The organism is Leptolyngbya sp. NK1-12 (genome assembly GCF_032598965.1).
GTDB lineage: Bacteria > Cyanobacteriota > Cyanobacteriia > Elainellales > Elainellaceae > Elainella.
This window is the reverse complement of the sequence record NZ_CP053588.1, coordinates 57672-114507: the sequence shown is the minus strand read 5'-3', so window position 1 is coordinate 114507 and position 56836 is coordinate 57672. Positions and strand designations below refer to the sequence as shown.

At 49.0% G+C, this 56836-nt stretch carries 55 protein-coding genes and 2 pseudogenes (2 of these 57 only partly in view); 21 read left to right on the top strand and 36 right to left on the bottom strand.

The genetic code is table 11. The features are described from left to right. The 6 genes from rppB to HJG54_RS34965 form a co-directional block, all read right to left on the bottom strand. Positions 1-617 carry the 5' portion of a two-component system sensor histidine kinase RppB gene (gene rppB / locus HJG54_RS34990; protein ID WP_316437152.1) on the bottom strand. Its footprint begins 721 nt before the window's first position, so the window shows 617 of its 1338 coding nt (coding positions 1-617); it begins with the start codon at positions 615-617; its stop codon lies beyond the left edge, outside the window. Next, positions 607-1305 (bottom strand): two-component system response regulator RppA, encoded by a 699-nt coding sequence (rppA, locus tag HJG54_RS34985; protein ID WP_106175263.1) that lies wholly within the window; start codon positions 1303-1305, stop codon positions 607-609. Before rppA ends, rppB begins: the two co-directional genes overlap by 11 nt. Before the next feature lie 225 nt (positions 1306-1530). Then, on the bottom strand, positions 1531-1668 hold the full coding sequence (locus tag HJG54_RS34980; protein WP_316437151.1) for a hypothetical protein: 138 nt from the start codon (positions 1666-1668) through the stop codon (positions 1531-1533). 302 nt (positions 1669-1970) lie between these two features. Beyond that, complete coding sequence (locus HJG54_RS34975) at positions 1971-2459, bottom strand: hypothetical protein (protein WP_316437150.1); 489 nt, start codon at positions 2457-2459, stop codon at positions 1971-1973. Between the two features lie 34 nt (positions 2460-2493). Then, entirely contained in the window at positions 2494-5631 is a 3138-nt protein-coding gene (locus tag HJG54_RS34970) for an efflux RND transporter permease subunit (RefSeq protein WP_316437149.1), read from the bottom strand. 114 nt (positions 5632-5745) lie between these two features. Beyond that, entirely contained in the window at positions 5746-7407 is a 1662-nt protein-coding gene (locus HJG54_RS34965) for an efflux RND transporter periplasmic adaptor subunit (protein ID WP_316437148.1), read from the bottom strand. 354 nt (positions 7408-7761) lie between these two features. On the opposite strand from HJG54_RS34965, the gene HJG54_RS34960 reads away from it, so the two are divergent. Then, positions 7762-9888 carry a heavy metal translocating P-type ATPase gene (locus HJG54_RS34960; protein ID WP_316437147.1) on the top strand — a complete coding sequence of 709 codons (2127 nt, stop codon included), beginning with the start codon at positions 7762-7764 and terminating at the stop codon, positions 9886-9888. A 10-nt stretch (positions 9889-9898) separates the two neighbouring features. Here HJG54_RS34960 and HJG54_RS34955 read toward each other — a convergent pair whose 3' ends face one another. From HJG54_RS34955 to HJG54_RS34930, 6 genes are all read right to left on the bottom strand, one after another. Next, the gene (locus tag HJG54_RS34955) at positions 9899-11380 is read right to left on the bottom strand and encodes a multicopper oxidase family protein (protein ID WP_316437146.1); all 1482 of its coding nucleotides are present in this window, start codon (positions 11378-11380) and stop codon (positions 9899-9901) included. Positions 11381-11626: 246 nt separating this feature from the next. Then, a complete protein-coding gene (locus tag HJG54_RS34950; RefSeq protein ID WP_316437145.1) occupies positions 11627-14791 on the bottom strand; it encodes an efflux RND transporter permease subunit in 3165 nt (1054 codons plus the stop codon). A 65-nt stretch (positions 14792-14856) separates the two neighbouring features. Next, on the bottom strand, positions 14857-16935 hold the full coding sequence (locus HJG54_RS34945; protein WP_316437144.1) for an efflux RND transporter periplasmic adaptor subunit: 2079 nt from the start codon (positions 16933-16935) through the stop codon (positions 14857-14859). A gap of 12 nt (positions 16936-16947) precedes the next feature. Further along, a complete protein-coding gene (locus HJG54_RS34940) occupies positions 16948-17430 on the bottom strand; it encodes a heavy metal-responsive transcriptional regulator (RefSeq protein ID WP_316437143.1) in 483 nt (160 codons plus the stop codon). A gap of 119 nt (positions 17431-17549) precedes the next feature. Beyond that, entirely contained in the window at positions 17550-18053 is a 504-nt protein-coding gene (locus HJG54_RS34935) for a FixH family protein (RefSeq protein WP_316437142.1), read from the bottom strand. A gap of 215 nt (positions 18054-18268) precedes the next feature. Next, positions 18269-18496, bottom strand: a complete 228-nt coding sequence (locus HJG54_RS34930) for a hypothetical protein (protein ID WP_316437141.1) — start codon at positions 18494-18496, stop codon at positions 18269-18271. A 368-nt stretch (positions 18497-18864) separates the two neighbouring features. On the opposite strand from HJG54_RS34930, the gene HJG54_RS34925 reads away from it, so the two are divergent. The 4 genes from HJG54_RS34925 to HJG54_RS34910 all read left to right on the top strand — a co-directional run bounded on the left by HJG54_RS34925 (position 18865) and on the right by HJG54_RS34910 (position 20382). Beyond that, the gene (locus HJG54_RS34925) at positions 18865-19140 is read left to right on the top strand and encodes a thioredoxin family protein (protein ID WP_316437139.1); all 276 of its coding nucleotides are present in this window, start codon (positions 18865-18867) and stop codon (positions 19138-19140) included. A gap of 66 nt (positions 19141-19206) precedes the next feature. Further along, the gene (locus HJG54_RS34920; protein ID WP_316437138.1) at positions 19207-19686 is read left to right on the top strand and encodes a heavy metal-responsive transcriptional regulator; all 480 of its coding nucleotides are present in this window, start codon (positions 19207-19209) and stop codon (positions 19684-19686) included. After that, positions 19676-19894, top strand: a complete 219-nt coding sequence (gene merF / locus HJG54_RS34915) for a mercury resistance system transport protein MerF (protein WP_316437137.1) — start codon at positions 19676-19678, stop codon at positions 19892-19894. Before HJG54_RS34920 ends, merF begins: the two co-directional genes overlap by 11 nt. Positions 19895-19914: 20 nt before the next feature. After that, positions 19915-20382, top strand: coding sequence for a putative iron-sulfur cluster-binding metallochaperone (locus tag HJG54_RS34910; protein ID WP_316437136.1), 468 nt, complete (start codon positions 19915-19917; stop codon positions 20380-20382). Here HJG54_RS34910 and HJG54_RS34905 read toward each other — a convergent pair. After that, positions 20371-20829: a heavy metal-responsive transcriptional regulator gene (locus tag HJG54_RS34905; RefSeq protein ID WP_316437135.1), complete on the bottom strand. Its 459-nt coding sequence runs from the start codon at positions 20827-20829 to the stop codon at positions 20371-20373. The genes HJG54_RS34910 and HJG54_RS34905 overlap by 12 nt on opposite strands. Positions 20830-20927: 98 nt before the next feature. Continuing rightward, the gene (locus tag HJG54_RS34900; protein ID WP_316437134.1) at positions 20928-21401 is read right to left on the bottom strand and encodes a hypothetical protein; all 474 of its coding nucleotides are present in this window, start codon (positions 21399-21401) and stop codon (positions 20928-20930) included. A gap of 206 nt (positions 21402-21607) precedes the next feature. On the opposite strand from HJG54_RS34900, the gene HJG54_RS34895 reads away from it, so the two are divergent. The 6 genes from HJG54_RS34895 to HJG54_RS34870 all read left to right on the top strand — a co-directional run bounded on the left by HJG54_RS34895 (position 21608) and on the right by HJG54_RS34870 (position 25896). Beyond that, positions 21608-21877, top strand: a complete 270-nt coding sequence (locus HJG54_RS34895) for a hypothetical protein (RefSeq protein WP_316437133.1) — start codon at positions 21608-21610, stop codon at positions 21875-21877. 79 nt (positions 21878-21956) lie between these two features. Then, a complete protein-coding gene (locus HJG54_RS34890) occupies positions 21957-22304 on the top strand; it encodes a DUF2933 domain-containing protein (RefSeq protein WP_316437132.1) in 348 nt (115 codons plus the stop codon). Positions 22305-22359: 55 nt separating this feature from the next. Continuing rightward, positions 22360-22701 carry a hypothetical protein gene (locus HJG54_RS34885; RefSeq protein ID WP_316437131.1) on the top strand — a complete coding sequence of 114 codons (342 nt, stop codon included), beginning with the start codon at positions 22360-22362 and terminating at the stop codon, positions 22699-22701. A gap of 51 nt (positions 22702-22752) precedes the next feature. Continuing rightward, positions 22753-23760 (top strand): WD40/YVTN/BNR-like repeat-containing protein, encoded by a 1008-nt coding sequence (locus tag HJG54_RS34880; protein WP_316437130.1) that lies wholly within the window; start codon positions 22753-22755, stop codon positions 23758-23760. Continuing rightward, complete coding sequence (locus HJG54_RS34875) at positions 23757-24293, top strand: DUF411 domain-containing protein (protein ID WP_316437129.1); 537 nt, start codon at positions 23757-23759, stop codon at positions 24291-24293. The genes HJG54_RS34880 and HJG54_RS34875 overlap by 4 nt, the downstream gene beginning before the upstream one ends. Positions 24294-24381: 88 nt before the next feature. Continuing rightward, positions 24382-25896: a multicopper oxidase family protein gene (locus tag HJG54_RS34870; protein WP_316437127.1), complete on the top strand. Its 1515-nt coding sequence runs from the start codon at positions 24382-24384 to the stop codon at positions 25894-25896. Here the strand turns inward: HJG54_RS34870 and HJG54_RS35715 are convergent. From HJG54_RS35715 to HJG54_RS34825, 10 genes and pseudogenes are all read right to left on the bottom strand, one after another. Then, the gene (locus HJG54_RS35715; RefSeq protein ID WP_420717445.1) at positions 25805-26065 is read right to left on the bottom strand and encodes a hypothetical protein; all 261 of its coding nucleotides are present in this window, start codon (positions 26063-26065) and stop codon (positions 25805-25807) included. The genes HJG54_RS34870 and HJG54_RS35715 overlap by 92 nt on opposite strands. 115 nt (positions 26066-26180) lie before the next feature. After that, positions 26181-26891 (bottom strand): TVP38/TMEM64 family protein, encoded by a 711-nt coding sequence (locus HJG54_RS34865; RefSeq protein WP_316437258.1) that lies wholly within the window; start codon positions 26889-26891, stop codon positions 26181-26183. Between the two features lie 126 nt (positions 26892-27017). Next, a complete protein-coding gene (gene fldA / locus HJG54_RS34860) occupies positions 27018-27533 on the bottom strand; it encodes a flavodoxin FldA (RefSeq protein ID WP_316437126.1) in 516 nt (171 codons plus the stop codon). 98 nt (positions 27534-27631) lie between these two features. After that, a complete protein-coding gene (locus tag HJG54_RS34855; protein WP_316437125.1) occupies positions 27632-28039 on the bottom strand; it encodes a MerR family DNA-binding protein in 408 nt (135 codons plus the stop codon). Between the two features lie 113 nt (positions 28040-28152). Beyond that, positions 28153-29127, bottom strand: a complete 975-nt coding sequence (locus tag HJG54_RS34850; RefSeq protein WP_316437124.1) for a cupredoxin domain-containing protein — start codon at positions 29125-29127, stop codon at positions 28153-28155. A 35-nt stretch (positions 29128-29162) separates the two neighbouring features. Continuing rightward, the gene (locus tag HJG54_RS34845) at positions 29163-29366 is read right to left on the bottom strand and encodes a hypothetical protein (protein WP_316437122.1); all 204 of its coding nucleotides are present in this window, start codon (positions 29364-29366) and stop codon (positions 29163-29165) included. 80 nt (positions 29367-29446) lie between these two features. Further along, positions 29447-31732, bottom strand: a complete 2286-nt coding sequence (locus tag HJG54_RS34840) for a heavy metal translocating P-type ATPase (RefSeq protein WP_316437120.1) — start codon at positions 31730-31732, stop codon at positions 29447-29449. 148 nt (positions 31733-31880) lie between these two features. Next, a pseudogene (locus HJG54_RS34835) lies at positions 31881-32069 on the bottom strand (heavy-metal-associated domain-containing protein); the annotation flags it as partial. Positions 32070-32547: 478 nt separating this feature from the next. After that, positions 32548-33105 (bottom strand): DUF305 domain-containing protein, encoded by a 558-nt coding sequence (locus tag HJG54_RS34830; protein ID WP_316437118.1) that lies wholly within the window; start codon positions 33103-33105, stop codon positions 32548-32550. Between the two features lie 158 nt (positions 33106-33263). Then, on the bottom strand, positions 33264-33593 hold the full coding sequence (locus HJG54_RS34825; RefSeq protein ID WP_316437116.1) for a four-helix bundle copper-binding protein: 330 nt from the start codon (positions 33591-33593) through the stop codon (positions 33264-33266). 302 nt (positions 33594-33895) lie between these two features. Here HJG54_RS34825 and HJG54_RS34820 point away from each other — a divergent pair, with 302 nt between their 5' ends. Beyond that, positions 33896-34591, top strand: coding sequence for a DUF305 domain-containing protein (locus tag HJG54_RS34820; protein ID WP_316437115.1), 696 nt, complete (start codon positions 33896-33898; stop codon positions 34589-34591). Positions 34592-34633: 42 nt separating this feature from the next. Here the strand turns inward: HJG54_RS34820 and HJG54_RS34815 are convergent, their stop codons facing one another. The 3 genes from HJG54_RS34815 to HJG54_RS34805 form a co-directional block, all read right to left on the bottom strand. Continuing rightward, complete coding sequence (locus HJG54_RS34815; protein WP_106172994.1) at positions 34634-34966, bottom strand: hypothetical protein; 333 nt, start codon at positions 34964-34966, stop codon at positions 34634-34636. Positions 34967-35104: 138 nt separating this feature from the next. Then, positions 35105-36892, bottom strand: a complete 1788-nt coding sequence (locus HJG54_RS34810; RefSeq protein ID WP_316437255.1) for a bifunctional 3'-5' exonuclease/DNA polymerase — start codon at positions 36890-36892, stop codon at positions 35105-35107. Between the two features lie 68 nt (positions 36893-36960). Continuing rightward, positions 36961-37710, bottom strand: a complete 750-nt coding sequence (locus HJG54_RS34805) for a hypothetical protein (RefSeq protein ID WP_316437254.1) — start codon at positions 37708-37710, stop codon at positions 36961-36963. A 58-nt stretch (positions 37711-37768) separates the two neighbouring features. On the opposite strand from HJG54_RS34805, the gene HJG54_RS34800 reads away from it, so the two are divergent. From HJG54_RS34800 to HJG54_RS34785, 4 genes are read left to right on the top strand one after another with little or no spacing between them, the layout of a single operon-like run. Then, the gene (locus HJG54_RS34800; protein WP_316437253.1) at positions 37769-38074 is read left to right on the top strand and encodes a hypothetical protein; all 306 of its coding nucleotides are present in this window, start codon (positions 37769-37771) and stop codon (positions 38072-38074) included. A 23-nt stretch (positions 38075-38097) separates the two neighbouring features. Continuing rightward, positions 38098-40509 carry a M23 family metallopeptidase gene (locus HJG54_RS34795; RefSeq protein ID WP_316437252.1) on the top strand — a complete coding sequence of 804 codons (2412 nt, stop codon included), beginning with the start codon at positions 38098-38100 and terminating at the stop codon, positions 40507-40509. A gap of 13 nt (positions 40510-40522) precedes the next feature. Then, positions 40523-41080, top strand: a complete 558-nt coding sequence (locus HJG54_RS34790) for a hypothetical protein (protein WP_316437251.1) — start codon at positions 40523-40525, stop codon at positions 41078-41080. Positions 41081-41105: 25 nt separating this feature from the next. Then, on the top strand, positions 41106-41726 hold the full coding sequence (locus HJG54_RS34785; protein WP_316437250.1) for a hypothetical protein: 621 nt from the start codon (positions 41106-41108) through the stop codon (positions 41724-41726). Between the two features lie 103 nt (positions 41727-41829). Here the strand turns inward: HJG54_RS34785 and HJG54_RS34780 are convergent, their stop codons facing one another. Beyond that, positions 41830-42936 (bottom strand): DUF5895 domain-containing protein, encoded by a 1107-nt coding sequence (locus HJG54_RS34780; protein WP_316437249.1) that lies wholly within the window; start codon positions 42934-42936, stop codon positions 41830-41832. 197 nt (positions 42937-43133) lie between these two features. On the opposite strand from HJG54_RS34780, the gene HJG54_RS34775 reads away from it, so the two are divergent. Next, the gene (locus HJG54_RS34775) at positions 43134-45017 is read left to right on the top strand and encodes a type IV secretory system conjugative DNA transfer family protein (protein WP_316437248.1); all 1884 of its coding nucleotides are present in this window, start codon (positions 43134-43136) and stop codon (positions 45015-45017) included. A 353-nt stretch (positions 45018-45370) separates the two neighbouring features. On the opposite strand, the gene HJG54_RS34770 is transcribed toward HJG54_RS34775, so the two are convergent. The 7 genes and pseudogenes from HJG54_RS34770 to lexA form a co-directional block, all read right to left on the bottom strand. Continuing rightward, positions 45371-46021 carry a hypothetical protein gene (locus HJG54_RS34770; RefSeq protein WP_316437247.1) on the bottom strand — a complete coding sequence of 217 codons (651 nt, stop codon included), beginning with the start codon at positions 46019-46021 and terminating at the stop codon, positions 45371-45373. 54 nt (positions 46022-46075) lie between these two features. Then, positions 46076-46315: a hypothetical protein gene (locus HJG54_RS34765; RefSeq protein WP_316437246.1), complete on the bottom strand. Its 240-nt coding sequence runs from the start codon at positions 46313-46315 to the stop codon at positions 46076-46078. Positions 46316-46549: 234 nt separating this feature from the next. Then, positions 46550-47383: pseudogene (gene recA / locus HJG54_RS34760) on the bottom strand (recombinase RecA); the annotation flags it as partial. 68 nt (positions 47384-47451) lie between these two features. Continuing rightward, the gene (locus tag HJG54_RS34755; protein WP_316437245.1) at positions 47452-50073 is read right to left on the bottom strand and encodes a DEAD/DEAH box helicase; all 2622 of its coding nucleotides are present in this window, start codon (positions 50071-50073) and stop codon (positions 47452-47454) included. Positions 50074-50176: 103 nt separating this feature from the next. Beyond that, positions 50177-51142, bottom strand: a complete 966-nt coding sequence (holA, locus tag HJG54_RS34750; RefSeq protein WP_316437244.1) for a DNA polymerase III subunit delta — start codon at positions 51140-51142, stop codon at positions 50177-50179. Beyond that, entirely contained in the window at positions 51139-52584 is a 1446-nt protein-coding gene (dnaX, locus tag HJG54_RS34745) for a DNA polymerase III subunit gamma/tau (protein ID WP_316437243.1), read from the bottom strand. The genes holA and dnaX overlap by 4 nt, the downstream gene beginning before the upstream one ends. A gap of 68 nt (positions 52585-52652) precedes the next feature. Next, positions 52653-53426, bottom strand: a complete 774-nt coding sequence (gene lexA / locus HJG54_RS34740) for a transcriptional repressor LexA (RefSeq protein ID WP_316437242.1) — start codon at positions 53424-53426, stop codon at positions 52653-52655. Between lexA and HJG54_RS34735 the strand changes: the two genes are divergently transcribed. Together HJG54_RS34735 and HJG54_RS34730 are read left to right on the top strand one after the other, a co-directional pair. Continuing rightward, complete coding sequence (locus HJG54_RS34735) at positions 53395-53976, top strand: GNAT family N-acetyltransferase (protein ID WP_316437240.1); 582 nt, start codon at positions 53395-53397, stop codon at positions 53974-53976. The two genes, lexA and HJG54_RS34735, sit on opposite strands and share 32 nt — an antisense overlap. After that, positions 53973-54692 carry a hypothetical protein gene (locus HJG54_RS34730; RefSeq protein ID WP_316437238.1) on the top strand — a complete coding sequence of 240 codons (720 nt, stop codon included), beginning with the start codon at positions 53973-53975 and terminating at the stop codon, positions 54690-54692. Before HJG54_RS34735 ends, HJG54_RS34730 begins: the two co-directional genes overlap by 4 nt. Positions 54693-54717: 25 nt before the next feature. Here HJG54_RS34730 and HJG54_RS34725 read toward each other — a convergent pair whose 3' ends face one another. Then, positions 54718-55959, bottom strand: coding sequence for a VTT domain-containing protein (locus tag HJG54_RS34725; RefSeq protein WP_316437237.1), 1242 nt, complete (start codon positions 55957-55959; stop codon positions 54718-54720). A gap of 169 nt (positions 55960-56128) precedes the next feature. Here HJG54_RS34725 and HJG54_RS34720 point away from each other — a divergent pair, with 169 nt between their 5' ends. Both HJG54_RS34720 and HJG54_RS34715 read left to right on the top strand, forming a co-directional pair. Next, positions 56129-56749, top strand: coding sequence for a TetR/AcrR family transcriptional regulator (locus tag HJG54_RS34720; protein WP_316437236.1), 621 nt, complete (start codon positions 56129-56131; stop codon positions 56747-56749). Further along, positions 56742-56836: the beginning of a hypothetical protein gene (locus tag HJG54_RS34715; RefSeq protein WP_316437235.1), read on the top strand. The gene runs 259 nt beyond the window's last position; 95 of the gene's 354 nt are visible here — the first part of the coding sequence; its start codon is at positions 56742-56744; its stop codon lies beyond the right edge, outside the window. Before HJG54_RS34720 ends, HJG54_RS34715 begins: the two co-directional genes overlap by 8 nt.

Below are 56836 nucleotides of genomic sequence, written 5' to 3'. Positions count from 1 at the left end.
CCAGCCAGCCACCAACTGGCGATCGCAACGAGCAGCATGGCAGTGGGCAAGCCAATCAGCAGAATTAGCCTGACCCAAACCATGTGTCCATCAATGTCAGAGAGCGATCGCCCGACCTGCATATATCCCCAAGCATCCTGGTTAGCTGTCTTCAGCAGCAGAGATAACTGCTTATAACGAGTTCTGTCAGGAGCTTCTAAGGTTTGCCAGGGTTCGGTTTCAACGCGCACAGGTAAGTCTGTTGGAATTTCACCTGCACTGGCTAACAACTGCCCCGATAGAGTAACAAAGCGAATGTAATACCCATATTCTTGAAAGACCCCTAAATAGTGAGTTGCTGTAGATTTGTAAGCACACGTTGTTCTAGCAATACAGAGCGATGGAATAAACTCTTGCACAATGGGTTCTAGCTTGCCCGGTTGTTGCAATGAGGCTTCTAGCCCGTCATGCAGTGTGCCAGCGACCGACTCAATTCGATGGTTTAACTCAGAGACATGGCTATAAGCCATCGCTTCATAGAAACCGACGGCACAAAGGGTGAGAATAAATCCCATCGTTCCGGCATACAGCCCTGCTAAGCGCAGTCGAGTTGTATGAAAAACTCGATTATGTTTCATGAGTATTGAGTTTGTAGCCCATGCCGTAGACGGTTTCAATCAACTGATCGTAGCCATACTCGGTTAGCTTTCGCCGCAACAAGCGCATTTGAGCCGCGACCACATTACTATTAAAATCTGCTTCTGCCCGCCAAATCCGACCAATAATTTGGTCACGCGACAGAATTTGGTTGGGATGTTGCATAAAGTATTCCAATAGCTGAAATTCTTTGGCAGTGAGCGGAATATTTTGCAGTTCTCCTGTGTGGGTAGAAATCGAAACGGCTGATGTGGCGTAGTCTAGCAGTAAATTGCCAACCTGAAGTTGGGGTGGTTGAATCTGAAGCGATCGCCGTTGAAGTGCCCGCAATCGAGCTAGCAACTCTGCCATACCAAAGGGTTTAATCAAATAATCATCGGCTCCGGCATCCAGCCCCATGACGCGATCTTCCATGCGATCGCGTGCTGTTAACATCAAGACTGGAAGCGGGTTCTGCTTTGCTCGAAGTCGTTGGCACAACTCAATTCCAGATAACCCTGGAAGTAGCCAATCAAAGATAGCAACGGTGTATTGATTCCAACCGTTTTCTAGAAATTGCCATGCTTCTGCTCCATCTTTGACCCAATCCACAACGTATTTTTCGCGTTTGAGCGATCGCTCTAGAGCTGCACCTAGATCATATTCATCTTCAACAAGCAGAATCCTCATTTACAAGAGTTTCTTTGAAGATTTAACTACCTTAGAATAAGTATAGCAATAAAGCACATATACTGCTCAATTGAATTCAATTATTGCTGTCCTATACCTAGAAATTTAAATCTCAAAAATGCTCAAAAATCTTTAAATATATTTATTGATAAGTGCTCTACCCAAAGTTTATAAAAAATTGAGTAGAGCATCAAACTATTAAGTTGGCTACTTGGCTATAAACTGTTAGTTATTAAGAACCTGTTCACGATGATGCCTACGATGTTCTTCTTGAGAAGAATGTTTTCCAGGATCAGCGTTAGCAGGCAAAATTACAACAGCAAGAGTAGCAGCAATAAGACATGCAGAAATTACTGTTTTCATGAATGTACTCCTTTCGATTTACCCCTTTAAGTATGGCGGAAGAAAGTAAAACGAAGATGAAATTTGTGATTGAATTTACACTTTTTGTCGAAATCAATAACTAGCAAAGTGCTAAATATAATATTAAACTCATCCATCAAAAAAACTGTTTCTTTCCAATAAAGTAGGAGTTACTATTAATTATAAAAAATTTACCCAAATTAAAGAGGCGGAAAGCATTCTCCGCTTTAAAGTCAGAAATGCCTCCCGCTTCATTTAATAATTGAAGAATCTGTCAGTCAGAATTTTTAACAGTAACTTATCTACTTAGTAAAGCTAAAGCGCCCATTAACTTTTTCGCCACTAATATCGGTTAAGATAGCAACCTGATACTCGCCCGATGCTGTTTCAGGTAGCAGTGCTGTGTAGTGCTTGCCCTCAGCATCATATTCAAAATCGATCTCTTTCTGAGAGCCATCTGGCAACTGAACTTGACCTGTGACGGTTGCCCCTTCAATTGCTTCATGGGTATCTCCAGATTGTAGGAAAAGATCTAAGTGAGTTCCACTAGCTTCTGATGCGGTGACTAGCTCCAAGTGATATGGTCCAGCTTCAACTACCTGTCCTCCTTGAGCCGGTGCAGAATGATCGGTTACTTCAGGAGATGTAGTGGGATCGGCGACAGGTGAACTTGCCACAGGTGAAGTTGTTGCAGGGCTTTCTGAAGTAGCTTGCTCTCCACCGCTAGCACAGGCTCCCAGCAGCAGCCCTAAACTAACAGTGACAGTGGCAAAGGATTGACTGAATTTCATGGGTTTAACCTTTCTTTAGGAAATGGAATTGAACTTATGCAATCGGAACTTCGTCAGGAATAGAATCCTGAAAGACATCGGTTGAAACAGATGTTGCCGCTTCTTTTGGAATTAGATATCGTCCAAACAACGAGTAGAGGGCAGGTAACACCAGCAACGTCAACGCTGTAGAGGTAAATAAACCACCTAGAACTACGATCGCCAATGGTTGCAGAATTTCCTTCCCGGCTCCCGTGCCGATGACCAAAGGAACCATTCCCAAGGCTGAAGTGAGTGCTGTCATCAGAATGGCTACTAGTCGCTCCATTGAACCTTCGACAATTACCTCTTGAAGTGGTATTCCCTGCGCCAATTTATTGTTGTAATTGTCAACCAGCAACAAGCCGTTGCGAGTGGCAACCCCAAACAGGGTAATGAAGCCGACGAGTGAGGCAACGGAAACGATCCCTCCTCCTAATGCAATTGAAAAGATGCCGCCGACTAGGGCAAGAGGGAGGTTAATCATAATCATCAGCATTCCGGCAACGGATTTCACGGCAAAGTACATCAGGATCGAAATCACGACAATCGCCAACCCACCAAATATCAGCAAATTTTGGCTTGCCCGTTGCTCTGACTCAAACTGACCTCCGTACTGAATGAAGTATCCAGAGGGAAGCGGTATAGTTTCTTTTACCTTGGACTGGATTTCATTCACAACAGACCCTAAATCTCGTCCAGCCACGTTTGCAGATACCACAATGAGACGAGAGACATTTTCACGGTTAATCGTATTCGGTCCTGTTCCGTAATCAATCTGGGCAACTTGAGCCAGGGGAATTTTTTGACCTGTGGGTGTATCAATCAGCAAGTTGCGAATGGTATCTAGATTGTTTCGAGATTCGTCTTCCAACCAGACCAGCAGGTCAAATAGCTGTTGTTGCTCCAATACTTGCGAGACAACGCGACCATTGAGTGCTGTTTCAACTATCTCAGAAATTTGACCCACCGTTAGACCATATCGAGCGGCGGCTGAGCGATCGAACTGAATCTGCACCTGCCGAATTGGGACTTGGGGTTCCAGTTGCAGATCGACCAAGCCCTCTACATCTCGAATTGCCGCTTCGACTTCGCTACCAATGGAGCGGAGTTCGTCCAGATCAGGACCAAAGATCTTGATAGCGATCGCACTCCTGACTCCTGATAACACCTCATCCATTCGGTGGGTGATAAAACCACCGACACTCGGTGCAATTCCTGGAATGCGGGCAAATTCTTCACGGATTTTTTCCAGCGATGCTTCCCGGTCTTTCAACCCTTCCTGACTCAGTTCCACATCTAAATGCCCCAGGTTCACCCCACCTGCATCAGCATCTCCGGGGGCACGTCCGGCTCGTAACTGCACAGTAGCAAAGCGCGGATCATCCTTGAGCGCATTTTGCACCGCTATCCCAGATTGATTGGTTGCTTCCAAAGAAACACCGGGATAGAGCAACATCGCATTTACCAGGGAAGGCTCTTGAAATTCCGGCAAGAACACTCGTCCCAGACTGGAGAACACAATCAGGGATGCAATTAATGAAGCCCCTGCAATCATCAGCACAACCTTGGCGCGACGCATCGCAAACGTGAGGGCAGGGCGATAGAGCCGCTGAGAAAAGGCACTTACCCAGGTTTCATCACTAGGGAGAGGACGGTTTGCTAGCAGGATGGCACACAAAGCAGGTGAAAGGGTCATCGCCACAAAGGTTGAGGCAAAAATTGACACCAAATAAGCAACCCCCATTGGGGCAAAAATCCGTCCTTCCACACCTGTGAGGCTGAAAATCGGAGCAAAGACCACCGCAATGATCACCGTCGAGAAAATGACGCTCACCCGTACTTCGACAGAGGTATCGTAGACCACCTTAAACGGGTGTTCTGGAGTGCCTGCTAATTGGTTCTTTCGCAGTCCCCGATAGGCATTTTCCATATCCACAATCGAGTCGTCTACTACTGACCCGATCGCCACCGCTAAGCCACCCAACGTCATCGTATTAATACCCTGTCCAAAGGCGTTCAAAATCAGCATCCCTACCAGAATGGATAGGGGAATGGCACTGAGGGTAATAACGGCGGTTCGCCAGTTCATTAAAAATAACAGCAGGATGATGGATACGATGATGATGCCGTCACGCAATGAACCGAGAACATTTTCAATTGATGCTTGAATGAAGTTTTCCTGACGAAACGTTTCGGTTACGGTCACATCTTCGGGCAGTCCGGCTTTCACCTCTTCCATTGCTCGTGCGATCGCCCGTGTCACCGTCGGCGTATCATTCATCGGCTGCTTGTTCACCACCACAATAATGGCGGGTTGACCATTAAAGCTACCATCTCCCCGTTTCAATGCAGCTCCCACATTTACCTGTGCCACATCGCGCAGCAATACAGGTTGTCCATCACGAGCGGTGACAACCGATGCTCCCAATTGATCAATTGATTCCAGCCGTCCCACCCCTCGAATAATCATTTCCTGATCGGGAGTCGTCAGGAACCCTCCAGCAGCATTGACGTTAGCGGCTTCCGCAGCTTCTGTCACCTCTTGCAACGAGACATTAAAAGCAGTCAGCTTTGCTGGATCAACTAAGACTTGATACTGCCGTACATCCCCACCGTAAGCAATCACCTGAGACACCCCTGGAACTGCCAGCAATCGGTTTGTTACATCTCGATCCACCAATCGTCGCACGTCCATTAGTGGAGTTGTTTCGGCGGTAAAGGCATACATTAAGACCGTGCCAATCGGAGATGAAACCGGAGAAATCTGCGGGGTTCCGACTCCCTCTGGTAACTTCTCCTGTACTTGCTGCAATCGTTCTGTGACTAGCTGCCTAGCGCGATAAACATCAGTTCCCCAATTGAAAATGACCCTAACCACTGAGATGCTCACCGCAGAAGACGATCGCACCGTCTCTACACCAGGAGTACCATTCACCGCACTTTCGATGGGTAGCGTAATCAATGACTCTACTTCTTCAGGAGCCAATCCTGGAGCTTCAGTTTGGATCTCGACTTGCGGTGGCGCAAAGTCAGGAAACACATCCAGCGGCATCTTTGTGAGATTGTAGGTGCCTAAAACGGTGACGATTACCGCTCCAATCACCACTAACCATCGTTGGACGATCGACCATTTTAGAATCGCGTTAAGCATACCAAGTTTATCTCTAATCGCTTTGGCACTATTAGTTCCCCTGTCAATTCAAAGCCATCCTTTGTGTCAAATAGGCTGTTGAATTGGGCACTGCTACCAAATTTGGGACAGCGTTTACACCTCAGAATCTGGTTGATGAGCATCTGCCGAGAGGAGAGCAGCCTCGTGATTCGCTTTGCTCACACTGTGATGTCCATTGTGCTGATCGTCGAGGTGTTCTAATGAATTGAGGGTTGCAGCCAGTTGTTTGCGGCTGCGGCGATTTGACCAGAAAGCACCTGCTGCAAACGTACCGATCGCCAGTGCCCCACTCCCTGGCAGCAAAATCCACCAGGGCAATGTTCTACCAGCGCCGCTTGCTTCTGTCACTTCTGTTGCTTCTGCTTCCTCTGGTTCAGCAGAGCCACCTCGCAAGGATTGGGCATAAAGTTGATTGGCGCGTTGGGTGACGACGCGATCGCCTTCAAACAATCCACTCTCTATCTCCACTAAATTCCCCGCTTGACGACCCAGCACTACTTCAATGGGTTGAAATGTATTACCGTTTTGGACAAAAACAAGTGGCTGACCATTTGCCTCAACGATCGCTGATTGAGGAATCGCAACAACGGGTTCAGGAGTGCGATCGGTTAGCACTTCTAATTCGGCAAACATTCCCGGTTTGAGTATGCCATCCCCGTTGTCTAACTCTGCCTTTACAGGCACCACTCGGTTCTCTCCTTCTACGACCGATCCAATTGTTGTGATGCGTCCTTCAAAAATTTGATTCGGCAAGCTCGACACTGTAACCCGCACTCGCTGACCTTGAGAAACCTGATTCAAATCTTTCTCGTAAATGTTGGCAGTGGCTAGCACAGTGCGATCGTCTACAATCGACATCAACGTTGCGCCTGCATCTTGTGCCGATTGTCCTAATGTGACAGTACGATCGGCGATCGTCCCTGAAATCGGTGCTCTAATCGTAATCGTGCCGTCTGGATTGGCTTCTGCACCAAGTTGTTGTAATCGAGTTTGATATGTTCCTGCACTCAGTTGAGCACGAGATTGAGCCACCTGAAGGGCAGCTTGAGCGCGTTCTACCTCAGTTCGGGCTTCCAACACTGCTAATCGACTTTCAGCCTCCGTCACTGCTTGTCGTGCTGATGCTAAATGTGCTTCTGACTCCAAAAATTCCCGTCTGGGGATGGCTCCTTGCTCTGCGAGTTCTTTATCCCGATCGTACTGCTCTTGAGCAACGCGCAGTTCCGTTTTTGCCTGGTCAACGGCAGTTTGAGCAATTTGCTGTTGTCTTTCATAGCTTTGTTGAGCCAACCGCAAGTTGGCTTCAGCCTGTTGCACATCCCCTTGTCGCTCTGCGGAATTTTCTAGCGCTGTAACGCGCAGTTCTGCCAGTTCCCCACTGGTAATCACAGCTAGAGCTTGTCCTGCTTCAACCCCGTCTCCTGGTTCCACAAGCAACTTGACCACCGTTCCACCTACAGGGTTTGTCACCTCTACTCTGCGACTGGGGGAGGCTTCAATCTGTCCAGTTGCCTGTACGCCAAATGCTAGAGATTGACGAGTGACAGGTTCTACTTTCAACCCAATCTGCTCTGCTGTTGTGCTGTCTACTGCGATCGCTCCTGCTGGTTGAGATGACTGGTTCTGATTGAATTCATCACCATGCCCAGTATGAGCGAGTACTCTGACCGAAGTTGTCAGTAGCAGTAGGGTGAGACATGTGCCCACTATGCGACTGCTAGGTAGCAAACCGGCGTGTTTCAGAGTAAGAGCCATTGGCATCTCCTAGAGCAGGGAAAATGATACAGGTGAAGGTTTTAACAAAACTTCAGGAGTAGTATTGCAGGTAAATATAAAACCAGGATGAAATTTCGGCGCAAAATATCCTCTGCTAGTGGTTCGGCTAAGATGCAGCGCCTCTATTCCAGCAAGGGAATATCAGATCAAAATGAAAGCAACAAAGCGATTTAAGAATAACGAATTATAAACAACCCTAGAAATTTCATTCCTGTTTCACTTTTATGTGCGAATTGAGAAGTAGAAGAAACATTGCTATGGCAAAAGGTACTTCCGTCTCAGGTAGTGATATCTGGTTTCGCATTACACTCCTAGCATTTACAGGGGGCTTCCATGCAGCACAACCACGAGCACGGGCATCAAAATTCTAGCTCCCACGTGAGGCATCATGAGCATCATCAGCCTCAGCAGACAGAAGAGTATGTTGGGCATTATGAACACCAGCAACAGCTTGCATCCGCACGAGATCACCATGCGGGGCATGGTAACCACATGGGTCACGATAAGCACGCAGGTCATAACCCAGGAATCTTCAAACGTCGCTTCTTTATCTGTTTGCTGCTGACCCTGCCCATTCTTTACTTTGCATCTCACCTTCAAATGTGGTTTGGCTATCAAGCTGTCGAGTTTCCGGGTGCTGCTTGGGTTAGTCCAATACTGAGCACCATCATCTACTTCTATGGAGGTTGGGTTTTCCTCAAAGGAGCCTGGTACGAGCTACGCAGCCAGATTGGAATGATGACGCTGATTGCGCTAGCGATCACCGTAGCGTTTGTTTACAGCGTGGCGGTTACTTTCGGATTAGAGGGAGAACCCTTCTACTGGGAACTGGCAACGCTGGTCGATGTGATGCTCTTGGGGCATTGGATTGAGATGGCATCGGTGCAAGGAGCCAGTCGTGCTTTAGAGCATTTAGCCGATCTAGTCCCTTCTGTTGCTCATCGCTTGGTGAATGGACGTATTGAAGATGTTTCGGTGAGTGAACTGGGTGAAAATGACGCAATTTTGATTCGTCCTGGTGAGCAAATTCCAATAGATGGTGAGGTAATTGAAGGCGGTTCCAGCGTCAACGAAGCCTTTTTGACAGGAGAATCTCGTCCAGTGACAAAACAGGTTGGGGATGAGGTGGTTGCAGGATCTGTCAGTGGTGAAGGCGCACTAACTGTAAGAGTGACCCGCACTGGAGAACAAACTACATTAAGTCAGATTATGCGCTTGGTAGAAGAGGCGCAAACTTCTCGAAGTCGGTATCAAGCCTTGGCTGATCAGCTTGCCTATTGGCTCACGTTGGCTGCAATTGGAATTGGAGCATTAACATTTGTCGTTTGGTTGGCAGTTGGTCCAGCCCTCACGTTTGCGATTAATCGGGCAGTGACAGTATTGGTCATTACCTGTCCCCATGCACTGGGCTTAGCAATTCCTCTAGTTTTAGTAAATGCCACATCGATGTCCGCCAAACATGGCATTTTAGTTCGTAAACGAGAAGCATTTGAACGGGCGCGGAATATTCGAGCGATCGCCTTTGATAAAACGGGCACGCTCACAGAGGGACGCTTTGGCGTACAGCACACGTTCACCGAAGGAATTGACGAGACAGAGGCTTTGGCGATCGCAGCAGCCCTAGAATCCCTATCAGAGCATCCTCTGGCACAAGCGATTGTACAGGAAGCCAACAAACGACAGTTGGAATTACCAAAAGGGAGCGAGTTTCAAGCGGTTGCGGGCAAAGGTGTTGAGGGAACGGTAAACGGTAAACGCTACCGCGTCGGGCGACCCGAATGGGCAGAAGAATTGGGATTAACTGTCTCAAATCCAATTCGAGAAGGACTGAAGACAGCAGAATCACAAGGAGAAAGTGCGATTGTGTTGCTCAATGACCAGCAGGTTCTTGCTCTGTTTGGACTAGCTGACCAAGTTCGTGAACAAGCCCGTATTGCAGTACAACGACTGCAAAAAATGGATGTGCAGGTGGTGATGATTACCGGAGATGCAGAGGCAGTCGCAAAGACGGTTGCAGAGCAACTGGGAATCGATCGCTATTATGCCCGTGTTCTACCTCAAGATAAGGCGGCGTTAGTACGGCGGTTAAAGTCAGAACAACCCACCGCATTTGTCGGTGATGGCATTAATGATGCCCCTGCTTTGTTTGAATCTGATTTGGGAATTGCGATCGGTGCAGGGACAAATGTGGCGATCGAGTCTGCGGATCTGGTACTGGTGAAAAGTAATCCGCTGGATGCAACCTATGCCTTGAAGTTAGCTAAGGCTACTTACAACAAGATGATCCAGAACTTGTTTTGGGCAACGGGCTACAACATCATTGGTATTCCCCTTGCCGCTGGAGTTGCCTATCCATTAGGAATTCTACTTTCCCCAGCAGTTGGTGCTTTGTTTATGAGTGTCTCTACGGTTGTGGTTGCAATCAACGCGATGTTGCTACGGCGAGTGAAGTTGGAATAGAAGATTTTAGCTATGCCTCAATTTCTAAAAGCCCCATCATGCCTAAATCTTCGTGATCGAGAATGTGACAATGATAGACAGTCTTTCCCACAAAATCTCTAAACGGAATCCGAATCCGCACCGTTTCTGCACCTTTGACTAGCACAGTATCTTTCCAGGCGCGATAAGGTGCGGGTTGACCGTTACGAGACATCACCTGAAATGAATTGACATGCAAGTGAAAGGGGTGATCCATCCGATCGGGATCAACATTAACCAATTCCCAATCTTCTACCGTACCAAGCTTTACGTCTGCATCAATTCGCTGTGGATCAAAGGTTTTGCCATTGAAGAGAAATGACATACCACTGCCCATGCCCATTGCCATTGACAGCTCAATGCGACGGATCTGATTTGATTCTGGCAACACTTCCACGTCAGCCAACGTTTTTGGTAAGGGTAGGGGATCTGTAGAACCTTGATAAGTAAGGGTCGCTAACGGCTGCGATGATTGAGATTGAGTCGTGTGATGCATCATGCCCCCCATTCCACTCCTGCCTGGCATCATCATGCCATCCCCCATCATGCCCATACCACCGCGATTGTAAGGAAGATTGAGCAGTTGATACTCTCCAGGAGCGCGATCGCCTTTCACTAAAACCTCAGCCCGTTCTCCAGGTGCTAGCAAAATTTCAGTTAGTTCAATAGGTTCTGCGATCGCCCCTCCATCAGTGGCAATCAGGTAAAAAGGATGGTCTTCTAACGCCAAGCGATAAAAACGAGATGGGGAGGCATTCAGTAGTCGCAGACGCAATAAGCCACCAGAAGTCATGGAGAGTGTAGGGTTAACCTGTCCATTCACTGTCATCAATGAGCCTTCCCGCCCCATCATCAATGCCATGTGATTCGGAGGATTGATTCGCCCATTGGCATCGAGATCAAAGTCTTTCAAAATGAGAAATTCCTCTTGAGCAGCTTTTACCTCTGGAATTTCATCTAAATCTCCTCGCACAATAAAGAGACCTGCTAATCCGCCAAACACTTGTTCTGCAACGTTCCCGTGATGATGAGGGTGATACCAAAACGTTCCGGCAGGATGATCTTGTGGAATGGTGAATTCGTAGGTCAAACGTTCATTGGGCGGAATGCTCAAAAATACGTTATCTGCATTGCCAGTTGGGGTGATGTGTAGCCCGTGATAGTGAAGATTTGTCGGCTGCGAGAGTTTGTTGGTGAAGTGAATCCGTACTGTGTCTCCTGGCTTTGCCTCCAATCGCGGAGCCGGAAACTGACCATTAAAACTCAAAAGTTGCGCTTGGCGATCGCCCACTATCAGAGAATGGTTGCCTGCTTCCAAATCTAGCTCTAGCAGGCCATCCTTGCTTTTATATAGATCGGGGGAGAGAACTACAGCTTGTAAAGGTTGATTCCGCCCAATCACCCAACGAGAGAGTAAAACGCCACCCGCACTAGCTGCACTAAAAGTCAGAAAATGACGACGACGAAGTTTCATAATAATTTCTAACCTTACTGAAATTACGATCAGCTAGAGATTTTCGTACTCTGTCTACTACTCTAAACACTCCAATTGACTAGACAGTTAATCCCTATAGTTATTAGTGTTTCTATCTCTATAGATAGTGCGGAAAAATAAAATTTCAATGAAATAACTACTGAACACCAAATTGTTAGCAATTTAATTATGGTCAGCCGACGGTCAAACCCGAAATAAAGGTGATATCCTGCCAAATCTCCTGCGCTATCCTCTCGTCCAATGATTATGCCTTTTTATTTTTGTCTCCAGGTGAACAAACCATTGAATCGTATCGTCTACAACGCTGTACATAACGGGAATCACAATCAGGGTCAGCAATGTTGAGATCGTCAGCCCTCCTAAAATCACGGTGGCGATCGGTGAGTAGGCATCCATGCCAATGTCGGGGAAGAAGGCGAGTCGCACAATTACGATCATCGTCGTCAGGGTGGTCATGGTGATGGCTTTTAAGCGGACGGGTCCAGCCATGCGGATGGCGATATCGCGCGGGACTCCTTCGGCCCGCTTTGCCAACACCAGTTCTAGCAACAGAATCGCGGCGGACAGCGATAATCCTGACAGAATCACAATGCCCAGAATCGAGACGGTCGAAAGGGTTTGTTGAGCCAGGATCAGACCGCCAAACACCCCCACCAATTGCAAGGGAATCGCTCCCATCATAATCAGCGGCTGAATAAAGGAGCCAAACTGAATCACCAGAATCAGGTAGATCAAAATTAGCGACACCAGTAAGCCCTTGAGCAAGCGACTGAACTCGATCATCATGTCGGTCATGTCGCCCATCGAATCGAGTCCGTAACCGGGCGGGAAATTCAGATCCGTGCCTGCCCGCATCGCCACTGCCATCGACAAATCCATCGAAGCCGGAGCGCCCTTGCGGTAGTACCCGTTGACATACACGACCCGTTTCCCATTCACATGCTCAATCAACGTCGGGCCATTTCGGCGCTCCAGTGTAGCTACTGTACTCAACGGCACTTGCTGTCCCTGGGGCGTGGTGATGTAGGTAGCGGCTAAATCGTCTGGCGTAGCGCGATCGGCGGCATCATAGCGCACCAGAATTGAGTTTTGGCGCAGGTTGGGACGGTTATAGTAGCGACGAGTAAAGCCGCCACTGAGCGCATAGCGGGCTTGTTCTGCCACCATTTGCACATTCATGCCCAACTCCTCAGCCCGGCGGCGATCGACGGTGAGTTGATATTCGGGCTGGGTTAGGGACGAACTGGTTTGCGCCATGACTAAGCTAGGGGTGGCTTCGGCAATGCGTAACACGTCTGCCGCTAATCGGTGCAAGGTGTCCAACTCTTCGCCATAAACCGCAAGCTGAATCGGTGCCGCAGAGGTAGACATCAAATCAACGCCCATTTCTTTGAGGGCAATGCGGCGCAGTCCGGGAATGGTGCGATGGGCTTCGGCAGCAACGCTGTCCATAATTTCCCAGATATCCCGATCGCGGTTGTCCTTGAGAGTAACCGTCAGGGACGCGGCGTTGACACTATCCATGCTGTAGCCGCTGAAGTAGGTGCTGTTGCGGGTGAACTCAAAGCCAACCTGGGACGAGACTTTCTCAACGTCAGGCTGCGCCAGCAGAATTTGCTCAAAGCGGGCAGTACTTTCGTCGGTTTTGGCAAAGGACGTGCCCGCCTCCATCTCCAGGGATGCCATGAACTGACCGGAATCGCCCAGGGGCATCATTTCCTGCGGCACAAAGGGATAGAGGGCAACGGCTAACACAATCGAGACAGCAGCGATCGCCAGGGTCATTTCCCGATTGTTCAAGCAGCGATCGAGCAGCCAGCCATAGCCCTGCTCTAGGCGCTGAAACCCGACCTGAACCGGCAGCAGCAACCGTTGCAACCCGTTTCGGCGTGGCTGAGACTGGGGCGGCTTCAGCACAAAGGCGGCAATTAACGGAATCAACGTCACTGACACCAACAGCGAGGCAACAAAGGCGAACACCATCGGCCAAACAATGCCCACAAACATCAGCCCAGTCAGCCCTCCCGCCAGAATAGTCGGTATCAATGCCGCAATCATGACGCAACTCGCTGCCGCACTGGCAAGAAACACTTCCCCGGTGCCCTGAATGGCGGCTTGTAACGGACGCAATCCGCCCCGCAGTTTCTGATCGATCGCGTCAATCACAATAATGGAATCATCTACCAGCTTGCCGAGCGCCATCATCATGCCAATCAGCGTGGAGGAGTTGAGCGACATCTGGATGGGGATGAAGGGCAGGGTTGAGAGCGCCAGCGACAGGGGGATAGAGATCATAATGATCGCCGTGGCGCGAAAATCTTCTAGAAACACCAGAATCACCAGCCCCGCCAGCAAGACGCTGATCAGCAACTCTTGAAACGTACTGTTCAGGATAATGTTGACCAGATAGGAGTTGTCATAGGCTTCCTCAAAGGTCAGTCCAGGGTTTGCCGCCTGAATTCGCTTCAATTCTGCCCGCACCTGCCGGATCACCTGGGGCGAACTGGAGTTGGGTTGCTGAATCACATTGACGGCCAGGGCAGCCTCGCCGTTATAACGATAGCTGCTGCGCCGTTCCTCAGCGGTGTCTTTGACGATCGCCACATCCCGCACATAGACCACCTGCCCGTCCTGCTCCAGCACCGGATAGTCCATTACATCGGCAGCACTCAACGCCCGTTTATCCGATCGCACCAGGATTTCGGAGTCGCCCTGGGTCAACACACCTGCCCCCTGGCTGACGTTATTGGCATCGATCGCATCCCGCACTTGCAAAATGGAGAGTCCGTAGGCAGCCAACTTTTGCCGATCGACCACCACTTGAAGCTGCCGTCGATAGCCGCCAAAGATTGACACCGCCTGCACGTCTGGCACCTGGGTCAGCCGATCCACCAAAGTATTGTCGGCAAATTCCCGCAACTGCACGGGGTCCCAGCCTTCTCCTCGCAGCGCCAAAGTCAGCACCGGACGGTTCAGCGGATCGATCGGCAACACCCAATAGGAACGCGAGTTAAAGCCATCGAGTTCAATATCTCCCTCTGCCGCTGTCATCACGCTCTGCACCGACTGCACCGCTTTGCCAATATCGTCGCCCCAAGCAAACTGAATCGTCACCAGCGACATATCCTGCTGCGAGCTAGAGCGAATGAACCGCACCCCATCCAATACCGTCAGGCGCTGCTCGATCGGCTTGGTGATATAGGTTTCCACCTCCGTTGGCGAAGAACCCGGTGCCATCGTCACGATCGACACCAGCGGACTTTCCACATAGGGCATCATCCGCACGGGAAGCAGCACGAGCGTCAGCATCGAGAGCACCACCACCGCGATGTACAGGGCCGCCACCACCACCGGATGCTTGATTGACCAGCGAGTTAGAAACGTTTTCATAGGGGGAATTGGAGTAAACCGGGAGTATGGAGCGAGTTAGCAGGATAGAAGTCAAGTGCTGTAGTTTATTGAGCTTCTAGCGTAAAGGTTGCTTGCCCTTGCTGTTCTTCGTCTTTAACGTTGGCGGTGACTTGCCACGTACCGCGCATCCCAAAATAGGTGTTGACCTGGAATCGACCTGGTTGATCGGCAGGTTTGACCTCCACCTCAGTTTGCATCGGAGCCATATTCGGCATGGGCATTGCAACATTCACGTTTAATTCACGCACAGGGAGCGGTTCACCTGTAGTCGCATCTTGTACCTGCAAAATCAGTTGATTGTCTCCCATTGCTACCGTACCCTCAGGGCTAATTAACTGAATCTGCACACTACCCTGGCTCGCGTCATTGAGACTCGCAACCGGATTGCCAGAGGCATCGATCGCCACAACTTTGGCATTTTCAACCAATCGGCTGCTGCCAGTCGTGATCACCAATTCCCCAGGTTTTAGCCCACGAGTGACTTCAATGCGATCGCCACTCATCAGCCCAGTGGTGACAACTCTGCGCTTCGCCATGCCATCTTCCATGACCCAAACGGTTGATTCTTCCTCTGACAGCGTGATTGCCGATTGCGGCACGGAGAGAGCACCCGGTTTACGAGCGGTGATGATGTTCATCTCTAGAAATTGCCCTGCCGCCAGTCGCTGACCTGGATTATCAACCACCGCTTCGATCATCACCGTTCGGGTTGCTTCCCCCGCCATTGGAAAAATGCTGGTAACTTTGCCTGGAATCGTTTCCGTCCCCGCTCCCGGCAGCCGTGCCACGATCGCAGAACCCACTTTGATTTGCAGGGCATCCTGTTGCGCTACATTCGCTTGCAGACGCACTCGACGATAGTCACCAATTTTAAGAATCGCCATTCCCGGCTGGACGAAGACTCCAGGGTCTACCATCCGTTCCTGGACAATGCCCGTAATCGGCGCAGTAATGGCCGTATAGTTCTCCAGAATCGTGGCGCGATCGCTTCTCACCTGAGTCTGAGCTACCTTAGCTGCCGCCGCGTTCACCTGAGCCTGCATTCGTTCCAGCTTGGTTTGGGCACTGCTCAAGGCGGCTCGTGCAGCCGTTGCTTCACTGTCTTTTCGATCAAATTCGCTACGAGAAATCGCCCCTTGTGTCACCAAAACCTGAGCGCGCACGACCTCTTTCGCCAAAAAATCATACTCGGCTGCCATCCGCTCTACTTCCCGTTGCTGTTCGGTAATTTCTACCTGTGCTACCTGCAACTCTGCCTGAGAAACGCGGGTTTCAGCGATCATCTCCGCCACATCTGCCGACCGTTCCGCTGCATTCAGACGCGCCAAAACCTGACCAGCCGCCACGGCATCACCTGGATAGAGGGTATATTCCGTCAACTGCCCTTCCACTCTGGGATAGACCGCAACTTCCAGGTAAGGACGAACAGACCCCGTATAGCGAACGCTGGTTTCTAGCAAGCTAGGTTCAACCGTTTCGACCGTTACAGGCACGGGATTGAAGGAACCATCCACGCGCATCATGTCTTCCATCGACATGCCTTCCATCCCCTCCATGCCGTCCATGCCTGCCATGAGAGAAGCAGGTTTGAGCAAGCTGGTGGCGGTTGCAATTCCCCCCGTCAACACCACAAAGACTCCTAGCGCCGAGAGGGTTTTAACAGATAAAATCGATCGCCTCACGGGTCGATCGGTAAGAGGCTGATGGGTGAGGGGCTGATTGTCAGTCAACTGGTCAGTCAACTGAGCAGACTCCTGATCTGGCGGATTCACCGGATGGGTCTGAGCAATACTTTGATTTATATCTTGATTTATATCCTTATCTATATCCTGAGCAATATCATTAATATTCTGATCAAAAGTAACTCTTTGTTTAGATCGCAGTGTTTTTGTGACGATCGCTCTTGTAACGATCGCCGTTCCTACAATCAGCACCACCGCACCTAACACTAGGCCAGTAAACGTCATTGGGCTGCCAGAATTTTGCTGCATCGGCATTGCTTCTGGCATCTCTTCCATACTGTGCTGTACCTGTGTAACTGGTTCAGCTGTTAATTCAGCCATTAATTCAGCTGTTAACAGTACAGCAAGGCTAGAGATATGAGGAATCATCTGAGGCGGCATATTCAATTCTCCTCAAGGTTTGGAAATAGGGATGCTTTGGTAAGCGACTTCTTCAATCAGGCTGCAAAGCTCTCGGCTATCTGGATCATCAAGCGGGCGATCGGCCCAGCGAGTGCGATAGGTTTCTAGCTCTCCCTTCAGAGATTGCATGAGACGAATTTGCTCGTTCAAGTGATCAATTTTGCGATCGAGCAATTCCCGCACCACCGAACAAGCCGGACAGCCCTGATATCGCACCTTTAAAATTTGTTGAATCTCTGAGAGGGAGAATTGCAGCGATTGCGCTTTTTTGATGAACTGCAACCGTTGCACCGCTTCGTCGTCATAATAGCGATAGCCGCTATCTGCTCTTGTCGTAGGTGCTAATAATCCCAAGGTTTCGTAATAGCGAATCGTGGCAACCGCAACCTGAGTTTGAGCCGCCAGTTCTCCGATTTTCAACAGTTTATGGTTGCCTAATTCCGTCGTGAGTTGAGCGATCGCAGGTTTGGTCATTTTCTCTTTTAGCGTGTGAATCGCCTTAGTCTAAACTCTCAAGTCGCCTGTAGAGTCAAGAGTAGCGACATGAAGAATTATGTCAACTGTGGGTGTGAGACCATTCTTGCTTCAGGACGTTACTGCTGCACCGGAATATCAAAGACCGCGCGAGCAGGCGGTTGAGCATCGTTGAGTGCCACCGTTAACTGCCAATCTCCACCAAATGGAAAGTTCGTTTCAATGTCATAGGTGCCGGGTGAAGCAGCTGATTTCACCTCGGTTTTTGCCGAACCTGCCCCCATTTCCTTCATCCCCATTGCTTCCATCGCTTGCTCAGACATCGTCATTTCAGCCTCAATGCCTTGAACCGCTAGAGGTTGACCCGTTGGATCAGCCACAACTAGCCTCAAGGTGGTCTTTCCCTGCGGCAGTGGCATGGTCAGTTCGCTCAGGGTCATCCGCGCATTTCCGGTTTGAGTCACAGGTTGAATGTCGCGGCTAGATGCTTCGGTTTTTCCAGTCGTATCTGAAGCAGCCGTTGGGCGACTGCCTGAACCCGTGGATTGCCCAGTGCCGCAAGCTGCCAAGAAGGTAAGCCCAGTCATGCTGAAAACGATGAGAACCAGTTTAGAGAGTTTCATTCGCACTCCTCAATGATGAGTCAGACAAGTTACCGAAAAAACATACTAAACCCTCAAGTTGACTTGAGAGTCAATAGATTGACAGACACTCAATTCAACAAGGTTATGCAAAGCCAAAGATACATTTAGCGATTCTGTAGTTAGGCATCCTATCTATGTCAGAAAGAATGCCCACACTACAGTTATCCAACTAAGTCTTAACTTACAAAGCTGATTTAGTTGTTATCCAATCGCCTCCGATGCGCCTCCTTAAAACGTTCGCTCAAGTGTGTTTCCGTTGATATTTGTTGATTCAGGTTTTCCTTCTGGACGTTGTCAATTCTATCGTTCCCATTTTCAGTCAATAAATCTTCGCGCTCAAATCCCTCAGTCATGGCAAACACAGGATTAGCGATAGCAAAAATAGCTAGCATGGATAGGCTAGAAAACATGATGCGTTTCATTGAAAAACACTCCTGAACTAAATAAAATGATTGAACCAATGTGATGTGTACTTCCTTCAGCCCTCGGTTTGCAGCGTTAGTTTCTTACGTCAGCCAAGTTCGCCGAAGGTTATAGATCTCAAGCGTTTTAGTGACACATCACATCATTTGAACTGCATCATAAAGCCTGAGGTTGGCTTTAGAGTCAAGTCTTTCATCAAGGAATAGAACATCATTGCTATTAGAACTGTCGATTAATGTAATACGTAAAAATGAAATTGCAATGAAAAGCTGACGCTTGGCAGTAGCCGCTTACAGTCCCCCCCCTTGACCTTGAAGTCAGGTATAAGGTTTACGCTAGAACCAGCACTAAAAGGAGACATTTGGAAATGGCTAAACGTCTAGTAGAAGTCTTTACGGCAGGTTGCCCGCTATGCGACGAAACCCTCAAATTGGTGCGATCGCTTGCGTGTGAGAACTGTGACATTCAGGTGTGGGATTTGCGGGAAGGCAATTCAACGTCCGAAAGTCTGGAAAAAGCAACCCAATACGGGATTCATCGAGTTCCGGCAGTGGTGGTGAATGGGAAGCTAGCCGAGTGTTGCCAAAACCAACAGCCGATTTCTCGTGAAGCCTTGGTAGCGGCTGGCATTGGGCAAAAATAGCCCCTTGTCTTAGAGCAGAAACGCAGGAGGGAGAGTCTCTCTCCTGCTAAAAGCTGGAACACAATTATGAATAAAGGATCAAATAATGGGTTATTAATTGGTGAATTGAGCCAGAGAGTGCATCTGCCTGCCCAAACGATTCGATATTATGAGCGGCTGGGACTGCTTAATCCACCCAGACGAACCGCATCGCACTATCGCCTGTATGCCGCAGAGGACGAAGAACGGTTGCACTTTATTCAAAAAGCGAAGCAGTTTGGGCTATCGCTGGATGAAATCAAACAATTGATCGAGATTAGGGGCAGTGGAACGCCCCCCTGTGTCAATCTCAAACACATGGTAAAGCAACACCTCGAAGAATTAGACCAGCGGATTCAAGAGATGCTGGCGTTTCGCCAAGACTTAGCCAGTCGATATGAGCAGATTGAAGCGTCGCTTGCGGATGCATCGGCTGCCCCAACTGAAACCGATTGCAACGGGATCGTTTGTGGATTAATTGAGCGATCGCTCGAAACCAGTGACATTGTAGAAAACCGTGAAACCTAAAACAGCCCTAATTGCTAGCCTGACTGGAACAGCCATCATTGCACTCTGTTGCTTCACTCCAATATTGGTGATTGGGTTAGGAGTGATTGGTTTAAGTACATGGATTGGCTATCTCGATTATGTTTTGCTGCCTGCTCTAGGTGCAATGATTGGGCTGTCGATTCTCTCCTACTGGCGCTATCGCCGCCATTGCCAATGCAAAAATTAGGAAATTAAAAGGATTGTAAGATGCACGATTGTTGTTCAACTCCAGACATTTCCACACTTTCTAACCAATCGGTTTGTCCTCGTGATGGCAGCAAGGGGAAACCTGTTAAACTCATTACGCTCAAAAGCTTGCTTCAGCCTGTCGCATTGGAACAGCTAGACCCACAGCAGCCATATTTTTTCTGTGCTCATACTGATTGTCCAATTGTCTATTTTTCAGAATTGGGACAGGAATTTACGACGGCTGATGTGAAAGTTTCTGTGTTTCAGAAAGATCAAAGGGATGCTGTTCCCGTTTGTTACTGTTTTGGCTGGAGCCGCCAGCGAATTCAAGAGGAAATCGAGAGAGAGGGTAAGAGTCGTGCGATCGCTTCGATTACGGCTCATATCAAAGCTAAACGCTGTGGTTGCGAAGTCAATAACCCTCAAGGGTTTTGCTGTTTAACGAATGTTCGCAGTGTGATTCAAGCGGTTATGTCAACTGGATAGTGCATGTCCGGCGACTTCTTCAATCAGGCTGCAAAGCTCTTGACTAGCAGGATTATCTAAAGGTCTATCTGACCAGCGATCGCGATAGGCTTCTAGCTCGACCTTGAGCGTCTTGATGCGATCGAGTTGGGCGTCCAGTTCAGCAATTTTTCGATTCAATAGATCTCGCACCAGTGGGCAAGCCGGATCACCTTGATGCCGAACGCCCAAAATCTGCTGAATTTCAGACAGGGAAAACTGAAGAGACTGCGCTTTTTTGATAAACTGCACGCGCCTAACCGCATCAGGAGTGTAGTAGCGGTAGCCACTCTCGCTTCGGTGGGTCGGTTCAATTAACTCTAAAGTCTCATAGTAGCGAATGGTTCCTACTGCCACATCGGTCTGCTCTGCTAACTCGCCAATCTTGAGCAGTTTTTCGGGCGATCGGTTTTCACTCAGTCTTCTCATGGTAGTCCCGGTGAATCTGGAGCAAATTGCCCCACTGCACTTCCAGTTTAAACTCTATAGTCAGCTATAGAGTCAAGGTTTTTTGAGCATCACCTGGCTTATCTAACAGGACACAGTTGGCGTTTGACGAACCAAATTGTCAACGGTGGGATTAGGAGCCACATCAATAGTGGCAGTAGCCCAGTGCCCAGAATTGGAACAGTTGGCATGGAATCGGCATAAGTCCAAATACCCAGCCATCTTGTTGCTAAATCTTCAAAAATAACCGTAATTAGAACACCGATCAGTGTGAATATACCGATTTGCCTGCGATCGGGTTGACGAACCCATTGTCGTGACTTTGATACGGCTGCAACCATCCAAAAGGAAGTAAGCATAATGCCAACATCACCTACTGTTGCCAATGTGCAATTTCTGATCATTCCGAAGCAGGAAAGCTCTGGTGGGACTTGATAAAACGGCATTTGCTGAACCTCCCAAAAGAAAGACAGCAGAAATGCAAATATGGCTACATTCCATTCGGGTGAATTCAGCCAGCGAAAGGCGCGAGTGACGGTTCGATAATTTGACATAGGGCACCTCAATAAGTCCTTGTGGCTATCATTCAACAGTAAAGTGAGACTGGAGCGTTCCTCGCTTTGGTGCATTATTTCAAGGCGCTATTGCTCATGTAAGAAAATGTTGCCAATGACTTGACTCTATAGCTGACTAGAGACTCTAGTATGGCAATAGTCATCGAGATGGTGACGAATTGTTGATTAAAAATTGGATGAATCCTATGAAACGGACTCGAATCATCATGAGTGGAATTGTCGCTGGTTTAGCCCTGTTGGGAGTCACTGTACTTCCAGCGATCGCCCATGAGCACAACCAAACAACCTCTACTCTTGCCCAAAGGCAGCCTGCAATGCCTTCTGATGAAGATCAAGCGCAGACGACCCCAACAGAAGAACAAATGCGGCAAATGATGGCTCAGTGCAACTCTATGATGAGCATGATGCACAACATGATGGGTAATGATGAGATGCCTGGGATGATGGAGCAGTAGAATAACCCTTCAGAGCAGGACAGGATGACCTCCCTACCAAGACAATAAAATCATTCCTATCTCAAATAAGAGCAACACGATGAAAACAAAAGTCAATGTCCTTGGCATATGTTTTGACTGGAGAGTGTTAGTGGGGCTGGTAGCCGTCGGCATTGCTATTGCGCTATTGGCACCGCAACTGACGCTGAGTGCATTACCACTGCTGTTGCTAGCAGCCTGTCCGCTTTCGATGCTTTTGATGATGGTAATGATGAATCGAATGGACAAGGATTCAATGTCTGCTTCATCACCTCGATCTGTAAACAGTTTGCCTGCCAGTACACCGCTTAGCCGGGATGAGCAACTGGCTCAATTGCGAGAACATCTCCAGCAGTTGCAGACGCAGCAAGAAGCGATCGCCCGTCAGATCAATACCTTAGAACAATAGGAAACTCTTGTCTTAGCAGGATTCTTTCCATTATTTCCTGAATTCAGAGTGTGCTATGAACAATTTAGATCCCCGAATTCCTGAAGCGATCGCTCCAGAGGTGTTTACCCGTGCTGCTCGCTTATATGCCCAAGCAGCGCAGGGGTATTCGTTAGAGGAATTAATTCAAGCCGGAGCCGCCGCTAATATTCCGCCAGAGTTTATCCGGCAAGCGGTACAGCAGGTTCAAGCTGAGCAGGTTCAAGCTCGAAAACGCTCAGAAATACTTAAGCAAGTTGCGATCGCAGGTGGAATCGTCGTGATGCTACTGGGATGGAGGGTTTCTCCAGGATCAGCATCCTTTGGATGTCATCCCATGATGAGTAGAGTAGACAGCCAAACGACTCAATCCAGATAGCTGAGTCATCCAGATTGCCCCAGATAGCCTTTGACAAAAGAAATCAACGTTATGGAACAGCCCAAATCAAGCCAACAACCATTTAACCTAATCAAAGTAGGAGTACTCACTGCTGCCGGACTGGGTGTGCTTCTCATTGGTGGGTTAGGCGGATGGTTCATCCGAGCAAATCAGTCCCCCACTCCACTCCCAACGGCTGTCACCTCAGAATCAACCATCGCACCTGAAAGCCAAGCCGAAAACACGGAAGCTAGCCCTTTCGGGGGACATGTCCATGCGTTGGCAATCAACCCAGAAACCAACGAGCTTTTCTTGGGAGCACGCCCAATTTACCGCAGCCGAGATGGTGGTCGGACTTGGACGGCGATCGACACTATTCCGAAAAGTCAACCGCGAGCGAATGTCACCTCGATTGCCATTGACCCTAAAAATCCACAAGTTATGTATGCCACCGGACATGGACTAGCAGTGGTTAAAAGCACTGATGGGGGTACGACTTGGGAAACAAAAGCCGAAGGACTCAGCGGCGATTCGATCGAAGCCTTAGCGATCGATACGAACGATTCTAATAAGCTCTATGCCTGGGTCTTGAGTGATGGGCTGTACCGCAGTGCAGATGCGGGCGAATCGTGGCAGCGGGTCAGCGATGGGCCCAAAGATCAAGAAATTAGGAGTCTAGCATCGGTGGGGTATCCTACTGGCATGGGTGGCATTTGGCTCTATGCTGGACTAGACACAGGCGTAACGAAAAGCCCAGATTGCTTCTGTGGTTGGGATAAATTGCCCAATGCAGGCTTGCCAGAGAATCAGCGGGCTTATAGTCTGGCGGCTGATCCGGAAAACTTCAAAACCTTATATGCGGGCATGCAAGCAGGTGTGTTTAAGACGGAGGATGCTGGTGAAACTTGGCAGCTTGTTCAGGAAGGCATTACGGATGCGATCGTCACGATTAACCCGTCCAATCCGCAGCAGGTTTATGCCGTCAGCAGTGATGGCAAGCTGTGGATCAGCCGTGATGCGGGTCAGAGTTGGCAGATAGTAGAAGGAGTCAGTCAATGAACAAAAAATTCTGGATGATATTGGCAGGATCTGGAGCGATGGTAGCGGCGATCGGCTTATCTTGGTCGTTTTTTGCCCATACGCCCTCTACCCAAGTCACGAGCCAAGTTCCCAAAGCTGTGGCTGTCAATGACGCATCAGGGGAACAGGCAGCATTAACCAATGAAATCACCGTTTTTCGCAGTCCCAACTGCGGCTGTTGTGGGTTATGGATTGATCATTTAGAGGCAGCAGGGTTTCAGGTGAAAGATAATGTGACTGAGAACCTGGAGTCTGTAAAACAGCAGTATGACATTCCCGAAAACTTGGCGACTTGCCATACAGCAATTGTGGCAGGCTACGTCATCGAAGGTCATGTTCCAGTAGAAGACATCCAGCGTTTACTGGCTCAAAAGCCTGCTGTGGCGGGTCTTGCCGTGCCTGGGATGCCGATCGGCTCTCCGGGGATGGAGTCGGGTGGGTATGTGGAACCTTACACTGTCTTCTCGTTTACCGAGGATGGCAGCACGGCTACCTTTGCAGAACATTCCTAACCCTCTGAAATCTGAAACCGAGGCGTTCGTTCATATTCTTCATAATGGAAGTGGCTGAGAACAACTACAAGCTTCAAAGCAATTTCTGATGAATACGCACCGTTTCAATCGTAGGCGATTTCTAGTGACGCTGGGTGCCTCCACCCTGGGTGGTTTTTACTTGACCCGGTGTGTCTCTTCTGGGCAGTCTCAGAGCTTATCGACCCATGCAGATCATCATACTAGTGTCGATGGGCTGCTGGATGTATCTTTGAGTGCGAGTGTTGGTTCAGTTCGCTTAGCAGGACGACAGGCAACTTTACTCGCCTTCAATCACCAGGTTCCAGGACCTCGTTTCGAGGCAAACCCAGGAGATACCGTTCGTATCCGTTTTACGAACAATCTATCCGAATCGACCAATCTGCACTATCACGGCTTGCATGTTTCTCCCAACGACAAAGCCGACAACGTTTTCCTAGAGATTCCTCCCGGTGAAACCATCACGTATGAATTTGACATCCCCAACCATCATCCTGGCGGTACCTTCTGGTATCATCCCCATCGCCATGGGCTAGTAGCAGACCAGGTGTGGGGAGGTTTAGCCGGGTTATTCATTGTGCGCGGAGAACTGGATCAGATTCCAGAAATTCAAGCCGCCTCAGAAGCGTTTCTTGTTTTCAAAGATTTTGCCTTGGGAGAAGATGGACAAATCCAGGCTCCTAATCGGATGGAGCAACGGATGCAGGGACGAGAAGGATCGATCGTCACAGTGAATGGTAGTGTGAACCCTACGCTCTCTATTCCTCAAGGCGGATTGCTGCGGTTGCGGTTGCTAAATGCCTCACCGTCTCGCTTCTATCGGCTTATGCTGGAAGACCATCTGTTGTATTTAATTGCAACCGATGGCGGTGCATTGAGTGAACCTGTGGAATTGAGAGAGCTATTGCTGGTTCCGGGAGAACGCGCTGAGGTACTTGTTCGAGGAGAACGCGAACCAGGGCAATATCGCTTGCTGAACCTGCCCTATAACCGGGGCGGGATGATGGGTGGCGATGGCATGATGGACGGCGGCATGATGGGTGGTGGGATGATGGGCGGTGGCATGATGCGGCGATCGCCAGCTAACACGCCAGAAGACCGTTCCCAAACCCTGGCAACCCTTACCTACAGGGGGCAAGTGAGTCCTCTCCCCATTCCCCAAATCCTGATCCCTGTCGAAGCCTTACCTGAACCTCAGACAGTACGACAGATCACTCTCAGTCATGGCATGGCACCGGGGCAGGGCATGGTCTTCACGATCGATGGCAAGACGTTTCATCACGATCGCATTGATACGCAAGTGCGTTTAGATACCGTTGAGGATTGGGAAATTGCCAACACTGGCATGATGATGATGGGCTTCGATCATCCGTTTCATTTGCACACGAATATGTTCCAGGTGATTAGCCGCAATGGACAGCCTGAACCCTATCGTGCTTGGAAGGATACCGTGTTGGTTCCCAGAAATGAAATAGTGCGGATTCGGATTCCCTTCAAAGACTTCGCAGGTAAGGCGGTCTACCACTGTCACATTCTTGATCATGAAGATTTGGGCATGATGGGCGTGATTGAAATGCAAGGATAAAACATAGAATACTACAGACGTGAAACGATACATGGGGATAGGCTTGGCATTTTTGTCGGGCGATCGCTGACTTGCGCTCGGAAATATCTACACCGATGAAGGACTGGGCAGGGTTCTCTTGCAACGATAACCGTTCAAACTCTTTGTTACCGCAGGCTAAATCAAGCACCCTAGCTTCCGGTGGAATCCTTGCCCAACAATCCTTCAGAAACAACAATGTTTTCGTGATGTACTGGTTCCTAGCGGCGATCGTACACCGATGCCAGTTAGATATATTGCCTTCGTTACTCCATCCGAACCGTATCCCTCAATCCCAACCAGTTATAGCGCCGAATACCCCAAGGTAGTCCAACCAAGATAATCAGAAACATGATCGACAAGACAATCCCCTGCGGAAAATCAACGACGATCGCATCTCCCAGGTAGGTCAACAAGAAGGTGGAAGGAATCATGCCCAATAGCGTTGCTGTGGCATAAATGGGCAAGGAAAGCCCAGTCATTCCGGCTCCATAGCTGATCAGATCAAACGAAAGCACCGGCAACAATCGAGACCCAAAAATTAGCCAACCGAGATAAATTTCACCTTTCCGCTTCGAGAAAACAACGATTTTTCCGGTCAGTGCTTTAATTGCCGATCGCCCCAATGTGCGTCCCAGATAGTATGCAATCAATCCGCCTAAAAATCCCCCGATCACACTGTAGATACCTGCAAGCACAGTTCCCCACAATGCCCCTGCGATTACCGCTAAAGGTGCACTAGGAATGGGGCTGACGACAACCGATAAGGTAATCAGCCCGATATAAATCAATGCTCCCCAACTTCCTAAACGACGAACTGTTTGCTCAAATCCATCCGGGGTAAATAGGTTGACCATGAATTGGTTAAAATCAGGCTGGGTCAACCATAAGCAAAGTAGCAGACAGAGCAGGAGAATCCCTAAAGCAATACCATTGGAACGGTTGAATAAAATTTGCCTACGCTGCGATCGATGCATTGCCATTAATTATCATTACTCCACCATTTCAATGTCTGCTAGATTTCACCACTGCCTTCAGATAGAAGCTCAGAGCCGTACTACCATCTCCAGATCTCTGACATCGCTGCGATCGGTTGATGAGGGCTACACTCCAAACTCAGCCTTTAATTGAGCAACCCATGCTTTGATGCGTTCTTCTGTCAATTCAGACTGGTTATCTTCATCCAAGGCTAACCCCACAAATTTACTGTCTCGGAGTGCTTTAGAATCACTGAACTCATATCCTTCAGTAGACCAGTAGCCAACTGTTTCGCCACCAAGTTCAGCTATTTTTTCCTCCAATATTCCCATTGCATCCTGGAAGGTATCAGGATAGCCAATTTGATCACCTTCTCCAAAGTATGCGACTTTCTTACCACTGAAATCGATATTATCTAACTCATCATCATAGAAACTTTCCCAGTCACTTTGCAGTTCACCTACATTCCAGGTTGGGCAAGCAATGATGATATACTGATATTCATCAAAGTCGTTAGGTTCGGTTTGTGAGATATCCTGTAGTGTTACAACACTGTCACCACCAAATTCTCTTTGAATGAGTTCGGACGCTGTTTGAGTGTTGCTTGTTTGAGTTCCGTAAAAGAGTCCAATCTTAGCCATTTTTGCCTCTTAAATTTCAATTGAAAATAGTGTTGTTCTTGGGTTGAGTGAGCTAAGGCTTGATGATAAAAAGCACAAGGAGCAATACTTGTCTAAGCCTATCCAATAATCGGACAAATGCTGTCTTTAGGATGATCAGGAACAGTTTCCCGACCGGATAACAGCACCTTTAACTCCTGTTTAAGAATTTGCAGTTGTTGGATTTGTTGTTCAATCGCGTCCAGCTTATCCTCCAGCTTCACTTTGACGTGATTGCAGGGTAAGTCGCCTTGATCAAGCCCATCTAGAAAATCCTTGATCTCGGCTAAGCTCAGCCCTAAAATTTGAACACGTTTGATGAAGCTCAATCGAGCACAAACATCCGAGTTGAACAATCGATATCCACCTTCCGTTCTCCCAGTTGTCTTCAGCAAGCCTAGCTCTTCGTAGTACCGAATCGTTTTAATGGGAATACCGCTTGCTTTTGCAACTGAACCAATCAACTTAGGAGCATTTTGAACTAACATATCTCTCACTCCATCCTGAGTATTCCTCTCTTTTAGCCTAAACTCTTCAATTGGCTAGAGAGTCAAGGGGGTACTGGAGAATTGATCGTCTCTTCATTCATCCCATAAAAGTTTTACGCTTCTCGGATTGAATCTTGAGAAAACCATTTTTTACTGCTGGAAGTTTTTGCAGGTCGCACTTCGATCATTCCATAATTCATCTTCATGCCACACATAAACTCATACTCACCGGGCTGGGCTGGTGTAAATTCCACTGTTGTGATTTGGTCAGGTTTGAGATCAATAGCCACGTCAAACTCTGGAATGAGCAATTGGTCATAGCATTCACTGAGATTCTTGCGATCGAAATGCAAGTGAATGGGATATCCAGCTTCAACAATAACCCGCTTGGGTTGATAGCCTTTAGCAACAGTAACAGTTGCTTCCTGAATTCCTGCTGATGTCATTGTTGCTTCAACACTGGATGTCGAATTCGTTAAATGCTCAGTGTGATGAGTTACCTGATCAGTAGGATGCGCTGACTGAGGAACAGAGGCGATCGCGGTTGCTGTACCTCCCTCCGCAGCTTGTACATCTACTATCCCTCTAAACATATTCATGCCGCAGGTAAACTCGTATCGACCAGGTTTGTTAGGCGTGAATTCGATCGGTGTAACTTGATTGAGCGGTAATTCTTGAGCAATGCGGAAGTCTGGGAAACGTACCTCTTCCAAACAACTGCTGGGATCTTTGCGGTCGAAGTTCAACCGCACAGGCTGTCCAGCATTGACCACCACACGGCTGGGATCGTAGCCACCGTCAACCATCACTGTCACCTCCTGAATCCCTTGCCTACTCTCAGCTTTTTGAGATTTCGGTTTGCTGAAAAGGAACCACCACAGTTCTAAACCAATTAGGGCTAATCCCCCGGCTGCAACCGCCCCTTTCACTCCTAGCGGTTGATCGATCCGGCGAAACTGAGTTCGTTGTTCTCCTTCGGTGGCGGGCATTTCCATTGGCATTTGTGCCACTGCTGTGCCTGAACCCATTACCAGAATTAATCCGAGCAAACCAGCTAAGCGACCTACCATTCTTTTTTTGCTTATCATCAATCAACTCCTTCCAAACGCTGCTTCGGTTTGTTTTACGGGATAACTTGTTCTGGCTGGTTCGCCGTATAATTAGCGTCAGGCGACTCCACAGAGCCTTGATACCCACACATATTTCTCATCATCATCCTGCCCATTCCACCCATCATGCCAGCCATACCAGCTACACCAATCAGAATAGTCAGAACGACACCAAGAACTAGACCACCTACGCCATAAAGGGCTGCTTTACTATCCATGCTTTCCTCCTGAAATAAAAACATTCATTTTTCAAAATCAGTTAGTTTTAACTTCTGCTGTTCTGTCTTTGCTGCCAGGCTTAGCGGCTAGGATGGGCTTGGAAATTCCGCAGGCGTAGCGCATTCGTGACAACAGACACAGAACTGAGTGCCATTGCTCCTCCAGCAATAATGGGATTCAAAAGCCATCCGAAAATAGGGAAAAGAATACCCGCTGCGATCGGAATTCCGGCAGTATTGTAGATGAAGGCAAAGAAGAGGTTTTGCCGAATGTTGCGAATCGTGGCACGACTGAGTTGAATGGCAGTGACAATACCATGTAAGTCACCAGAGATCAGCGTGATGTCGCTGGCGGCGATCGCCACATCGGTTCCCGTGCCAATTGCCATCCCCACATCCGCCTGAGCCAGAGCAGGTGCGTCGTTGATGCCATCACCCACCATCGCCACAATTTTGCCCTCTGATTGAAGTTTTTGTACTGTTGCCGCTTTTTGATCCGGTCGCACTTCCGCAAACACTCGCTGAATGCCAACTTCACGGGCGATCGATTCAGCCGTGCGGCGGTTATCTCCAGTCAACATCACGACTTCTAGTTTGAGGCGTTGTAAGGCACGAATAGCTTCTACAGAAGAGGGTTTCAAGGCATCTGAGATCCCCATTACACCTTGAATTTCGCCATCCACCGCAATCCAGATGACTGTTTTACCCAAATATTCCAACCGCTCTTGGTGCGCTTGCAGTGAATGAGTTTCCATGCCGAGTTCTTCCATCCAACGACGAGTCCCTATTTGCACAAACCGAGTTTCCTGCGGAGACGCTCCGCGAATGGATACAACCCCTTGCACACCGCTGCCGGCGATCGCCTCAAATTCTCTGACATCTGCTAATTCGACCTGTTGAGATTGGGCATAGCGGACCACCGCTTCCGCTAGGGGATGTTCTGAATTGCGTTCAACGGATGCTGCGAATCGAATCAGGTTTAACTCGTTTTGATGGGCAGTGCCTTGGGTTGTGACAAAATCCGTGACGGTTGGTTTGCCTTGCGTAATGGTTCCCGTTTTGTCCAGAACAATGGTTTTAATCTTATGAGCCAGTTCTAAACTCTCTGCACCTTTGATCAAGATGCCATTCTCTGCACCTTTCCCCGTTCCCACCATGATCGATGTCGGCGTTGCCAGACCAAGGGCACAGGGACAGGCAATAATCAGCACACCAACGGTGGTAATCAGCGCCAACGTAATGTTGCCCATAATGTTAAACCAGAGGATGAAGGTGAGGATGGCGATCGCTATCACCACTGGCACAAACCACCTCGTCACCTGATCGGCAAGCCGTTGAATAGGGGCTTTCGATCCTTGCGCTTGCTGCACCAGTTGAACAATTTGAGCCAAGACAGTATCTTTACCCACGCGAGTGGCGCGGAACTTAAAGCTGCCCGTTTTGTTGATGGTGGCTCCAATCACTTCATCTCCAGGCTGCTTCTTTACTGGAATACTCTCACCCGTTACCATAGATTCATCGATCGTAGAGGCACCATCTACCACTTCACCATCCACCGGAATCTTTTCACCTGGACGCACTAGCACCACATCCCCTTGCTGGACTTCTTCGATCGGCACATCCACTTCTTGCCCATTGCGAATTAGCCGTGCCGTCCTTGCTTGCAGCCCAATTAATTTACGAATAGCTTCAGAGGTTTGTCCTTTGGCACGATTTTCTAGCCACTGTCCTAATAGAATCAGCGTAATGACAACAGCCGCTACCTCATAGTAGACATCTGGCATGAGTCCCTGATTCAAAAAGAAACCAGGAGAGAGGGTAGCAAACACGGAATAGAAGTAAGCAACACTGGTGCCCAGGGCAATCAGAGTATCCATTGTTGCAGTATGGCGCTTGAAAGCTTTCCAAGCGTTAATGTAGAAGGTATAGCCACACCAAAACTGTACTGGAGCCGTTAAAACAAGCTGAACCCAGGTGTTTTTCAATAGGGCGGGAATAAAGGGCAAATCCACCCCAATCATGTGATCCAATGATCCAATAATTAACACTACGCTGATTACGGCACCGACAATAATCTTGCGACGCAGGTCGCGGGATTCAGCTTGGCGGGCCGCTTTCTCAACATCATCCTCCCCCGTAACCATCCGTTGATCGTCAAGGGGAGCGGCTGAATACCCAGCTTCATCCACCGCCGCTTGAATCGCTTGTAGATCGGTCTTCTTGGGGTCATAGTGAACTGTTGCTTGCTCTGCACCAAAGTTAACCGTTGCTTCACGGACACCCGGAACCAACCGAATGGCTTCTTCAATACTGTTGGCACAGGAAGCGCAACTCATGCCGCGCAGTTTAAGTGTTGTACTTTCCATTAAATTCCCCTTGAATTCTCTACTGCAACCGGATAACCAGTCTTGGTGAGCTAACTTGACCTCAACACTATTGGGCTAAGTCCTGGCTCAAATCCTCTTCGGCACGATCTTCAGCTGGAGTTGCTGTGACTGTTTCCATAGCAGTTTCTATCTGATAACCTGCTGTTGCGATCGCTTGCTTTACCGATGCTTCAGATGCTTGTGTTTCAACATTAACTTGCTTGGTTTTAGGATCAGCTTGAACTGTAGCACTAGGATCGATCGCCTCGATCGCCTTGATAATTGTGTCGCTACAGGCAGAGCAAGCCATGTTGGGAACCGTCAGTTGAAGAGCCATGACTCTAAATCTCTAAATGTGTAACTGCTTCTATCTTGGAGTCTCTAGTTCACTAGAGAGTCAAGGGGGAACTGGAAAAAATAATCGAGTCTACTCAACTCATGTTGAAACGAACAAACCCTGGAGTCTATTGCCAGACCAACTAGGGCTATAATTCTTCTACTTCTGGCTGGATTAATTGCAGCAAAAAGCTACAATTCGCTTCTCTTCAGTCCAACGTAAGAGATTGTGGAAGTAATTGCGTCTGCCCGCTGATGTAAAACGGTTAAGAAAAGGTCTGTAAGAGCCAGGAGTATCAGTCCAACACCACCTGCGAGTACTAGCCAGTCCATGCTTCAACTTTTTCCTTTCCCAGGATTAGAAGAATTTTTTATTTTAAAGTGACGGAACTAAAGCTACGATTAGTTTACTTGGCTGCTGCTGCCATCTGGCTCAATTGATAATACGCGCTAGGCATTCACAACGAAAACCTGTCTGTTTACTGCACTACTTCTCTAATCTGGCGCTCCATCTCGGGGGTTATTTCGGTCGATCGAGCGGGAAGCTCGACCTCCCCTCGTTCTCCGTTCTCCGCAATATCATCGAGGAGCAACTGCATCTCAGCTATTTCACGAACCTGCGACGCAATGATCTCATCCGCAAGCTCACGAACGCGCGGATCGCTAATGCTTGCCCTCTGCGCATTGTTAATGGCAATTGAGTGGTGGGGAATCATCGCCTTCATGAAGGTGACATCTCCGATCAGTGCCTGGGTTCTATTTACGGAGAGCAGAATCACGCCGAGCGCGGTAGCTAAACCGAGAACTGCGATCTTGGTTCCTACTCCTCGATACATCGACCACATAAAGGAAAGCATCACAACGGTCATCACACACCCCATTACCAATGAGGCGACCAGTCGATTTACGCTAAACAGTGCGTGATCAAGTGAGTATATAAGCTGATACATCAAGAAGAACATGATGAACGTCGAGGTCGCGATCATCGCTGCGAATCGGTTCCAACCCATTCCTGCCATGTCTTTCTGTTGATTCATGTTGCTTCTCCACCCTTTCAAAATAATGCTTTCGCTCAACTCCTCCCGTCACTTCTATAGCCGACTTACATAAGCGCAGAAGTTGTAGAGGGAATTGGCAAGCTTATCAAGCAGGCTTGCCAACCTCCTGATACTTTAAACTGTAAATTTCGGTCGAATTAACGCGATGTGGCAACACTAACCACCTTGCGGTATTCCTCAACTGCCGAGCGGCAAGCTTTGGCACAGCTTTGGCAATGTTCGTTATTGTGTTTTTCGCATTCACTGGCGCAGGCTTCGCAGATATCGATACAAGCTCGAACAACCTGAGGGATGAATTGAGACCCGCGACTCATGTAGCCAGCGATCGTCCAACACATTTGGGCACAATCGCGGCAGAGACGAGCGCACTCTGCCATGCTGCCCATACAGGTATCAGCGCAGTGTTCACATTCGTGAGCACAGTGAATGGCAGCATCAATACTGGTTTTATACTGCTGATGTGGCATTGTTAGATTCTCCTAGAAACGATAAAACTTCTTCTCATAGGAGTACGGTAGGAAGTTGTATAGATACTGTGCATCCAGCTTTTGAGGTAAAGATATTTTCTATAATTTCCGACCTTTGGACAGTAGGGATTTCATGTTGATTTTATTTTTTAGTGCGTCTACCACAAACTCGTCTTGGCTTGTATCGCTGTTTACCAGCTAAGATTTCATCCTGATTTTATTTTTGTCTGTCATCATTAACGCTTGTAAGAAGTTAATGCTTTGACCCAAAAACCTGGAGGCTTGATTAGGTGGTTACGTTAATGAGAAAGACACTCGCCTCATTTCTGTTGGTCGGAATCGTGCCTTTAGTGTCATTTAGCCTAGCTGCTTGTAGTGGTACAGCCTCCGAACAAGCTGCTGAAAGTCGTCCTAGCAGCTCCACGATGGCTCAGATGGATCATGGCTCCATGAATAGCCCCATGCCAATGGATCATGGCTCCATGATGAACATGAATTTGGGACCTGCCGATGAAAACTTTGATCTGCGCTTCATTGATGCCATGATTCTCCATCATCGAGGCGCAATTCAGATGGCGGAAGAAGCTCAGCAAAAAACGAGCCGCTCAGAAATTCAGCAGCTTGCCGCAAACATTATTGAATCGCAAAGTCGCGAAGAAAATGAGTTGTTACGAGCATGGCGGCAAGCATGGTATCCGAACGCCAGTGCAGAGCCAGTAATGTATGATGCAGCCAGTCAATCGATGATGCCCATGACCGCATCGCATCAACAGAGCATGGCGATGCAGATGGATCTCGGAGAAGCGGACGAAGAGTTTGATTTGCGATTTATGAATGCTATGATTCCTCATCATGAGGGGGCAGTTGCAATGGCACAGGAAGCGTTAGAGAAGAGCGATCGCCCTGAAGTTAAAGAACTAGCTCAGAACATTATTGATAGTCAGCAGCAAGAAATTGATCAGATGGTGCAGTGGCGGAAGGACTGGTACGGGCAGTAATATCGGAAAATACTTCTCGTCTTAATACATTGGGGAAGCCAATCATTCTTCCCCTTTTTCGCTAAATTTGCCTAAATATACGCTCTTCAATCCCATCGTCCCCTTCTTCGTTACTCCCCAGTAGCGCAGATAGCGGTAAGGTCCATAGGTTTTACCCGTCTTAGCATCGGGAATCATCTTCAGCTCAATATGCCCTCGCCCTCCGTGCTTCCCCAGCGGTGTGCCATCCTCACGAGTCTCCTGGTTCTTCTCCTCTGCCTCCTGCTGCCGTGACTCCAATAGCCCCTGAATCATTTCAGCCAGATCCCCTAACTCTTCATCACTCCAATCCTGGAGTTGCTGAATCAACCGCGCTGCTTTGCTCCGCTTTGGCATCTCCCACCCCTGACCCCGCAAAAATTGCTTAGGGAATACTTAGGAATCTTTAGCTTGTTTTTATTCCCTAAGTCCAGATTCACCCGTACTGCTTTTGCTTAGGGAAAACTTAACTCGTTATAAAGGCAAAACCATTCCCTAAGCTTCATCACCACCCCAACTAGCTGAAACTTTGAAGTCTACGACTACCGGGATCGGATGCAGAAACTTCCGAGCTGCTGCAACCATGCCGCGATGTAAGAGATAACTGATATGCTTCGCCTCAGCAACAGGACACTCCAGCAAGATCTCATCATGAACTGTGCAAATCAGCTTTGCTCCTGTCTCTGCCAGTACTTTGTTAAGTTTCACTAACGCCAATTTCGTGATGTCAGCATTCAATCCTTGGACTGGATGGTTCAGCAACTCTGCCAGCCTGGGTTTATCCGCCCACCTGCGCCGACGTCCAGCTAGGGTACGGCTCTCCTTTGTTCCCCGGATGTAACTACGCTTGATCGTCTCATGCCACTCTGCCACTCCGGCGTATGCTTCAAAGAAGCGTTTTCGGAATGCCTTTGCCTGCTCCAGAGACAGAGTGACCCCATACTTTGTCTCAGCGTAGCTCTGAAGTTTGGTGACACCCATGCCGTAAATCAGCCCAAAATTGATGGCTTTGGCAAGCCGTCGATCTTCCTCGCTCACATCAGCGATCGCTTTTCCAGTTACTAGAGCTGCTGTCAGTCGATGCAGGTCTTCACCTTTACGATATGCTCGTTGCATCCGGGCATCGCCACTCAAGCGGGCAACAATTCGCAGCTCAATTTGAGAATAGTCCGCTCGCACGATTTGATAACCTGGTGCAGCGACAAAGCAAGTTCGGGCAGCCGCATCGCGAGGAATGGTTTGCAAAGGCGGATTACGACAAGAAAACCGACCCGACCTAGCTCCAAGCTGATAGTACGTTGGGTGAATCCTTCCGGTTACAGGATGGACGTGCTTGGGCAAGCTATCGGCAAACGTAGCTGTGATTTTGGAGAGGTGCCTGTAATCCAATAACGCTTGGATCACAGGGTACCGCTTCGCCAGTGGCACCAGTTCCTTCTGGTTAGTCGAATTCACTGGAATCCCAGCTGCTTGTAGTGCTGCAAGCACCTGTTGCGGAGAATTGGGGTTGATTGCATCTGTCATTTCTGGCAGCAAGGACATTTGAGCATTTCCAACAATTCGGAGCTGTCTGACTTGATGAAGTGCAGTATCGCGATCGCTCTCCAGCGTTGCCCCTAACGTTTGCCAACGAGAGAGGTCAAGCAACATACCATTCAGTTCCATCTGAGCCACCGCAGGCATACAGTGAAACTCAAGTTGAGCAATTTTGAGAAGCTGCGATCGCTCTAGCTTCTTGACCAAGATCGGATACAGCTCCAGCAAAATGGCTGCATCCACTGCTGCATACTGTAACTGCTGTGATGTCAGCGGTTTGCTCCAGTCGCTCACCTGTTGGGTTTTATCCAGTTCTATGTTCAGGAGCTTTTGAGCAAGAGTTTGCAATGAGAGACTCGTTTTTAATCCTGCCGTTAGTACTCGATAAGCAAGTTGTGTGTCGAAGAAAGGAACACTGGGCTGGAGTCCTGCCTTTGTAAGAAACTGCCAGTCAAATTTACCATTATGAGTAATTTTGATCGCAGGACTGGAGAGGAATTGGCGGAGTGGGTAGCGATCGCAAGGAGCAATCTGGGGTAAATCGATCAGAATCACCGGTTGATTGGGGGCTGCAAGCTGAATCAGTCGAATGGTTTGAATGTGAGGATCTAACCCAGTGGTTTCGCAGTCCAAGCCAAGAATTGAAGACTGTTCAAGCAATCGCAGTGTAGTTTCAAGTTCTCTACTTGATGTAATCAAGTGATAGGTCACATTTTTCAAATTAGGGTAAGTTGTGGAGACGGACATGACTGGAAATAGATGGAGGACTATCCTGAAGGGGCGATAGCACCCATCATTCCGGTAGCTCTCATGATTCAAAACAAACTGCCCTGTTTCGGTTGATCGGTTGTTTGAACTGGGTTAACCACCGCGAGCGCCTCTTCTTTCGCTCGATTGCGCCGTTTTCCCCACCCTTGTTGAGCTGCGTGCTTCACCACACTCTGACGAATCGATCGGCTCAGATCATGAAATTCAGTCTTGACAGTCTTGAACTCAATCGCATGGCCACCAATCAATTCATAAAAATTGTCAGCCCCTTCTGGTAATTTGTTGTGCTTCCGCATCACCTCATTTCCTGCCCAAATGTAAAGGTCGGAATAGTCCCTGTGCATGGGTGCTTCAAAACTGGCGGGCATCATGTAAGCCAATACTTCAGTCGGTGTAGCATAGTCCCCCACTTGATCCTGTTCATATTCGGAAAGAATGAGGTCAAACCGATCCTGCATACAGGCAGCCTTCAACCAAGTTGGAATTACATCTCCCCACAAACTTCGATGTAATGCTAATGGTCCCGCTAAATAACGAACATGATGGATCGAAAACCCTGCCATCTCCAACATGCAAGCCAGTAGTTCTTTGGGAACATCCAGGGATGCTAAAAGCCGCAACATTTCTAGGGTGCTGGATGAGCAACGGGTATCTTCATTACCAGCATTTTTTTGAAGGGTTCGGACTAATTCTTCAGGAATAAAACTCAATTGATCCACAGTGCAAGTCTCCTCTAAAGCCGTTTCCCACAAACAGCCAGTTGGCTGGAGCACTGTTGTCCAACTGGTTGAGGTCATCACTAGGGCAGGCTTTATAGGCTGACAAGTATATCGTTTCGTTTAGAAGGCTTGCGCGATGAACACTGAACCGATCCCTGATTTCAATATCAATTCCGATAGCAATAGCGGTTATCAAACGGAAGGCTATCAAACCGATGGCTATGGAGGCGGACAATCAATTTCTGGAGCTGGCAACAATCCCTGGCAAACCGACCACTTCAGCGATGGCTACCAGGAGAACATCTTTGAGCAAAACTTTGGTGACACGCCCTACTCAGAATCTGCTGCTAACCCCAACCCTCATCTAAAGGGCTATGGCAAGGGTTCCGCTTATCAGCCGAAAACAGAGCGTAACTTTTCCGCACCCGAATTGGAGCTTTAATTCCCTCAACCCGGTCTGATGTCATGAATACCCCACTGAGAATGCCAGAAGGCTTCAAAAGGCAGCGTGTTCTGGCATGGCTCATTTCGCTGTGCTTGATTGTCATCAGCCTTTGCGGGTTCAATGCACCTGCATTTGCTCGCACCATTGACGATGGCAGCCTACCAACCCGGATTCTAGAAGTTGCAGGGAGTCAATCTGGGCTACCTGCAACTCAAGTTTTATTGCCCGATTGGAGCCGAATTGCTCTGTCGCAGATGCCGGGTATCAGCCGTTCTGGTTCGATCGATGGCAAACCCTATGTGCAAACGTTGGGGTATGACCTGAGCCGCCGTTGGAATGCAGGTATGACTCCCGATCAGTATTTGAAGCTGGGGGACATTTCGCAAGCATTTCAGGCAGAAGTCTTTTCACCAGGGGCGATCGCCCAACTCACGAATCTCGATCTCAATCAAGTTGCCCTGAGTGCGTTTACGTTGGCAGCCGATCAAACCCTGAACCATTTAGCAAAAGTGGTGCCGGGGCTAGCACAAACTAATGTCCGGGCGATCGCCCCTGTCGCGGCTCTTCTCGCTGCCAAAGCCATCGGCATTAATGTCTCTGATCAAACCCTAGCTGAAGTGCTGGCACAGAATCCCCAGATTGGACAGCTACCCTTAAAGGAGATTGATCTTTCTCGCTTTCCTGTCACCTCTATTCCCAACCTGGAAGCCGTTCAGCTTCAGCAGTTTGAGGGCTGGATGAACAGCTTTGTGCAAGATATTCCAGGATTGGGTCAGGTGCCATTAGGGTCAATGCCCAACCCGATCGCTGAACTGGGTAGCCTGGTCATGCGAGTTGATCAGGTGTATGGTCCAGCAGAGGCACAGCGAAATAACACTATTTCTGGCTCCGATGTTCAGGGCTTTTCTGTCCCCTGTGCTGAAACGGATTGCGCCTATGTTGAACTGGATGATCTGGAGAACGCCGGACGTAGTGCGCGTGGCAGGCTGGAAGGCAAGCAATGGATTTCAGGAAAATATCAGGAAGTCCAGGGTGGCTGGGGTGTCTTGCGATCGGTGAATGATGGACGAGAACCTACGGGACGCTTGCCGTTTGGCTCTGCCTTCAAAGTTGTGGTGATGGAGCCAGATGAAACCACGGATACCGTAGATACTGCCTTGTTCTTCCGCTTCTGTGCTGATGCATTAGGCTGCACACCTTACTTCATTGGTCCTGTGCCGTTCTTTACCTACAAAGTCAATGCTTTGATGTTTGTGGGGGATTTGAGCGATCAACGAGCTGCTGTGGCATCTCAACCCACCGGAGCCAGCCGAGAACCTGGAAGCAGCCAAACTATTGCTGGCAATCAAGATGGAAACAATCCCTGTAGTCTAGATGGCAGTAGTCAGCCTGTGTCGGCACAATCTGTGCAAGGTATTGATTTAGATGCATTGGCAGAAGCGATCGCCAGCATCGAAAGTGCTGGCAGCGGAGGTTATCAGGCGGTTGGAGTTCATACTTGTGCGGATGGAGGAAGCAACTGTGGACGGGGGTTAGGACGCTACCAGTTCATGAGCTACAACCCCTATGCAGTTCAGTTAATTGCTGCAAAGCCAGGGGGTCAGGGATTCTTAAATCGCATTGGACAGGGCTACCAACCCACTGATGCAGAACTGTTTCAGTTCTTTCCACCTGCTGATCAGGATCGCGCCTTTACGGCAGACCTCGCCAACAAAATTCAGGTGACACGAGGACAGATTGATCCAACGACCGGACAACCCTTCACAGGCGATCGCTTACTAGAACGAGTTGCCCAAAAACATTTCGGTGGCGACTACAGCCGTGTCGATGGTGGAGGCTCTGATGCCTTGGGTCGTTTGAGCCTGCGAGATTACGGTCGCGCTGCTGTGACTCGCTATCGCAATGGTGGCAATGGCACACTCACCTGTGCTCCCAGCGCCACCCTGACAACCGCTAATTCCTCTGGAGTCAAAAGCAATGAGGCATTCCAGGGCAGTGGAACACCAGGACAAGTCACTGGTAGGCTGACCAACCCTGCTCCAGGCTTCCCTGTCACCAGTGAGTTTGGTCCTCGCTCTAGCCCTTGCGCGAGTTGTAGCTCCAATCACGCTGGCATTGATATCGGAACACCGATCGGGACACCGATTCGAGCGGCTGATGGTGGCAAGGTTCTCTACGCAGGTTGGCTATCAGGCTATGGCAGAACCATGATTGTGGAACATGCCAATGGCAGGATGACGCTCTATGCTCACCTGGATTCAATGGACGTGAGTGCGGGTACTCCAGTAAGGCAGGGGCAGGCGATCGCCCGCAGTGGGCAGAGTGGCTTGGGCACTGGACCCCACCTCCACTTTGAAGTGATTGAAGGCGCTACCCCTGGTAACTGGCGCAGCGGCTCTTCCATCAATCCCAGACAGCGGGTTCAATTCTAAGGAGGAATCAACCATGCAACCCCAGCAGCGACTTTCACTGAGATCGATTGGCAGACGTTTGACTGCAACCTTCTGGCTACCCTTAGCGGTAGGAATGTTGCTCACTATCGGGTTAGGGTATCTTCCGCTTGATGCTCAAACTACTGGAATCCCAGAAACCGTCAGTCGTTGTATTCCCCAACAAACTCGACAGCCCATTGTGCGGAGCGAATTGATCGGCTCTAGTCGATTACAGGGCAAGGACTATTACCTGCTGGCAACTTACACCGAAAACAGCCAAGCACCAACGAATCTGATCATCGCGGTTACGAATGGACGCTGCGAGGAAGTGTTCTTCAACCCGATGGGCGATCGCGTTCCCTTTGCTAGTGTTGTGCCCCAGTCCGTTGCTCAACAATTGACGTTGGCACGATTCCAGCGAGAAATTCAGCGCATTGGCAAAGATCGCTTTCAGCAACAAGTCAGCGAGGGGGCCGCCTCCACTCAAAATCCTACCTGGTTTGCTGAGGAAGTCTGGGCACTCCGGCAGTTAGGTATTACCGTTCCCGCTAATGTTCAGGTTCAACAGTGAATGCAAGTTGAGAAGGAAACTCGCTATGACAGGCTCGGCTTCCAACCTGGCTCCAGTTCAGCAAGAACTGAGCACACCCACCATCCCTGCACCACCTCACTGGTTATGGCAGGTAGGATACTGGTTTCGCATCGGTTTTAGCCTTTTTCTGCTGTTATCGGTACTTATTGGCATGGCAGGTTGTAGTTCCAGTGCAGCAATGGTTCCCTGGCAAAAAGCGACAGCAGTAGTCCCTGAGCCTGTTTTAGAACAGGTGATTCAAGCAAACACGGATCTAAATATGACACAAGCCAAAGAAAACCTGCTTGCCTGGACTGTAGACGGAAAAGCAGGCAAACTGACGCTGTTTAATTTCAATACTCCTAATCTATGTGGAGCCTTGGGTTGTCTTTATGCTGGCTACTGGTTAAGAGAGAATCAATCCGCAGTAGAGGTGTTCCAAAACTATCTCAACCCTAACCTTCCAGCCAACAAACCGCTATTTCAAGTCGGAGAAAACCGGGGTCAGGCTCTGCCCTGCTTGAAGGTGTTACAGATGGAGGGCGATTCTCTCCGAGGCGGCAAAGCCGAACGCTTACGTCAATTGAATTATTGTTTTAATGGCGATCGTTACCAGCTTGCCGATAGTCAACTCTTCACGTCCTGAATGACTTTCAACATTAGTCCTTTAGCAGCAAGCAAAAAAGCTGCTGTAGCCAATTCAGCTCCAGCAGGGGTTAATCCAGAACAATTAATAGAGATAAATTAGACTACTCCTCGTCATCATCCAAGTCATCATCTTCAAAATCAAAGTCCTCATCATCTAACTCTGCATCTGAGTTCTCCAGATCATCCAGGAAATCTTCATCCTCTTCGATCTGCTTGATTTTTCTTGGAGGTTTTGTAGAAGGTTTAGCATTTGAGGCTTTGTTAGCCGTACCATTCTTGTGAGGCGGCAATACTTCTACTTCAACCGCTTCTACCTCACCTGGCAAGGCAGGCAGAGATTGAGGCTCCGTGAATCCTGCGATCGCATCATGCTGCTGCCAGATCAACGCCTTTGCCGTAGGAGTACCCAAATAGAGGAGAGACAACGTTTCGATCGTCGGTTTGGTATATGCCACCGTCTTGCAGCAGTCATGCTTGTTCTTACCCTCGCCTTCTTTAACGGCTTTGAACTCCACCTCCAACACTCCCAGACTCCGCCATCGATCGTTCTTGCCGCTAAAAGGCACATTGAAGTAGTCCGCAAACGTTTTTTCCAGGGCACGGTAGAACTCCTCGCGGGCTGATTTAAAGCTCCAAAGCGCAACGTTTTTGAACCGCACCACGATCGGCATTGTATGCAGCGGTTGGTTATCTTTATCTAGAAACAGCAGCGCATGTTCTGAACAAACATCCATAGATTTCTTGTCAAGGCTGTTGCGGTACTCGTCATAGAGTCCAACCACAGTGCCGCCCAAGTCTTCCACATCCGACTTGTAACGGATGTATTCCAGCACAAATGCCAGCACGAGCAACCGGGCTTCTGTAATCAAAAGACCCGTGACATCTTCAGTGAAGGTAACGGTCGTGAGATCATCTTCATCGGGCATCGCAATCCAGCCCGCCTTTTCCAACTGATCGATCGGAATCAGAATGCCAGCGGGCTTATCATTAACGACAATGCCATAGGGCAACTGCGGTCGGCGCACCTGATTGTAGGCATCGCTGAGTAGATCTGGATCAACTTCAAACTCGTCTGGTTCCGTCCTTTCAGTTCGAGTTGCGCGAGAGCCAGTCGCCGCAGTTGATTTTGGTGGTTTGGGAGTCGCCACTTTAGCACCCGTTCTGGTAGTGCTGGTAGAGCTATTTCTGGAGTTCGTTGATTTAACCATTTCAGTGCAGTCAAATGAATTATCCCCACTCCGAGGCGTTAGCCTGAGAAGTTGCCTGAGACAGAAACAATACGATTTGGCGATTGAGCCACTGAATATCACTACTCCATTCCCTACCTCCTAAAAAATGTCCAGATGGTTGAGCCATTACCTGACTTGCAATCGTTAGAATTCCTGCCAGATTTTAGTCATTCGCGATGCCTCTCCCCTTGCCGACATACTTAAATCATCTCTCCGGCAGCAAAAGCCCTAAATCCACTGCCCTAATCCAGGTGCCATCCCATTCCCAACCACTGGCAGCGATCGACTTTGGCAAAATGCTTCAGCAATACAACAATCCTCAAGGTTGGATGATGCTGGGTGGATTACTGGTTGTATTGTTGCTGCTCCGCATCAGTGGATCGGGTAAGGGCAAGATTACGACAGGCAAGCTATGCGGCACTGCGGAGAAACTATCTGCAACCAGCCTGTCACTCAAACAGATTCGGGAACGTAAACACAACAAAGTAACGCTCTGGTCTGGCACACCTCGTTATTGGGCAAAAGGATCATGGCGCGGGGTGATAACAACAATACAAACAACATTGGGAGCCTCCCCAACAGTTTGGTTTCCCAGTTCTGAGCGAGGTACGTTGGTCATCGGTGCTCCTGGCTCTGGAAAAACTTACTCCACAATCGATCGAATGTTGGAAAGTACTATGCAGCAAGGCTTTCCCATTCTGCTCTACGACAAAAAGGGTGATCAGATGCGCCTCCATGCACCCCTGGCAGCGCGATATGGGTATCAGGTCAGAGTCTTTGCACCAGGAGAAGCCTTTAGTGGCGTGATTAACCCGTTGGATTACATGCGGGATGCACGCGATGGAGTGATGGCAGGGGAGATCGGTAAAGTCATCAATCGCAACGCCAGAGAGGGGGACGGCGGGCGGAGCGACGAGTTCTTCACCAAGGCAGGAGACTTGCTGGCAAAGGCATTGCTGCAACTGGTCAAGGGTTCCCATTATCCCGATATGGCAATGCTCTACGCCGTGTTGCGCCTGCCTAACTTGGTGCATCGAATCGATTATGCGGTGCAATCCAAACAGTTAGATGAATGGGTCGCTACCTCTTTTGTGCAGTTCCTCAGTGCGAAGGACGCTGAAAAAACAATCTCTGGTATCCTAACAACCGCCGCAGGCACCTTCTCATCGTTCATTCAGGCAGACTTGCTACGAGCCTTTATTGGCAAATCAACGATTCCAACTCGTTTGGAAGGACGAGAAATCGTAGTATTTAAACTAGATGATGAACGTCGCAGTGTGGTAGGTCCGCTGCTAGCTGCTGCAATTCATCTGACGATTGTAGGAAATCTCAGCACACCTCGCAAAGATCCGCTAATTATTTCTCTAGACGAGCTGCCCTCGATCAAACTCGATCGCCTACCTCAGTGGATTAACGAATACCGTTCCAACGGCGCTTGTTTTATCCTGGGCATCCAAAGTTTGGATCAACTCTATGATATTTACGGAGATAAGATGGGTGCGGCGATCGCCTCTGCCTGTAGCACCCACGTCCTGTTTAATCCCGGTAATCATAAAACGGCTGAAGATTATTCAAAACGGTACGGCGAAAAAGAAGTGCTGATCAAAAATCGAACGACGGGGCGATCGCTCGGTGGACAAATGAGCCGTTCGATTAGCTGGAGTGAGAATCTGCAAAAAATGCCGGTGATCAGCGCCGATGAAATTCTCAAATTTCCTCAAGGCAAATGCGTGATCACCAGTCCTGGATACAGTTCAGGCGGACAGGCATCGATTCCTTATCCGTTGATTATTCCTGTCTCTAAAGCAGATGAGAAACGTGCAAAGGAGAGTGAGGCATTATGGGAAGTGCAAGTGCGAGCAGGCTTGGAGAGTCAAGTGATTCTGCCAAATGTAGATGCATTAACGCAAGCTTTGTATGATCGGATTGAAGAAGCAGAACGAATGTTACCACTTCCTGATGAAGGAGAAACACCAGCTTCGCCATCAAAAAGTGGTGTTGAAACTGATGCACTCGATCATTTCCCTAAACGAACTTTTACAACACCAGGATTACAGTAATAGCTCTGTTATCAACACGAACATATCAACGATTTTGTCTACGATCCAAACTACGAATCTGCAACTCTTGCCACCAAGTTGTACTCCGCTCTGTCAATCCTTCTAATCGATAAAGCCATTGATAAGACTGCCCTTCCGTTTGGACACACCACATTCCAACAACTGTTCCAACTTCCTTGGTTGTCCTAACTTTAACGATTTGGAAGAATGAGAATTCTGGCATTGGCACAGTTGGATGCAAGACTGGAATTGCACGCGTAGGATCATTTGATTGAGGCGATCGCGTTGTCATGAGTAAACACCTCGCATTATCTTAAATGCAGAAATGGATGTGAAATAGCGCTGATTCATTGCTACAGAGGCACTTCTGGAATCGCATCTAAGTTCAACAGCAACGAATAATCAGTGTTCGTATGGATTTCAGGCATTGGAAGCTTGGTAGGCTGCGTCAGAAGCTGCATTAACCACTGTTGCGTCTGATCCTGTTGCGTTTGATCCCACTGCAATCGGAGTTTTTGAGCTGGCAGAGATGGATGCAGTGCTAAACCAACCAGAGATAATTTCTCTGGAGGAATGGTGTAATGCACAGACATCACCCAAAGCTTTACAGCATCTTGCCAGGTTGGTTTTGCAGAGCAAATCGCCCATTCATAAAGTCTGGGCATCCCTCGTCGAAGACCGTAGTTAACCTGAACTTGAATGAAAATTGGAGTGTCCCCAGTCGTCAGAGGAGCAATCATTGGCGCATCAATCCAGAGTTTCTTCCTACCCTGGAAAAGCTCTGGAACCAGTTCTTGGGCTTCAGTGACCCATCGAGCCATCAATGGGTGAGTATCCAAAAGAGGTTGTACTGGCAGTCCCAGAAATAGCTGTTTCATCAACAACTGGAAATTAGCTGGATCTGCTCGATCAAGTGCAAATTCTGATTCATGAGTGCGTAATCCCAAAAGAGGCTGTTGACGTTGATGAACCTGATGCAGATCAGCCAGAGTAAAAAGTGCCATAGGTAAGAAGGGATAACTATCCTACCTATGCGGCGTTTGTCGCCGCTACAGTCTCTATCTAGGCAGTAGCGGCTCGGTGTGTTGGGCAGCCAGACTGGCTTCTAACAGCGTTTCCCAGGTGCGATCGTCCAGTTGTCCCATCGCTTGAACACAAGTTGAAAATTGCTGCCACTTCTCTTGAGCATGTTGAAACTGTGGATCAAATCCAGTTACATAGCAGAAAGTTTCAAATCCGTTGTCCCAGTAGAAGGTGCCAAGTGCTTTTCTGAGTTGATGAAATTGAGCAGGTTCCATAAGTATTGCTGAAAGGGATATCAAAACTGCCCATTTACCCCGCTAGGGGAGAAAAAAGTACTGTCTGAATTCAGACAGCATTAACTGGCTCCAAATTTGAACCACAACGTTGTGGTTCGAGAAGCTGTCGTTTTTGTGGGAGATCGTGGTAGTCCAGTTTCGGGTTGCGGCTGGTTTTGGTTGAAATCATTAGCGACACAGCAGCAAATCGCTATCTACTTGCCCGTTGGTTGCAGCAAGCTTATTGAGAGCATTGACATTGAAGATGCCTTTGCCAAAGATCATGTCAACTTCTGCCGCTCGAAAGGGTGGGGCAATCTTGTTCTTTGCCACCTTAACTTTGACTCGAATGCCGTATTCCTCACTCCCTCGCTTCAATGTCTGAATCCGGCGAGTATCCAACCGCATTGAAGCGTAGTATTTGAGTGCATTTCCACCTGTGGTTGTTTCAGGATTACCGTAAACTACACCAATCTTGAAACGCAGTTGATTCAGAAAAATCACGGTGCATTGACTATGCAGGCAATTCATTAACCGCCGGAGGGCTTTGCTCATCAACCAGGCAATGGAAGTCGTCGGAAAATCACCCATATCTGCTTGGAGTTCCGCCTCTGTCACCAATGCAGCTACAGAATCCACCACAATCAGATCAACACTCTTGGAACGCACCAGTTGTTCAACCAGTTCCATTGCCATCTCACCGCTATGGGGTTGACTGACCAGCATTTGATCGATATCGACTCCGATCGCAGTTGCATAAAGTGGATCGAGGGCGTGTTCCATATCGACAAAAGCAGCAATACCTCCAAGCTTTTGCATCTCGGCGATCGCCTGTAATGCCAGCGTGGTCTTACCGCTACTTTCTGGTCCATAGATCTCAATGATGCGTCCTCTAGGGTATCCTCCTCCTAATGCCAAATCTAGTTCAGTTGAGCCACTAGAGAAAGTTTCCACCTTCATGTGACTGGCATCTCCCAGCCGCACGATAGAACCATCTCCCAATTCCCGATTAATCGCTGCCAGTGTTCGTTCGAGGTTTGATTGCTTAGCTGCTAATTTGTTAGCCATCGCTTTTGAAAAATGAACAACCGATCTCCATTGCTGAAGATCGGTGAATGTGCAGCGATAGCTGAGCGTTATTCAGGAGTTATTTCTACTTCGGTTTGTACGCCAGGTGAAGTAATGGCATCCAACAAGACTAATCCCATTTGTTTCAATAAAGCGGTATTGCCATCAGGACAGCCATGTTGAATCAAACATTTAGCACAACCCACATCACAGTCACAACTACGAGCAATCGCAGCCGCCACACTCCCAAGTTCAGCCATATGTTTGAACACAGCTTCAGAAGCCCCATTTCCGCCGTCACTGGTGTCGTAGAAATAGCCTGCATAGTGGTTGCGATCGCCAGCTTCCTTAACTACCGAAAAGTTCACTTCTCTAGGGTCAACCCTGGCAAACAGTTGCAGCGATCGCAGAATTTGATGCCCAAAGCTGTGGATGGCGATCAGGCTACTGGGATGCTCCCATAATTGCTGATAGCCGGGTGGAATTGGCTGCCCACTGCGACTCAAGCTAGTTCTTGCTTCTCTGGCAAAGGTTTGAAGATAGTCTTGGGCAGTGGAGTCGATCGCCACTTTGACAATAGGGGCTGAAAACTGAGTCCGATAAGGCTGCTCAAAACTTTCCTCAGATAAGGTTTTGATAATCAGTGCCTTGCGAGTCAGCTTGCTGCAAAGCGGACAGCGACGGTCGCTTGGTAACGGCTCTTTGTAGTTCAAGCAGCGCCGGTTCAGACAGGTCTGTTCATAGATCTGTGTCATCAAACTGTACCCGCTGGTGACATGGCTGATTTGCCCATAGCTGAGTTCAAGCGTTAGAACGGCAGGTAAATCAGCAACCCCTTCCGCATGGGGAAATTCTAAAGGCAATGCGACCGGATTGGTTAAAGCCTTCAGGCTGCTGGTTTCCGATTGAGTGAAGGCAACCGTGAATAGGGGGCTATCCGGCACTTGTTTCAGAATTGCCTGCTTACTGGTTAAGTCGAGCGAGATGCATTGATAGGTCAACATTTGCCCATCGCCATCTTGTCGTTTGTAAATGGCATGAGGATGCACTTCCCGATAGGCAATGTCCTCTGACACTTCTTCCAGTGCTTCGCCCGACTCAGCATCCATCAGTTTGACGGTCGTTTGAGACACACCTCCCCGAAAGTTGACATCTTTATGCGGGTAGCCCCGCGCCCACAGCCCATTACGCCCTTTATTGAGATGTCCTTGAGCCATTAAAAGTTTTGCAACCGCAATCGCAGCACTCCCAAAGTAATGCTTGATTTTGCTGGTGGGAATGCCCGTTTCTGCTGCGGCACAGAGAAGATGTTTAGCCGCAAAGATGGGATATTCATCATTGAAGAAAACGTCCTCCGCTTCGCCAGAGATCAACAGTTCTGGATGCTCTGTGATGTAGCGATCGATTGGATTAAGAGCATTGGGAATCAGCACTGTCATTCCCGGTTTGACACGTCCGGCTCGACCGCTGCGCTGCTGATATGCCATCTTGGAGCCGGGCCAGCCCCTTAGAACACAGCACTCCAGCTCAGGTAGGTCAATGCCAGCTTCTAAGGCTTCCGTCGCAATAATCCATTGAATGATACCGGACTGGAGTTGTTGAACCACCTCAGCCCGACGCTCTGGATTGATACCGCCATAGAAAGCAGCCACCTGGTTTGACTTCAGCAATCCTGTTAGATCCCTGACACTCCGGCGCGAGTTGCAAAAGACAATCCCGGACTTTCCCTGAACTAACAAGAACTGAATAATACGGGCTGTATCCGCAGTCAGGTTGTAGCTGGGTTGAGTCAGAACTACCTGACGATGGGGTGCCGCAGCTCCGCTCCTATGAATCCAAATGAGAGGCTTTGGAACACGTTTAGTTGGTTTCAGTCCGGACAGCTTCTGGGCAAGCTGTTTCGGGTTGCCACAGGTTGCACTCAGAAAGATGAATTGCAGCTCTCTGGAGCGACCGCCATAGTGATCCACTGCTAACCGAATGCGACGGATCAACCAAGCCATGTTGGCTCCATAGCTACCTGAAAGGGTATGTGCCTCATCGATCAACACATAGCGCAAATGTTGGTAGAAGGTTGCCCAGCGCTCTGACTTCCAGGTTTGCTTGAGTTGAAAATGAATCAGTTCTGGCGTGACTCCCAGAATGTGAGGATCGGATGCGAGAATTTGCTCCCGTTCTTCGGTCTTCACATCTCCTGTCATCATTGCCAATACAGGACGGGAGACAACAGGCATCGCTGAGAGCAACTCCGAGATTTTGTGAAACTGATCCAGCGCTAGTGCGCGGAGTCCGTAAAATGCCAATGCCCGGTGTCCTGCATTTATGCAACCTTCCAGAATGCCGGGGTAGGTGCTGAGTGTTTTGCCGCTGGCAGTGGGAGAGGTGAGAATTAGACTCTTGCCTGCACGAATGGCTTGCAAAGCCTTGAGTTGATGAGAGTAGAACTGGTGAATCCCCTGAGCATGAAGAGCCTCAACCAATTCAGGTGGCAAATCAGCAGGAATCTCTTTCAAATCTGGCTCTTGTGCAGAAATGGTTTGCTGCCAGAGTAAGTCTTCTCCCAAGAATTCAATGATATCGGTTGGTTCAGAAGGACGACCGCTCGTTGAATCAGGGTTTTCTGTAATAGAAGTTGTCGGTGGTGTCCAGAAACTCTGGAGCAGAGCACCATAGTTCGGTGTAGTTGTCATGATCGTTGGCTTCGCTCACTGCCCCAAAACATCCCCCATAGGGGAAGGCAGATGCCTGCACAGTTACAGGCATTCGATCGCCTCAAACCGCTGCCCCCAAAAGTCACTTGGAATAAATAGTCTGAAACAACCGCGCGATCGCCAGCAGAGAGGGCAGGATGGCGTTTGCCAGGACAGCACCCTGCTTAATCGACATCTCCAACTCCACTAATTTGGTTACTGCCTGAATCAATGTTCTGAGGGGCATGGTTGCGACCTCTTGCCGTAAATAGTAAAGCCGATTAGGATTCCCCACGTTACACAGTTGAGCAATTTCAGTGTTGTTCTGGATACCACTCGCAAGCGCACTTTTAACCCATAGCCAGGTTCTAAACTGGGTCAGTAGAGTCGCAACCATCACCAGCATTGGCTCAGAGCGAGCCAGCAATTCGTCGATCAGACGCACCACTGCTTCACTTTCCCCGTTGCGAACCGCCTCCGCCAGTTGCAGATTGCTCTGAGTCTGGCAAGGAATCAGGCTTTGTACTTCAGCAAGACCGACAGGCTGACCATTTGTATAGATTGCTAGCTTGCGGAGTTCTGAAGCAACACGGGTCATGTCATTGCCGATCGCCTCTGCCAGATATTCAATGACATCTTTAGGCAGTCGGAGTTTCATCTGCTTTGCTTGAGTGGCGATTGCCTTTGCGATCAAATCTGTACGCCAAGACGGAATTAATGACAGCTCGAAACACTGACCGTGCTTGATCAAATGCTTGTAGATTTTCAGGCGCTTGTCCACATTTGTTGCCATGAATACAAGCGTTGTAGAATCTGGCACCTGAGCAAGTTGCTGCAAACTTTCTAACTGGGCATCACCCCACTGCTTAAGATTGCAATCCTCTACGACAACAAGCCGTTTACCACCACTCAACGAAGGGGTTCGTGCCGCACTAATTGCTTGTTCCAAAGCACTGGCGGGAAAGCGGTGATAGCAAAACTCTAGCCATTGTGGATCAAGTTCTGCTTTGTATTGCTCTAGTTTTTGTCGAATGGCAAACTGATCATCTCCAGTTAACAGAACAATCATCCCGACCTCCCATTTCTGCTAGCTGCGAGCGTTCTGATCAATACGGTCATTGGTTTTTGGCTCTGGATAACTCGCTGAAGCATTCGGGCGATCGCCTGTTGATTCGTCTCAAACTTTGCCAAAGAAGCAGGCGCGACTTCCAAAATTGCCTTATTTCCTTGCAACTTGATCAATCGCCCCTGGCTCAGCAATTTTTGAGTTCCTGGCTTTGCAGAAACGATGACTCTTTGCCAGACGGCTGACAAATCAGAGGAATCTTCTGTAGCTGCTGAAGATGGCTCTATGGCTGCTTTACGGTGGTGTCCGTTTTTGCCTGCTGGCTGCTTCCCGTTTGGCTGGTTGGGAGAACCTGATCGGAGCAGTGGCATCAAGTTCAGTAGACACGTTTCCAGCCAAACAGCGGCATTGGTAGTGTTGCGAAGATAGCCTTCTGCCTTCTGCAATTGCATCAAGGATTGATTGAGCACATCAAAATCCCAGTGAGAGGCAATTACCTTTAATTGGTTGTAGTTGGCAGGACTGGTGAGCAAGTCTGATGCTTTAGGAGCTGATTTGAGAATGAGGAGATCTCGGTAGGTCTGGAGTAAGCTGCTGAGAATCAATTTGGGAGTTTTACCAGAATCCACCAGGGTTCGCGCTAATTTAAGGAGTTGAAAGATATCGTTGGTAGCGATCGCATCAAGTATTGCCAACAGGTCTGTTTCTGTCACTCCCCCAGTTATTTCGATTACATGGTTTGCGGTCACTTTTTCACCCAGCAAACTGACCTGACCCAACAGCTGAAGCGCATCTCGCAAGCCTCCCTCTGCAAACCGGGCGATCGCCATTAAAGCATCATCACTGACAGCGATCGCTTCTGCTTCCGCAACGTCCTGAAGGTGCTGTGAGATCGTGTGGAGCGACAGCGCCCGAAAATGAAACACCTGACAGCGGCTCACAATCGTCGGCAAGACCTTATGCACTTCCGTTGTGCAAAGGATGAAGACCACATGAGGTGGTGGCTCCTCAATGCACTTCAGGAGAGCGTTTTGCGACTGGGTAGTTAATTGATGTGCTTCGTCAAGAATAAAAATTCGGGAGCGCCCCTGCACTGGTGCAAGGCTGCTGCGTTCAATCAAAGCACGGGCATCATCCACCCCATTGTTAGAAGCTGCATCAATCTCACTTACATCCAGGCTATTGCTGGTTTCAATTGATCGGCAGGATTGGCAAGTGCCGCAAGGTTCATCGGTAGGTCCGTCAAAGCTTAGACAATTGAGAGACTTGGCAAAGATACGCGCAGTAGAGGTTTTGCCAGTTCCTCTAGAACCTGTGAAGAGATACGCCGGGGCTATGTGCATCCGGTTGATGGCATTGGTCAAAGCGGTTTGGACGTAGGGTTGTCCAACCAGTTCTGCCAGGATTTTAGGGCGATATTTTTGATGTAAGGCGGTGGTCGGCATGGTGATATCGGTTTAATCATCATGACGATCGCCCCTAGTCAGGGGCAGCTTGCTTTAGTGGAGGTAACTTAAAGATCACTCCACTCTCGCAAAACCCACAACAAGACACCTTGCACCTCTACTCGGCATTCTTCTGCATCAACCGTAATGGGAGGGTAGTTAGAATTAGATGCAATCAGCGAAATGTGCTTGCCTTCACGATAAAAGTGCTTCAATGTCGTACCCCTACCTTCTACCCACGCTGCCACAATCTCTCCATCCTTTAATGCAGCAAGGTCAGAGACAGGACGCATAATCACAAATGAGCCATCCGGAATGTGATCGCCAATCATACTGTCTCCAGCCACTTGGAGTGCAAAATCCCCAGATTTTAGTTTCGGGCTGGAAATTGGTAGCACATCCTGACTATCGGTGAATACCTCGCTAAGATAGCCTGCGGCGATCGTTCCCCAAATCGGAATGCCACCTCGGTTTGATTTAAGGATTCGGATAGCACGGGCTTTTCCATATCGCCGTTCAATGTAGCCCTCTCGTTCCAAATATCTGAGACTGTTTTGGATGGCACCGCGCGGCTTCTCCATTGCTTCCATCATTTCATCAATGACAGGAGAATAACCGTGAAGCTGAATATAAGCTTCCAAGTATTCAAGGAGCCTTAGGTGGGGAGATGGGCGTTGCATTTGATAGAAGTAGCTAAGTTGGTTTAATAGTACAATTGTTCTTAATTTTAGGCAAGCTAGTAAAAAATTAGGCGTTTGGATTTTTGATGAGCAAATCCCCAGCTCCAAAGCCTTATAATGAGAGCCGTTGTTGAATCTTCTTATTCCGTTGGACTGCATCATTCAGCTACTGCAAGTTCACGATCAACAGATCGTCGATGCTATTCTGACGGAGGTGACTGATAAGCACCTTGAGGATGCCAAGACACTTTGGGAGCCGATCTTGGCAGGAAGCGGTCAAGACGATGAGTATTGGAACTGGGTCGGCAAGAGCCGTCGATCGAAGTTGCTCCCAGGCGATGAGCTGTACGCGATCGAGTGCGAGGGTGTCACTCAGGGGCTGATGATGCTCGATGTCTTGAAGAAACGCTGTCAGATTGAATCTCAGTTGCGACGACGGTTGGTGTACATTAGTGCTTTAGCAACCGCTCCTTGGAATCGACCTCTCATGACGAACCCTCCAACTTACAAAGGCGTTGGGGGCAATCTAGTAGATTTTGCGATCGCCCGCAGCCACGAACTGGGTTATCAAGGCAGAATCGGGTTACATGCTCTCCCAGGTGCGCTAGGATTCTATAGAAAGCTGAGAATTGGGCTGCTCAATTGCGGTCCTGATCCTGAAGAACCCGATAACCTCGTTTACTTCGAGACTTTGAGGATAGACGACCCATGACACAATCGATTCCTGCCCAGCCAAAAGCTACATCTGACGAAGCAGCTCGTCATCAGCGCCTGATGGAATTGGTTGAAGCAGAGGACGCTGCCAATGGTGAAGTGGGTTGCGGACGGGATTTGGGAAAGGGGCTTTCAGGGTATCTCAGTACTCGCAGGATTGCTCTTGACGATGAGCAATTGAAGACCCTGTTGCGAGAGCACTTAGGGCACATTCTGATGGAACCAGACTTTGATTCCATTGCAACCCAGATTCAACGTCGGCTTGAATCTTTGATTGTGCAAACCCTAGATAGTTCTTCGAGTTCTACATCGTTGTTAGATTCAACAAATGTCACAGAACATATTCCAACAGAAGAACTCAGAGAATTATTTCAATCACAGATTGCTGATCTTTGCTCTGAAGATACCTTAGAACAACTGATTCAGTTGAGCCATCAGATTATTCATAAAGCAGTACTTCAACCTCGACATACCTGGTCTAAGCCAATATGGGTACTGCGAGGTGAAACACAGATTTACATCGTTCAGGAAACTGGAATTGAAGAAGCGATCGCTAAAGTCAAGACTCAGCATCCTCAAGAAACAGGAGAATTGGAAGTCCTCACAGTCGGAGGCATTCTGGCACCTGATCAAGTGATTTCCTTAGATACCAACCTGTTGTGGAGGTTTCATCCTGAGAGAAACCTCAGTGCCCAGGGCGTATCTATCCCCTAGGCGACCTTATCCACCACAGCAGTCTTCATGGGACCTCGCCGATTACGCAGACGACCGGAGGCTTGAGTGCAAGCGTGTCCGACCGGATGCGCGTGAAGCCTGCCTCTGTAAGACGTGCCGCAATCTCCCAGCCCGCAGCCACTGTTGTTTCCGCCGTGGCACCGGGGCATCGCGGCTGGGAGACAATAGCGATCTGTCCTCCAGGTCGCATCAGGCTATGGATCTCTTTCAGCCGCTCGTCCGGCTCGTGCCACATGCCCATGTTGTTCACGGCCAAGACCTTGTCAAACGGCTCCTCAAACGCCGGAAGGTGCTCGACTGAACTACAACGCAGATCCACGAGACCCGCATGTACGGCATCTATGTTGCGCTTGGTTGCCTGCTGAACCATGACTTTCGAGTGATCGATGCCACATACAAGTCCGTGCGTCGCCCGATGGCTCAGCTCCCAGATCGCGATTCCCGGTCCGAAGCCGATCTCAAGGACGCGATCGGTTGACTCCACCCCAAGCAGTCCGACTGCCCACACATTACGCTTGCGGTTCGACGATCGCAGTGCCATCTCCCACCCAGCGAGCCAGCCTGCAAACCCACGGGGTTGCATAAACTGTGACCGGATCGCCATGACCAATGTTTGCTTCATGTCCATCACCTCAGTCAACTCCCGTTTGAAAGCCTTTCGCCCTTGGAGCCTAGCGGCGTTTGCGGCCGATGCGCGGTGCATCAGGTAGAGTGCGATTGGAACGAGGGGGATTGGCAGGAAATAGCTGAGTGCGATCGCGATCGCGGGCTGTTCGCTCCATCCTGCACCGATCGCCGAAAAGACGAACGCGGTGGGCACGCTGCCCAGCATTAGAGCGGCAAAGACTTCACGGACGCGCATTCCTCCCAAGCCCGACACGAGAACGACGGCTTCTGGAATACTGTACGGCAGGCTGCGCGTGAGAACGATCGCCCACATTCCCCCGTGCTCGAAGAGGCTCTCTACCTGCTTGATGGAGCGATCGCCGACTAACCGCACCACTAGCCGACGACCATACCTGCGGGCTATGGCGTAACCGAGAAGTCCACCGCTGACCAGTCCGAAGCTACTGATTAGACCGCCGCCAATCACACCGTAGATGATGCCGAGTGCAGCGATTACTGCCGTCTGCGGAACCGGTAATGCCAGGTCAGCCCATAGAGCCGCAATGCCAGGTGCCCATGCCCACATACTGTACTGACGTAGATTCAGGACTATACCATTGACTTCCTCGACTGTCGGCATCCGCGCCGTGCATGAGACGAGGCACAGGGTGAGGAGTGTCCAGGGAACGAGGCACGGACATCTGGGATATCGAGATGAATCCATAAAGCTTCCCTAAATATAAGTCATTGCTTGCATAATATGAGTCATTACTCGTATCTAGCAACTCGCATTTGACGGAGGGATTTCGATGCCACGCAAACGCTCCATAATTCCCCGTAAACTCCCGCAGCAAGACCGCTCTCGGCTGACCGTTGAAGCGATTCTGGAGGCAACAACTCACATTTTGACGGAGGAAGGTTACGACAAAGCCAACACCAATCGAATTGCAGAACGAGCAGGAATTAGCATCGGCTCGTTATACCAGTACTTTCCAAACAAGGAATCGTTGATGGCTGCCTTGATGGATCAACATTCCAATGAAATCGCTGCATTAGTAGAAGCAAAATTGCAGAATTTATTCGATGTACCTCCAGAGGTTGCCATCCCTGAACTGATCAGAGCAGTCATTGCGGCTCACGCGATCGATCCGTGTCTCCATCAAGTGTTAAGTGAAGAGATCCCAAGATCGGAACGCCCACAACAGATGCAGACAGCGGATGAACGCATTGCAGAATTGCTACAGGCATACCTGACACGGTGGCGCGATCGGATTTCCCCTCAAAATCTTGACATGACCGTCTTCATCTTGAGTCGCACAGTTGAATCGTTATGTCATTCAGCCGTAATTGAACATCCAAGTTTTGTGAGTAACAGTCAGTTTGAACAAGAGGTTTCTAATCTTCTCCTACTCTACTTAACAGGTGCTTGATACAATCTTAGGTTCTGATTCCTATCCAGAGTTTTCAAAGGCGTATTTTCAGATTCCCAAGCGAATTCACCGCTATATCCTATTTCA

Bases quoted from the DNA above. Each gene is read 5' to 3' on its own strand.
- rppA (WP_106175263.1), bottom strand. From the start codon at position 1,305: ATGAGGATTCTGCTTGTTGAAGATGAATATGATCTAGGTGCAGCTCTA.
- HJG54_RS34980 (WP_316437151.1), bottom strand. From the start codon at position 1,668: ATGAAAACAGTAATTTCTGCATGTCTTATTGCTGCTACTCTTGCTGTT.
- HJG54_RS34975 (WP_316437150.1), bottom strand. From the start codon at position 2,459: ATGAAATTCAGTCAATCCTTTGCCACTGTCACTGTTAGTTTAGGGCTG.
- HJG54_RS34970 (WP_316437149.1), bottom strand. From the start codon at position 5,631: ATGCTTAACGCGATTCTAAAATGGTCGATCGTCCAACGATGGTTAGTG.
- HJG54_RS34965 (WP_316437148.1), bottom strand. From the start codon at position 7,407: ATGGCTCTTACTCTGAAACACGCCGGTTTGCTACCTAGCAGTCGCATA.
- HJG54_RS34960 (WP_316437147.1), top strand. From the start codon at position 7,762: ATGCAGCACAACCACGAGCACGGGCATCAAAATTCTAGCTCCCACGTG.
- HJG54_RS34955 (WP_316437146.1), bottom strand. From the start codon at position 11,380: ATGAAACTTCGTCGTCGTCATTTTCTGACTTTTAGTGCAGCTAGTGCG.
- HJG54_RS34950 (WP_316437145.1), bottom strand. From the start codon at position 14,791: ATGAAAACGTTTCTAACTCGCTGGTCAATCAAGCATCCGGTGGTGGTG.
- HJG54_RS34945 (WP_316437144.1), bottom strand. From the start codon at position 16,935: ATGCCGCCTCAGATGATTCCTCATATCTCTAGCCTTGCTGTACTGTTA.
- HJG54_RS34940 (WP_316437143.1), bottom strand. From the start codon at position 17,430: ATGACCAAACCTGCGATCGCTCAACTCACGACGGAATTAGGCAACCAT.
- HJG54_RS34935 (WP_316437142.1), bottom strand. From the start codon at position 18,053: ATGAAACTCTCTAAACTGGTTCTCATCGTTTTCAGCATGACTGGGCTT.
- HJG54_RS34930 (WP_316437141.1), bottom strand. From the start codon at position 18,496: ATGAAACGCATCATGTTTTCTAGCCTATCCATGCTAGCTATTTTTGCT.
- HJG54_RS34925 (WP_316437139.1), top strand. From the start codon at position 18,865: ATGGCTAAACGTCTAGTAGAAGTCTTTACGGCAGGTTGCCCGCTATGC.
- HJG54_RS34920 (WP_316437138.1), top strand. From the start codon at position 19,207: ATGAATAAAGGATCAAATAATGGGTTATTAATTGGTGAATTGAGCCAG.
- HJG54_RS34910 (WP_316437136.1), top strand. From the start codon at position 19,915: ATGCACGATTGTTGTTCAACTCCAGACATTTCCACACTTTCTAACCAA.
- HJG54_RS34905 (WP_316437135.1), bottom strand. From the start codon at position 20,829: ATGAGAAGACTGAGTGAAAACCGATCGCCCGAAAAACTGCTCAAGATT.
- HJG54_RS34900 (WP_316437134.1), bottom strand. From the start codon at position 21,401: ATGTCAAATTATCGAACCGTCACTCGCGCCTTTCGCTGGCTGAATTCA.
- HJG54_RS34895 (WP_316437133.1), top strand. From the start codon at position 21,608: ATGAAACGGACTCGAATCATCATGAGTGGAATTGTCGCTGGTTTAGCC.
- HJG54_RS34890 (WP_316437132.1), top strand. From the start codon at position 21,957: ATGAAAACAAAAGTCAATGTCCTTGGCATATGTTTTGACTGGAGAGTG.
- HJG54_RS34885 (WP_316437131.1), top strand. From the start codon at position 22,360: ATGAACAATTTAGATCCCCGAATTCCTGAAGCGATCGCTCCAGAGGTG.
- HJG54_RS34880 (WP_316437130.1), top strand. From the start codon at position 22,753: ATGGAACAGCCCAAATCAAGCCAACAACCATTTAACCTAATCAAAGTA.
- HJG54_RS34875 (WP_316437129.1), top strand. From the start codon at position 23,757: ATGAACAAAAAATTCTGGATGATATTGGCAGGATCTGGAGCGATGGTA.
- HJG54_RS34870 (WP_316437127.1), top strand. From the start codon at position 24,382: ATGAATACGCACCGTTTCAATCGTAGGCGATTTCTAGTGACGCTGGGT.
- HJG54_RS34865 (WP_316437258.1), bottom strand. From the start codon at position 26,891: ATGCATCGATCGCAGCGTAGGCAAATTTTATTCAACCGTTCCAATGGT.
- fldA (WP_316437126.1), bottom strand. From the start codon at position 27,533: ATGGCTAAGATTGGACTCTTTTACGGAACTCAAACAAGCAACACTCAA.
- HJG54_RS34855 (WP_316437125.1), bottom strand. From the start codon at position 28,039: ATGTTAGTTCAAAATGCTCCTAAGTTGATTGGTTCAGTTGCAAAAGCA.
- HJG54_RS34850 (WP_316437124.1), bottom strand. From the start codon at position 29,127: ATGATAAGCAAAAAAAGAATGGTAGGTCGCTTAGCTGGTTTGCTCGGA.
- HJG54_RS34845 (WP_316437122.1), bottom strand. From the start codon at position 29,366: ATGGATAGTAAAGCAGCCCTTTATGGCGTAGGTGGTCTAGTTCTTGGT.
- HJG54_RS34840 (WP_316437120.1), bottom strand. From the start codon at position 31,732: ATGGAAAGTACAACACTTAAACTGCGCGGCATGAGTTGCGCTTCCTGT.
- HJG54_RS34830 (WP_316437118.1), bottom strand. From the start codon at position 33,105: ATGAATCAACAGAAAGACATGGCAGGAATGGGTTGGAACCGATTCGCA.
- HJG54_RS34825 (WP_316437116.1), bottom strand. From the start codon at position 33,593: ATGCCACATCAGCAGTATAAAACCAGTATTGATGCTGCCATTCACTGT.
- HJG54_RS34820 (WP_316437115.1), top strand. From the start codon at position 33,896: ATGAGAAAGACACTCGCCTCATTTCTGTTGGTCGGAATCGTGCCTTTA.
- HJG54_RS34815 (WP_106172994.1), bottom strand. From the start codon at position 34,966: ATGCCAAAGCGGAGCAAAGCAGCGCGGTTGATTCAGCAACTCCAGGAT.
- HJG54_RS34810 (WP_316437255.1), bottom strand. From the start codon at position 36,892: ATGTCCGTCTCCACAACTTACCCTAATTTGAAAAATGTGACCTATCAC.
- HJG54_RS34805 (WP_316437254.1), bottom strand. From the start codon at position 37,710: ATGACCTCAACCAGTTGGACAACAGTGCTCCAGCCAACTGGCTGTTTG.
- HJG54_RS34800 (WP_316437253.1), top strand. From the start codon at position 37,769: ATGAACACTGAACCGATCCCTGATTTCAATATCAATTCCGATAGCAAT.
- HJG54_RS34795 (WP_316437252.1), top strand. From the start codon at position 38,098: ATGAATACCCCACTGAGAATGCCAGAAGGCTTCAAAAGGCAGCGTGTT.
- HJG54_RS34790 (WP_316437251.1), top strand. From the start codon at position 40,523: ATGCAACCCCAGCAGCGACTTTCACTGAGATCGATTGGCAGACGTTTG.
- HJG54_RS34785 (WP_316437250.1), top strand. From the start codon at position 41,106: ATGACAGGCTCGGCTTCCAACCTGGCTCCAGTTCAGCAAGAACTGAGC.
- HJG54_RS34780 (WP_316437249.1), bottom strand. From the start codon at position 42,936: ATGGTTAAATCAACGAACTCCAGAAATAGCTCTACCAGCACTACCAGA.
- HJG54_RS34775 (WP_316437248.1), top strand. From the start codon at position 43,134: ATGCCTCTCCCCTTGCCGACATACTTAAATCATCTCTCCGGCAGCAAA.
- HJG54_RS34770 (WP_316437247.1), bottom strand. From the start codon at position 46,021: ATGGCACTTTTTACTCTGGCTGATCTGCATCAGGTTCATCAACGTCAA.
- HJG54_RS34765 (WP_316437246.1), bottom strand. From the start codon at position 46,315: ATGGAACCTGCTCAATTTCATCAACTCAGAAAAGCACTTGGCACCTTC.
- HJG54_RS34755 (WP_316437245.1), bottom strand. From the start codon at position 50,073: ATGACAACTACACCGAACTATGGTGCTCTGCTCCAGAGTTTCTGGACA.
- holA (WP_316437244.1), bottom strand. From the start codon at position 51,142: ATGATTGTTCTGTTAACTGGAGATGATCAGTTTGCCATTCGACAAAAA.
- dnaX (WP_316437243.1), bottom strand. From the start codon at position 52,584: ATGCCGACCACCGCCTTACATCAAAAATATCGCCCTAAAATCCTGGCA.
- lexA (WP_316437242.1), bottom strand. From the start codon at position 53,426: ATGATGCAGTCCAACGGAATAAGAAGATTCAACAACGGCTCTCATTAT.
- HJG54_RS34730 (WP_316437238.1), top strand. From the start codon at position 53,973: ATGACACAATCGATTCCTGCCCAGCCAAAAGCTACATCTGACGAAGCA.
- HJG54_RS34725 (WP_316437237.1), bottom strand. From the start codon at position 55,959: ATGCCGACAGTCGAGGAAGTCAATGGTATAGTCCTGAATCTACGTCAG.
- HJG54_RS34720 (WP_316437236.1), top strand. From the start codon at position 56,129: ATGCCACGCAAACGCTCCATAATTCCCCGTAAACTCCCGCAGCAAGAC.